Genomic DNA, 57,671 nt, shown 5'->3' on the forward strand with positions numbered 1-57,671 from the left:
ATTTAGCAGGTAATAATTTTTGATCTCGGTATAGTTTTTCCCAATCAACCGGTATTGCTGGCTGGCATTTTGGGCATTAACATGCAGCGAGTAAACGCTTATAAAAAGGATTAGCAGAAATTTCTTCATACAGGATTCAGCGAAACAAGGTTTCGGATTAAAATTAAATAAACAAAGTGTTAATCAATAAAATACACGCTTTGTTTTAACTCAAATAAAAAATGCAGGCAATTTGACTATGCAGGCATTTCTGTTGGCTTAACCCTCTCTCCTATTTTATATACAGCGTAAGCGTGGTGTAATAAAACCCACCAATGGCCGGGCCGCCTAAAAACGAATAGTAATATTGATTGGTAAGGTTGCTGGCCCCAACTTTCACATTAAGGCCTGTTTTTACAAAATCGTAGTTAACCTGGGCATCAATAGTACCGTATGATGCTACATTGCCATTAACCAAAAACGATTGCCAGTAAAAACCGCTTTGCCATTTATAGGTGGCATTAAAGCCAAAATTGCCAACAACATGATTACCGCCAAAAGAGTAATTAGTGATCCATTGCGGCGTATTAAAACCATCTTCCAACGCATCCTCGTTAGCGGTGCGCTGCAGTTTGGCGTATGATACATTGCCGGTTAAAATATATTTTTGCCATAGGCGATAAGATAGCCCCAGGCTGCCGCCAATGTTGTAAACCACGCTTTGCGAATTCGTCCACACCCGGTAGCGGGCCTGTTTGGTTTTATCGTTCAGGTAGTAAGGGATAGAATCGGGTTTGGTGGTCCCCGGTACGTTCAGTTCAATCTGCCCTATAAAATTGTTATAGCGATTGTAGTAAAAATCGGCATCCACACTCAAATCGCCATTAAAAAACAACGACTTATAGCCCGCCTCGAACGATTTGATGTGCTCAGGTTGCAGGTAGGTATAGGTGTTCTTCTTAAGCAGGCCTTTCTCTTTTTCGATAGCCGCGCTGGTTGACATGCCCGAGTTAAAATCGTTTTTAACCGCTGCCTGGAAAGCATCTATAGAGGTACGCACATAGGAGTTTTCAAACACGCCGTTTGATACCACCCTTAAACCGCCAACCCGTTTTACGCCGCCACTGTTCACATTACTAAAAGCTTCAAAAATACTTGGGAAACGATAGCCACTCTGGAACGATACCCTGAAGTTTTGTTCAGGCACCGGCGAAAATACAGCAGTAAAACGTGGGTTCAGTTTCAAGCTAAAGTAATCGTTTTTATCGGCACGTAGCGTAGCCGACAGCTTCAGCTCATTATCAAAAAGCGATTTGGCTATCTGCACAAAGCCACCGGTCTTGCTGTAATCAAGATTGCTGTATTCCTGCCCCTTCACGTAATTAATAAAGTAGTTACCATCCGGATGAATGATATAGGTACGATGATCAAAGCCCGCCATCAATTCAAGCCCGGTTTGTTTTTTAAAGTTTGATGAAATAGCGTTAGAAATATCCACCTGCCCTTCCGCATGCCACATATCATCCTTAACCCGCAATGCCGCGCCAACATCCCAGTTATTAATATCGGCCAATTTATCAAGCGTAGCTTTAAATGCAGCGGTTCCGGGCTGGTAGCGGCCGGCATCGGCCAGCTGGCGTGCCTGTTGCAAAGCCTGTGGCACGTTAGCGCCCGCAGATGTGGCCGTATTAAAACCTTTGGTAAAATCGGCATACCAGGTATTATCGTCTTTGTAGTTGCGATCAATATTTTCGCCGGCCGAACGCAGGTTGTATGATTTGCCGGTGTTTTCGCTGGTCCAGTAGGCCCGTACCTGGTAAATATTATTCTTCAGTTCAAGCGCGTGTTGCTGCAAAACATAACCCGACAGCCTGAAACGGTTGGCCCGCTGGTAAATATTATCCAGATCGGCAAAGCGGTAGGTGTAGGTTAAGCGGGTATTATCGTTAATCTTATAAGCCAGGCCAACATCAACCTTTACATTATGCAGGTTGTAGCTGGTTACATCCTTTTCGGCATAACCGCTACGGGCAATGGAATATTGTTTACCGCCAAGCGTTACGGTTTTCCTGTCGGATGATTCATTACCATAGCCATTCACCGGATCGTAGCCGGGATTATCAGGGCCACCCGCAATACCTAATTTTGCGTTGGCGGCAGCATTTAAATCGGTGCGGTTATCGGCAATCCAATCGTACCCGGTGGTATAAGTGCCGTTTATTTTAAAAGCGAACTTTTTAGAGATAGCCTTGGCCAGCCTGAAACTGGTTTCAGAAAACAGCTTTGCAGATGTCTCCGAATCGCCAATATGGTTGATACCTGTTTTTTGCTGAATGCTGATGCCCTGGCTGGTAAAAGGATCTTTGGTGATAAAATTGGCCAGCCCATTAATTGCATTCAAGCCATATAATGCAGATGCCGTGCCGGGGATGATCTCTACGCTTTCGATATCCAGGTCGCTTGGACCCATTGCGTCACCAATTGGGCCACCAATGTGAGGGGCCTGGTTATCAACCCCATCAACCAGTTGCGTAAAGCGTACGTTGGTGGTATTGGCAAAACCACGGGTATTGATGATCCTGAAGCCAAGGCTGGGGGTTATCAGCTGTACGCCTTTTACATTTTCCAGCGCATCAAAAAATGAAGGCGCTGCAGATCTTCTGAAATCGGCGGCGGTTATTTTCTCGATACTTACCGGCGACCGTAAAATATTTTCGCTGATGCGCGATGCGGATACTACTACTTCTCCAAGCTCCTGCTTTTTGATTTGCGTGGTATCGTTTCTTTTGGCAATAGTATCTTTTGCCTTTTTGCTGCTTTGGGCAAATATTGCACTCACTGCAAGTAACATCATTGATAATAAGGCGTAGTATTTATTCATATTATTTAATTAAAATTCGATATGCTTTTATTTATATAACGATAGTCAAAAAATAAACCGGCTATTCAAACCGGCTTAATATGCTGTAATTTATACTTCTATAAGCGGACTATTTTCCTTCAAAAACTCTTTGAACTTAGCCTGGAAAAGTTTGTACTGCTCAATGGCTTTAAACCCTTTCTCGGTAACCTGTGCGCTGCCGCCACCTTTACCACCCCGGTGCGAAATAACCACCGGCGAGCCAAAATGCTCGTTCATGTAATTGATAATATCCCATGCCTGCCTGTACGACATTTTCATTTGTAAAGCCGCCTGCCGTAATGATCCCGATTGCTGGATGCGTTCCAGTAACTCCACCCGGCCATGGCCAAGCAATTTTCCATCTGGGGTTTCAAACCAGATGCGCCCGTTTAAATTCAATTTCACATCCATTCAACCACAAAATATCGACACTTTTATTCGAAAACAACAATTTCCACAAAAAATAACTTATTTACTTATACATTTTTGACATTTCCATCAAAAAAAACGAATAAAAACACCTTTATGCCAAATATATGATTTTAACAATACTATTAATTATAAAATAACAACAAAAATGATTGAAAAAACTACATAAATCACAAAAAGTAAATTTTATTTGCCTTTTTTTAATTAGTCGCACACAACATCAAATCCTTACAACTTTATTTGATATTTTTTTTAAAACATCAAGCACAAAAAATGCGTTCGCCATTTTGTCGGGAACGCATCAAGATATTTTATTAATCGAAAAAGGCACAGGCCTACAACAAACTGAACAAGCTTTATGTTCTCGGCCTTTTTGGATTAAAGGCCACCAGGTAATTCAGGTCCTCAACAGGCGGGTTGCGCTCGTCAATTTTTTGCAACTCTTTGTTGAACGTTTGGTTAAGACGCGTTTTTACGGTGTGAAATACTTGAAGCAAAATTTCGGGGCCAACTTTGGCGGCGATGGTTGGGTAATAATCTTTTTGAATCCTTATCCTGTCTGTATTGGTTACCATGCTCAATTCCCAGCTATCTTCGGCTTTAAAGCCAAATTCTTTAGCGGTGTTCAGCAGGTCGTACATGTACATGCGGGTTTCGGTTTCAATAGATCTTTCAGCAGCAACTGTCATATGATTATTTTTTACGGTATTGCAGCCTCTTAGGGGCTGGTATTATGTTAAAGCTTAACTATCACCGTATCAGAAAATGGCAACGCCTAAGTTGTAGTAGTATATTAAGGAAGGAATTGCTGAAAGATACCTATAATTTACCACAAAACCGTATTTATTAAATATTAATTAAATGGCGGGTATACCAAATCCCCTCCAACAGGTCAAAAAACRCATCTCCACTGCCGGGGCTTATGCTTTCAGCGAATTACAAATGAAATAAATGCGTGTCGCGAAAACACCGCCGGCTACGAAAAGCAACTTTGTAATCATTCAAAAAAACGACAAAATACTGTTAGTACCTGTTAGAAAACACCCACCGCTTTTGTACCGCTTTAAATATATTTGCCTAAACATACGTGCGGTGCAAACCGTTGTTCATTCAAACTCACATCTGCCATGGCAAATAATTTTAAAGAAGCAAGCGTTGACGAAATAAACCAGGTAATGCAACAAGCGCAAACCGCATTTGAAGCTTACCAGCAAACCAGCATCGAGCAAAAAAGTCTGTTTTTAGAGGCTATCGCTGCCGAAATTGAAGCTTTAGGCGATGCCTTACTGCAAAAAGCATCCGAAGAAACCAACCTGCCTATTCCCCGCTTAACCGGCGAGCGCGCCCGCACCACAGGCCAGCTGCGCATGTTTGCTACCATGCTGCGCGAAGGCAGCTGGGTTGAAGCCAGTATTGATACCGCTAACCCGCTCAGGGCGCCATTGCCAAAACCCGATGCTCGTAAAGTGCTTATACCGCTTGGCCCTGTAGCTGTTTTTGGTGCAAGTAACTTCCCGTTCGCTTACTCAACCGCAGGCGGCGATACCGCGAGCGCTTTGGCTGCAGGCTGTCCCGTAGTAGTAAAAGCACACCCGGCCCATGCCGAAACTTCGGAGATGGTGTACAGTGCTATAAAAAAAGCAATTTTAAGCAGCAACATGCCCGAGCATATTTTTCAGCATGTACATGGCACCTCATTTGAAAGCGGCAAAGCCCTGGTGCAGGCCGATGAAACAGCAGCTGTTGGCTTTACCGGATCAACTGTTGGCGGTTTGGCATTGCTGCAATATTCGTCGCAACGCAAAAAGCCTATCCCGGTATTTTCCGAAATGGGCAGTATAAACCCGGTTGTATTTTTGCCTGATACACTCAACAAAAACGCTGCCGACCTGGCCGCACAATATGCCGGTTCAATAACTCTGGGCATGGGCCAGTTTTGTACCAACCCCGGCCTGATGCTTGCTATTGAGGGCGATGGACTTTACAGTTTCCTGGATGCTTTAGGCAAAAGTATTGAAGCTATAAAGCCTGCCAAAATGCTACACGCGGGTATCCATACTGCTTATGAAAAAAAGAGTCATGAAGCGATAGCACAGGATGGTGTTAAGGTGATCCAAAAATCGGCTACCGAAGCACACGATATTGAGGCTTTACCAACAGTTGCCCTGGTAAGCGGCGAAACTTTTTTAGCCAACCCATTACTGCACGAAGAGGTTTTTGGACCATACTCACTGATGGTAAACTGCAAAGACGAGCAGGAACTGCTTAAAGTATTAAAATCGGTATCAGGCCAGTTAACCACCACCGTAATGGGTACCGATGAGGATTTTGCCGGACATAAAGCCTTATTACAATTACTCCCATCAATTGCCGGTCGTGTATTGTTCAACGGCGTACCAACCGGTGTTGAAGTTTGCCATAGTATGGTTCATGGAGGGCCTTTCCCGGCCACTACGGATAGCCGCTTTACAGCAGTGGGCACCAACGCCGTAAAACGCTGGGTTCGCCCGGTATGCTACCAAAACTGCCCGGATGGCTTATTGCCTTTGGCGCTGCAAAACGCCAACCCTTTGGGGATTTGGAGGCTGGTAGATAATGAGTGGAAGAAATAGCTCAATTAAGCCATAGAAATTAATTCAAAAAATCGCTATGGCTTAATATTATTTGATTATTTTGGATCATCGCACATGCTTCTTTTCAACTCCATCACCGATGTTATCAATTATCTGAAAACCAATTTAGATGATACCGATATAACCCTCAATAAGGGGGCAAGCAAAAATCAGATAGAAGCTGTAGAAAACGCCTACAACATAAAATTACCTGACGACATCCGGCAGTTTTATGAATTCACAGACGGTTTTATATCTGATGAAGATATGTTTAGCATCATTCCACTAAACGATGTAATATGGAATAAGGAACAACGCAATTATAAAGAGTTGTATATAGCCGAGTTTATGATTTATTGTGACGCATGGGAGTTGATAGTAAACCCGGATAGCAATAATGACTATAAAATAACCACAATAGACAACACCAACGACAACATCGTTTTGACAAATTCTTTTGTCGAGTTTCTCAGAAGATTCCTAATTGGTGGATTATACGAAAAGGATGGGTTGTATGATTGGAGAGTTCAATTAAAAAGATAATCTAACTATTTTCCGTTCAAGGCGTTGTTACCACCGTATGCGAACCATCAGGGTTCACCATAATAGTTGTATTAACGGAGGTTTTAACAACAACCGAGTGCGATCCATCGGGGTTTACAATAACCGAGGTTTGTCCATTATCAACTATGGAAGAATGTGTACCATCGGGGTTGACAATAGTTGAGACCGGGCCGTTTTTTACCAGGATGGAATGCGTGCTGTTGGGATTGACAATTGTTACCGTTGCCCCGTTATCTATCCACAATGAATGTGCTCCGTTTGAGTTTACAACAGTAGCCGTATTGCCGGTTTGCGATACTACAGTATTTGTACCATCGGGATTTACTATAGTAGCTATTTTACCGTTTTTAATTATGGTACCCAGCTTACCGTCCGGATAAACAAAAGTAAAATTATACATGCTGTCCTTACTTGATTTTACGGCATTATAAACTGCAAGGTCGGTAGTGTTGAATATCGCTGTCTGCTGGGCAGATACATTTCCGGTAAAAGCTATTGATAACAGGATGAGGATAAGTTTTTTCATGATGCAGCAGGTTTCCGGGTTTGACTATTATGGCCCGAAAAGGTTTAATAACCCACTTGCAAAAACTCAAGTTACTGCTTCGATATTGTTGGCCAATCGGCTACTTACTTCCCAAACCGCTTTACCACATCGGGCGCGGCGCCTGGCAGTTTAATTTTATAGCGGTAGCCGCCGTTAAAAAAATCTTCCTCCCGTAAAAACTCATGGCTGTTTTTGCTTATCCAAAAGGTTTGGCTATAGCGCTGGCCCTTATAATCGGCTTCGGTAAGCAGCTTCCAGCAATCAACTTTTTCGTTATCTAATGTGGCCAGCTCTTCGCTGCCGGTTACTTTGTACACTGCGTATTCGGGGGTGTTGCTTACCGCATCGTAAAAATTGATGGCAAATATTTTGCCGGCTGCAAGGGGCAGCATTTCAAAAGTTTCTATATCCAGGTTCCAGTTAAAATAGGGCTCTTTAACGTTTAGCAAAAAATCCTTCGCCAGGTTATTTTTCACGGTATCGGCACCGCCAATTGTAGTAGCCCCCCAATTAAATGCTTTGGTTTTTGTGCCAATGGTTTCTGAATGATAAACCGGCGTAAAATCCGCCGCCCTGTTTGCCGAGAATGTCGACCGGTATGATGCGCTGTCTGCTGAATACCAATGCTGGGTTACGGTAACAATCTCCTCGCCATTACGGTTGCCGCTTTCTACATCGCGCAGCCAGACAGACATGCGCAAACGCCTATCGTCCTTAAGATTTTGAAAGTACACCAGGTATTGCCGCAACCCCGGTTTAAGGTTTGCTATAATGAGTCGTTTGTCCTTTAAACGGATAGTATCTGTTTGCGCCATTACCCTGGGGCAATGCGCGGCCAGTAGCAGTAAAGTAACGGTAATGGCTACTATTTTTTCAACTATATGTTCGGTTTTCATGGTAATTTATTGTGCCGGCAAGGGTGGTTAATTCTATTTATTTAATCAAAGCTGCATTTCGGGTTCCGGCAATAAAAATCATTTCAACGGTTGCAGGTTTATTTTTAACGTGTTTGCCTTTTTGTTCAATGAACGGTTAGGCTGTATGTGTCATCCGGGAAATTGTAGTGTAGTATTAACAAGCATTTTCAAATCCTCAAATTTTCAAATCTTCAAATCAATAGCAAAACCTTACCTTTACAACTCCATGTATCTGCAGCAACTATCAGTTATCAACTTTAAAAATTACGAAGAAGCCGAACTTGTTTTCAGCAAGGGGGTAAATGCCTTTACGGGTAATAATGGCGCAGGCAAAACCAATTTGCTTGATGCTATACATTACCTGTCGCTTTGTAAAAGTTACTTTAACCCGATAGATAGTCAGCAGATAAAACAAGGCTCCGATTTTTTTATCATAACCGGTGTTTTTAACAAAAACCAACAAACCGAGGCCGTAGCCTGCTCGGTAAAACGGAACCAAAAAAAACAGTTTAAGCGTAATAAAAAAGATTACCAGCGCCTGGCCGATCATATTGGCTTGCTGCCATTGGTCATGATATCGCCCTATGATACCAGCATTATAACCGAAGGAAGCGAGGAACGCCGCAAGTTTATTGATAATGTAATATCGCAAACAGACAACCATTACCTTGACGAGCTGATAACCTACAACAAGGTACTGGCCAACCGCAACGCCCTGCTGAAGCTGATAGCTGATACCGGCCGTTATGATCCAAGCCTGCTGGAGGTAATGGATGAGCAACTGGTGCAATCGGGCAACCGCATATTTGAGCGCCGCAAGGCTTTTATGGAAGGCTTTACCGAAATATTTAATAAACACTACAGTTTTTTAAGCAACGATGCCGAACTGGTTGAACTTGCTTACGAATCGCAGTTATTACAGGATGATTTTGCCGGTTTGCTGAAAAAAACGGTGGAGCGCGACAGGGCCCTTGAACGTACTACCGCCGGTATCCACAAAGACGACCTTCAATTTGGCATCCACGGCATGGCCATGAAAAAGTTTGGGTCGCAGGGGCAGCAAAAATCGTTTTTAATAGCACTTAAACTGGCACAGTATACTTTTTTATACCAGCAAAAAGGGTTTAAGCCCTTATTGCTATTGGATGATATTTTTGATAAGCTGGATGATGAACGCGTTACCAAACTAATGAAAATGGTGAGCAACAATGATTTTGGACAAGTATTTATTACTGATACCAGCGTAAAGCGGGTAAGTGAAATATTTGATAAAATTGCGGTGGAGGTTAAATTATTTAATGTGAGCAAAGGAGCTATTGATGCGTAAAACAAACGACAAATCATTAAAGGAAGCCATTGAGCAAATGCTTAATGTATACAAAATAAAACGCAGGTATGATGAAACCGGCGTGGTAGCAGCCTGGCCCGAGCTGGTGGGTAAATCTGTGGCAAACCGTACCAAAGAACTATTTATCCGCGATAAAAAATTGTTCCTGCGGATTGAATCATCGGTAATAAAACACGAATTGATGCTGATGCGTAGCCAGATTATAGATAAAATAAATGCCGAAGCAAGAGGAATTTTAGTTGAAGAGATTGTATTCCTATAAACTATCCTGCAAAAAAATACCCTGATTGGGAAAATCGGGTAATAAATGCATCAAACCAATACCGCAAATTGAATACTATCTTTCTCTTGATATGCGAAGCTGACGTGAGCGGATATGCTGCCTGATGCCAAGATCATCAGTAATCATAGAGTATATTAAAATAAACAAACCGGGGATAACAAAGGCTAATTGAACTTCGGGGTGGCTCTTATAAAGCAATATTGTGCATGTACATAAACATACAACAATTAGCGCATATATAACAACCTTCAAAAATAGTTTCATATTCAAATGAATTATTGGGATTTTGCCCCCGGTTTACAGCACAGTTTAGGTTAATAAAAATTCAACCTAGTTTTGTAAAGCTACAGATTTATATTTAATAAGACAAAAGCCGCACCAAAATTATTTAGGGATGTAACGGTTGTATTTACACCCCTAAATACCTGATTATTAAAACCTCTCGAAAGCCGAGAAAAAGAAACTGCCTTCAATCGCTGCATTCTCGTCCGAATCGGATCCATGAACTGCATTTGCATCAATTGACTTAGCAAACAGGTTACGGATAGTTCCTTCGTCTGCCTTTGCAGGGTCGGTAGCACCAATTAGTTTACGAAAATCTTCAATAGCGTTATCTTTCTCCAAAATAGCAGCCACTATTGGTCCCGACGACATGAATGTTACCAGGGCATTATAAAAAGGGCGTTCTTTATGCACTTCATAAAATTGGCCGGCTTTTTCGGCGCTTAAAGCTGTGTATTTAAGAGCGATTATTTTAAAGCCGCTTTTGGTTATCTTGTCTATTATAGCACCAATATGTCCGTTTGCAACGGCATCTGGCTTAATCATGGTAAATGTTCTGTTTGTGGTCATTATACTTAATTGTTTTTTGGGTTGTAATTGAAATCGCATCAAGGGGCCGCCTATTGTTGTCCCGGTGGCCAAATGGTTGCTTAATATTTAATTTTTGCCGCAAAAGTAGCTTTTTACATCTGTAAGATAAAGCTTTTTGTGTTAAAATAGATGGTTTGTATTTAATTTATTTATTTAGCTTTGCAACTCTTTTTTAAAATTGATGTTAGATTTAGCCGCGCTTACAGAACTTTTAGCAAGCCCCAGAAAAATAGTGATCACTACCCATCATAAACCTGATGGTGATGCTATGGGCTCGTCATTGGGTTTGTACAATTATTTGATACAGCAAGGCCATCATGCCACGGTTATTGCCCCTACAGATTACCCTGCTTTTTTAAGTTGGCTGCCCCGTAATGGCGACGTTATCATATATACCGAACAGGCCGAAAAGTCGGCGGCGTTAATTGCCGATGCCGAGCTTATATTTTGCCTTGATTTTAATGCCCTAAGCCGCATCAATGAAATGGGTGTTTTGGTAGGCGAAAGCAAGGCTTATAAAATCATGATAGATCATCACCTGGAACCACAGGATTTTGATGACTACCGCCACTGGAACATTAATGCATGTGCAACGGCCCAACTTATTTATGATTTTATTGTTAACGAGCTGCACCATCGCGAATTGATTAACGCCGATGTGGCAACCTGTTTATACACTGGCATCATGACCGATTCGGCATCGTTCCGCCTGCCCAATACCACATCAACTGTACACCGCATTGTTGCCGATTTAATTGACCTGGGCGCCGTTAACTGGCGCATTCATGAACTGGTGTACAATAGTGCAACCGAAAACCGGTTAAGATTTTTAGGACATTGCCTGGCCAATTGCCTTGAAGTACTGCCCGAATACCATACCGCAATTATTGCCGTTAATAATACCGACTTGCATAAATACGATGTTGATACCGGCGATACCGAAGGCATTGTAAACTATGCATTATCAATGGCCGATATAAAACTGGCCGCGTTTATAGTTGAACGCAGCGACAGGGTAAAACTTTCGTTACGGTCAAAAGGCGAATTTCCGGCAAACGAAATTTGCAAAAAATATTTTGATGGCGGCGGTCACCGCAATGCGGCCGGCGGTCATTCAAGTAATACCCTTGAACAGGTTGTACAACAATTCAAAACCATATTACCCGAATATAAAAAACTATTAAATCAATAAAATGAAACAAAAATTAATGTTCCTGGCCATTGCTGCAATTGGATTTTCAAGTTGCAACGGAGGCTTTAAAAAAGGAGATGCTGGATTACTTTATAACATCCATACATCTAAAGGCGGTGCACATATTAAAGACGGCGACTTTGTGAGCGTAAATATGATTGTAAAAACCGATGGTGATTCGGTATTGAGCAATACTTACGACATGGGACACCCTATCATCATTATGCCAATGCCTAAACCACAGGCTAAAGGTGATATTTATGCCGGCCTTGAATTGCTTGGCGAAGGTGATAGCGCAACTTTTAAAGTACCAACCGATTCGATATTTAAAGGTGGCCAGCAGCGTCCGCCAAACCTGAAAGGCAAATTTTTAATATTCCAGGTTAACATCAATAAAGTATTGGCAAAAGGTTCACTTACCGAGCAGGTTTTCCGTGGCAGGGTTCAGGATTACTTAAAAACCCTTACCGAAGCTATGAAAGCACAGGAGCCAGGCAAAATCAAAAAATATATTGCCGATCATAACCTTAAAGTAACAACTACCGCATCGGGCTTAAACTACGTTATTACTACACCAGGTACAGGTCCAACTCCGGCAGTTGGCGATACCGCTGTTGTTAACTATACAGGCAGACTTCCAAATGGTAAAATATTTGAAACCAGTGTTAAAGAAGTAGCCATAAAAGAAAAACAACCTATCGAACCAGGGCGTCCGTTTGCACCTCTACGCATCCCGGTTGGCCAGGCTAAAGTTATACCAGGTTGGGACGAAGGTTTGCAATTGATGAACAAAGGTTCAAAAATCACCTTGGTTATCCCTTCGGCTATTGCCTACAAAGATCAGGGCGTTGGCCCTATCGGCCCATTCACACCAATTATTTTCGAAATGGAAATGGTTGAAATTGTGAAACCTAATCCAAATGCGCCAAAACCGGTTATGCCGCAAATGCAAATGCAACAACAGGCGCCAGATCAGTCACAACCTACTCAAAGATAATTTATAACGCTTTTACAGCCTTCCCGACAAGCGTCAGGAAGGCTTTTTTTATTTTTATGAAAAACATTTTTTATCTACTAACGGCTTTGTTTGGCATAGCTACGCTAACTGCCCATGCACAAACCGGTATGCAAACCACGCCAGCCGGCGCCCAATACCAGATATTTACGCATAACACCGGTGAAAAAATCAAACTGAACGACATCGTTTATTTTAATTATATCCAGATGACAGATAAGGATTCGGTTTTATACAGCTCATTTAAAACAGGCAAGCCTCAGCCGGCGCAAATCCGTCCATCGCAAAATGTAGCCGATTTAATGGATATTTTCCCGCTGCTTACCCTGAATGACAGTGCGATGGTAAAGGTACCTACCGACTCTATTTTTAAAGGGCATGAAGAAGCGCGTCCGCCGTTTTTTCCTAAAGGCAGCAAGCTGGTTTTTATCCTTAAAATAATCAAAGTACAATCGTTACAGGAAGCTATGGCCGAACGTACCGCTGCCGTTGAGAAGTTGAAACTACAGGAAGCTGCTGAAACCAATACCTACCTAACAGCAAATAAACTAAACCCTGTTACAACAGCATCAGGCTTAAAGTATATTATAACCAAGGCATCTGCCCTGCGCAAGCCGTTGGATGGCGATACGGTAATGGTTAATTATACCGGCTATTTATTAAACGGACAGGTGTTTGACACCAGCGTACAGGCCAACGCCAAAGCAGCGGGTGTTGAGCAGCCCGGCCGCCCCTATGAGCCTATCCCGGTAGTATTAGGCGCACATGGCGTAATACCTGGCTGGGAAGAAGGCCTTGCTTTATTGCACGAGGGATCAAAAGCCAAATTCATTATCCCATCAAAATTGGGTTATGGCGAGCAGGGTATGGGTAACGGCGCTATTCCGCCCTATGCAACGCTGGTGTTCGACCTTGAAATTGTAAAGGTAAAGCCAGGCAAACATGTACCCGTTGCTGCCAAGCCAGGCGTTAAGCACACGGTAAAGAAAAAAACAACCGTAGCTAAAAAGAAAAATTAAGCTTGAAAGCCTTCCTGATAAACCGGGGAGGCTTTTTACTTTTGCACATGGTATTAACAGACACCCATACCCATTTATACTACGAAACCATTCCCGGTAAACGCGCTGCCCTTGTGCAGCGTTGTATCGACAATGATATCAGCCGCCTGTTTTTGCCTAATGTAGATGCAGCATCGGTGCCCCTGGTTTATGACCTGGTACGGGCGTATCCCAGCTTATGTTACCCTATGCTGGGCCTTCACCCATGCTCGGTAAAGGCAGATTGGGAGCAGGAACTGACAAGCATTAAAGCGGCGCAAGGGCAACATCCAATTTACGCTATAGGCGAAATTGGCATCGACCTGTATTGGGACAAAACTTTTTTAACCGAACAGGTTGAAGCCTTCAAACAGCAGATTAACTGGGCAAAAAGTCTTGATCTGCCCATCGTAATTCATTGCCGCGATGCTTATAACGAGGTTTATGAGGTATTACAGCAGGAAAATGATGACAAATTACGCGGCATATTCCATTGTTTTGGTGGCACTGTAGAGCAGGCCCAACAGGTGATTGATTTGGGATTTTACCTGGGTATAGGCGGCGTTGTTACCTATAAAAATTCCGGGCTTGACAAAGTTGTGGCCGAAATTGATTTAAACCATATAGTTTTAGAAACAGATTCTCCGTACCTTACGCCCGTTCCGTCCCGGGGTAAACCTAATGAAAGCTCGTACTTGATTTATATTGCCCAAAAAGTGGCGGACCTGCACCAAACCAGTGTGGAGGAGGTTGCGCGTGTTACAACCGAAAACTCCAGGCTGATATTTGGTATATAGTAATTGAAATGATTTATACAGCATAACACCTAATTAATGAGCCAGATACTGATCATTTACACCGGCGGTACCATAGGGATGATGAGCGATCCTGTTACTAAGGTGCTCAAGCCTATCAACTTTGAGCAAATAATGGATAATGTGCCCGAGCTGGAGAAACTGAACTGCCGGATCAAAGTACACTCTTTTGACGAGATCATCGATTCATCAAACATGAACCCGGCCATCTGGAGCGACCTGGCCGGCCTCATCGAATCCAATTATCATGACAATGATGGTTTTGTGATCCTTCACGGCTCAGATACCATGGCTTATACCGCCTCAGCATTAAGTTTTATGCTCGAAAATTTGGGCAAACCCGTTATTTTTACCGGCTCGCAATTGCCTATCAGCGCTATTCGTACTGATGCCAAGGAAAACCTGATGACGGCTATAGAAATTGCCAAGGCCAAGAAAAACGACCGCGCCCGCGTACCCGAGGTATGTATCTACTTTGATTACAAACTATTCCGGGGGAATCGTGCGTTTAAATATAATTCATCAAAGTTCGAAGCCTTCCGCTCGCCAAACTACCCTATCCTGGCCGAGAGTGGCGTACACCTTAAATTCAGCGTAAACGATATCAGGCACCCGCAGGATGACGAGGAGCTCATCATCCACAACAACCTTATAAGCGACGTAGGCGTGTTAAAACTTTACCCGGGCATAGGTACAAAAGTGGTTGAGGCCATTTTAAATGCTGATGTACGCGGCGTTGTAATGGAAACTTTTGGGGCAGGCAATACCACAACCGACGCATGGTTTATCAGCCTGTTGGAAAAAGCCATTAAAGATGGCAAAGTGATTGTAGATATTTCGCAATGTAAAGTAGGCACCGTTGAACTTGGCCGTTACGAAACCAGTAAGCAACTTAAGGACATGGGTGTAGCCAACGGTTACGATATGACCTTTGAATCGGCAGTAACCAAAATGATGTACCTGCTGGGCAAGTTTGACGACCCGGCCCTGGTAAAACATTATATGGAAACGGATTTAAGGGGCGAGATAACGGTATCGTAGTAACAATGCATGCGCAATTTCTTGTGCGGGTCTCGGCTTAATGGCTTATTTTATAAAAAAATGTCATTTCGATAGAGCTGGGGAGCCGTGAGCGGGAGGGCGAAAGAGAAATCTTGTACGCCCCGCATTCAGATAAGCATGTTGGACTGCGCGCGTCGAAGATTTCTCCTCACGCAGTCGCTCAGTGCCCCCCTGATTCGTCGAAATGACAATAGTTTTGATCTGGACTTTTGACTTTCGGCTCACAATCGGCTCTTATCGGCTCATACCGACTCAAAAACATCTATTTTGCAGCCTGCACATCAATCCAAATACCGTTTCATCATCAAATCAGTTTGCAAATCATCGCCCAGCCAAAAAGGATGCGAACCAAACACCTCAAAACCATTCTTTTTATAAAAAGCCAGCGCTTTGGCGTTATGCTCCCAAACACCAAGCCATATATAGGTTTTCTTCATCTGCACGGCAATCTCAAATGCCTTATCAAAAAGTAACTGGCCCACCTTTTTGCCGTGAAAAGCTTTCAGCACATAAATCCTTTCTACTTCTAAAGCATTATCATCCTTTACGTCGGTTTGTGCTGGCCCGTGGTTAACTTTTACGTAACCAACTATAATACCATCAACCTGTGCCATGTAAAATTCCGAATGAGGGTTATTAACCTCACCTGCCAATTTCTCATCGGCAAAGGCTGCGGTTAGGTAATCCTCCATATTTTCTGGCGTATTCAAATGTGCGAAGGCCTCGTTAAAGGTTTCGATGCCAATTGCTTTTAAAGCCTGGATGTTTTGCATATCCACTTTAATAAACCGGATGCCGGCACTGTTCAGGGTCATTGTATCGGTCATGATGATATTATTAAGATTCAAATTGTACTACATTGTTAAATAAATTCTCTTGCGCTGCCGGTAAGTTATTAGCAACACATTTCGTGTTAGTCAGGTACCTGAAACGCAGATAAAGCAGTGCCGATGCTACCAGCAGACCACTATAAAGCCCAAGCCAAACGCCTGTTAAGCCCATAGGGGTATGCAGGCCCAGTAAAAAAGCCACCGGCAGGGCAACGCCCCAGTAAGCAGCCAGGTTAATTAATACCGGGTATTTTAAATCGCCCAGGCCCCGTAATATGCCCAGGCTCACCACCTGCAGGCCGTCGAAAACCTCTAATCCGGCAGCTATAACAAACAGGTTGCCCACCATACTCACCACCTGCGGATCAACCGAGATAACTTTAGGCAAAACGCCCTTTAGCACCAACAACAGCACCCCGGTAACCAGGTGGAATACCACGGTGAGGTGATAGCTTGCCAATGCCGATGCCCGCAGTAAATGAAACTTTGCCTGCCCCAAAAAGTAACCTGTTTGAATGGCCGCCGCAGTGCCAATACCGTTGACCGCGTAATAGATAAACGATAGATAGTTCATGGCTATCTGGTATGCTGCCAGCTGCCTGGCCCCAATTATACCTACTATAAAAACCGCCGCGCTGAATGCGCTTATCTCGAAAATGTTTTGCAACACAATGGGAACGCTGGTACCCATTATTTTTTTGAACCGCCCTGCATTAAACTGAAAAGGGTGGCAGCCTTGCAGAAATTTGTTGAACCGCTGTTTTTTAAGCACAAATGTAGCCATAACAACAGCCATCAGCCCCCTATCGATAATGGCGCTGTAACCTATGCTTTTGGCGCCCATGGCCGGCATCCCAAACAAGCCTTTTACCAATATAACACCAACTACAATATTGATAACATTACCCCAAATGCTTACCTGCATAGCCAGCCTGGTAAAACCCAAACCTTCGGCAAACTGCTTAAATGATAAAAACAACATCAAAGGGATAATAGATAATCCTAACAATACCAACAAAGGTTTGGCCTGCGCCACCACAGCCGTATCTAAACCAATATGCGCTATTAAGTATTGCCCGCCAAGCCAGGTGATAATTAACAGCATTAGCCCCGTCAGGATATTAACTATAACGCTGTGCGACAATAGCCGGCCACATTCCCGGTAGTTACCTGCCCCGTTTTCGCGTGCAACCAGCGGGGTTATACCATAGGATATGCCGATTGCAATAATAAGCATCAGGTTGAAAAACCCATTGGCAATAGCCAGCGCTGCAAGCGGTACCGTACCGGCAAAGTGGCCCAATATAATGGATGCCGAAAAGCCCACCAACGGATGCCCCACCTGCGATATCATTACCGGGTAAGCCAAACGCATAGTAGCGCTGTAATGGGTTTTATATTTTTTAAAAAAGATCAAGCGGATTTTTATTTGCTGTAAAAGTAACTGATGTATAAATGCTAAAAAATGCTTATTTTAGATTAATTAATGATTTTTACGCATTAATAATTATGGATTTACAGCAGATAAAAAACTTTTTGGCCCTTGCCGATGAGCTTCATTTTTGGAATACATCGGCCAAACAAAACATTACCCAATCGGCATTAAGCAGGCAAATTAAATCGTTGGAGGATGAGTTAAATGTGCAGTTATTTGAGCGTACCAAGCGCAGTGTTAAGCTAACCCCCGCCGGCGAATTCCTGAAAACCAAATGGGCCGGTATTGTAGATGAGTTTAATTTTATCCACCAGTTTGCCAAAAAAATCGAACTCGGCGAAACCGGATCTATCAGGATAGCGCATCCGGATTCTATTTCGTTTTCTACCCTCCCGCAACTGATACTTGATATCTCCATCCGCTATCCCGAACTGAAGATTGAAATGATACAGCTGGCTTATGAAGACGAACAGGAATTTTTAACCAAATACAAAATCGATCTCAAATTTAGCCGCGATATAAACCGGCTGGATAATATCAGCACGATGAAAGTACAAACAGATCACCTGGCCCTGGTATTGCCCCAGGATCATGCGTTCAGGGAACTGGCCGATATTACCGCCGAATCATTACAAACGCAAAAGTTTATTATGCCCCGTTCCAACAGCAGCAGCAGCTACAGCCAGCTTACCAACCAGGTGTTTGAACACTACGGCATATCGCCCGAGTCTTCCTATACATCCGATTTTGGGTCAACCATCATTTCGCTTATCACCAGGCAATTTGGCATCAGCATAATGCCTTACTCTTATGCCAATCAAGGCTACCAGGGCATCCGTTTTATTGAACTTCCTTTTGAAAGCAACCTGTTTGTACACTGGCGAACGGATGACCACAGCCCTATATTGAAAAATATTTTAAGAATGGTTGAGGGGTTAGCTTAGGACGGAGAATGAGGTTCAAATTAAAAAAACATTATGCTGTTGCCGGCCATTAGCATGTACTATCAACATTTTCTTTTGTCATTTTTCACTTCATAGTTTCCGGATTTTACAACTCAGTATGACATATCCAATTTCCCTGTCATCCTGAGTTAGAAAATTTCGCGAAATTCTGAAGGGGGAAATGACATCGTAAAAAAGGCTGTCATGGTGAGCTTGTCGAACCATAGCGGGCAAAGTCCTCTCCGCGCGCCCCTTCGACAGGCTCAGGGTGACAGGCCGGCGCATCTCGAAAAGAAAACATGTCATGGGTAGGTACGAAGGATACCCGCCGAAATTCATGGCCAACAACTATCAGTTCGGCGTTAACCATGATAAAATATAAAATATTGATTATAAAGTATTTATAAATTTTTTATCTGAAATGTGTTAAGTTATGTTAACCCAGTTAGATGCGTTTGACCTGGCCCAACAGAAAGTTCGCAAATCATTATTCGGATTTTTAATCAAACCCGGCCTTCTAACTTAATGAGGCTGCCACTGCCACCTGCTCAATCTTCAATGCCTTACCTTCCCGCAATAACTCCTGGGTAATGGCGCGGGTATAGGTTTTAATCTCTTCCTGAAAATCGGCAACAGATGCACCGGTACGGATTTCTTCCAGGCGTTTTTCCCAGTTACCTGTCAGTTCGGCCTGGGCTATTTGCTGATTTTTTACCACCTGGTATACCGCCAGCCCGGTTGGAGTGGGTACCAGGTTCTTTTTTTCGCGCAGGATGTAATTACGTTTTAATAATGTTTCGATAATGGAGGCACGGGTAGCCGGGGTGCCCAGGCCACTATCCTTCATGGCGTAACGCAACTCTTCGTCGTCAATCTCTTTTCCGGCCGTTTCCAGAGCTTTAAGCAGGCTGGCTTCATTATACAGGGATTTGGGTTTGGTTTGTTTCTCTAACAAAGCCTTATCTGTAATAGGCAGCGTTTCGCCCTGTTGTACTTTGGGCAGGGTTGGGTTTTCCTCGTCCTTCTTTTCGTCGTCGGTATCGTTAAACACGGCGCGCCAGCCAGGCGTTTGTATAACGGTACCGCTGGCCATAAACAATGAACCCGATTCGATAGTGATCCTGGTGATCTCCTTAATACAATCCTGGTGAAAAGCTTCCAGCATGCGGCCGGCAACCATATCGTAAACAGCCTGTTTATCGGGCGTTAGCTGGTAAGGAGGCTCGCCGGTGGTTAATATGGCATGGTGATCGGTTACCTTTTTGGCGTTTACACTACGCTTGCTCAGCTTAGCCCCAGATAATAGGGTGGCCTGTTTACCAAAGTCGGGGTGCTCCTTTAGTTTTTCAATCAAATCAGGCACGCCTGCAAATACATCATCGCCAATATAACGGCTGCCGGTACGCGGGTAGGTTACCAGCTTGCCCTCGTACAGGTTTTGCAATATGTTAAGGGTTTGATCGGCTGTAAAGCCTTTGCGCTTGTTGGCCTCCTGCTGCAGGCTGCTCAGGTCGTGCAGTAAGGGTGGTGGTTCTTTACGGGGCTTGGCCTCTACATTAACAATATGGGCACCCTGCGGAAAACCCGATGCCACATCTTCAACCTTATCAAAAATAACCTGCGCTTCTTCTTTGGTTTTAAAGTTATTTACCGAGATGGCTTTAAACACCTGCCCGTCCTTATCGGGCTGGATGCTTACCTGGTAATAAAGTTGCGGCACAAAATTTTTATTATCCAGGTAGCGCGAACAAATCATGGCCAGCGTAGGCGTTTGCACCCTGCCTAACGACAGCACCCCCCTATTGCCCGACGACAGGCTTAAGGCCTGCGTGGCATTCATCCCCACCAACCAATCCGACTGCGAGCGGCAATGCGCCGAATTGAACAGCGTATCGTAATCGCTGCCCGGTTTCAGGTTACGGAAGCCTTCTTTAATAGCCGCATCCGTTTGCGACGAGATCCAGAGCCTTTTAAAAGGTTTTTTGCATTTAAGATAGTAATAGATATAGCGAAAGATGAGCTCACCCTCGCGCCCGGCATCCGTAGCTACAATAATTTCGGTAGCTTCATCAAACAGGCTTTTGATAATATCCAGTTGCTTTTTAACAGATGGGTCGTCAATCATCCCATCCTTTGATTTTACCTTACGGATAGAGAGCTTAAACTTGGGCGGCAGCATGGGCAGGTTTTGAACGCTCCAGCCGTAATAGCCATATTCCTGCGGCGCTGCCAGTTGTAACAAATGGCCAAATGCCCAGGTAAAAGTATAACCCTTACCCTCCATATAGCCGTCTTTTTTGGTGGTAGCGCCAAATACTTTGGCAATTTCGCGGGCAACGGATGGCTTTTCGGCTATAATAACTTTCATGTTGGTTCATTAGTTCACTGGTTCATTCACCAGTTCATTAGTTCACTGGTTCATTAGTTTATTAGTGAATAGTTTGATACTCATCGCTTCCATATAACACAGCTTGCTTTGTTTGCAAATAGTACTATGAACGAGGCGGCCAACAAATTAATTTAGAACCGGGGAACAAATATATAAACTAAAGCGCCCTCCGAAGCAAACTAATTACCAACGAAGGGGCGGACTAATCCTAAGCCGTTATAAATCAAGCCTCCACCGGAAAAGACCAATGAACCAGCCCCCGCCAGACCAATGAACTAATAAACAAGTGAACCAGTGAACTAACCAAGCGCCTCGTATATCTCTGCAGCAAGTAAGCCGCTACCGCCGCCATAGTGCTGTACTATGCGGATATCGGGGTTACAATTACGAAAGTATTGGCTAAGCCGGTTTTCTGATTCGGGTGGGATGCCGCCACCCAGAAGCACCAGGGTAAAACCCTGCGCATCAAAAGCCTGGATAGCCTCATCGTCGGTTTGGCAACCAGTGGCATTCCAGGCCGGATTATTGTTCACCAGCCGTACTACAGTTGCCAATATTTCGGGGTGACGGCCGATGACTAAAATTTGTATTGTTTCCATTTTGGTTCGTGTTGCGTGTTGCTTGGTTCAGGTGTTTCCATTTTGGTTCGTGTTGCGTGGTTAGGGTGTTGGGATGCGAGGCTCGAAGTTGAAATTTATTTTCACCCGAACCACGCCCCTCGCAACCCGATCCTCAAAACATCAAAAGCTCATCGGCACTTCCATCAGTAAAAATTCCGCATCGGTACTTGCGCTGATGGTAAAAGCTCCGGTATCCCAAATGCCCAATGCATCACGGGAGCCAACGGCCTGGCCGTCAATCTGCACTTCTCCGCTTAATACAAATGCGTATACGCCGTTGCCGGGTTTGTGGATAGTATAATCAGTACTTACGCCTGCATCAAATTTACCCAAATTGAACCATGCGTCCTGGTGAATCCATACGCCGGCATCATCCGGGTTGGGTGATAGTACCTGTTGCAGTTTATTGTGGCGATCATCAAGGTTCAGGGTAAGCTGGTCATACCGGGGCTCCACGTTACGCTGGTTAGGATAAATCCAGATCTGCAGGAATTTTACCCGTTTGTTTGGGTCCTGGTTATACTCGCTATGGTAAATACCGGTACCGGCACTCATAGCCTGGATGTCGCCATTTTTGATAACGGCCACGTTATTCATGCTGTCTTCGTGCTCAAGGTTGCCCTCCAATGGTATGCTGATGATCTCCATGTTATCATGCGGATGTTTGCCAAAGCCCATACCCGCATCAACAGTATCGTCGTTTAAAACGCGCAACGCGCCAAAGTTCATTTTTTCGGGGTTGTAATAACTGCCAAAGCTGAAAGAATGGTAACTGTTCAGCCAGCCGTGGTTGGCGTGCCCCCTTGTTTCGGCTTTATGTAAAATGGTTTGTGCCATGATGTTGTTTCCTCTGTTTTGTTGATGTAAAGGTACAGCGGGATTGGCAAGGGGAAGTTGATGTAGGTCAAGAATTTGCATGTGGATTAGGTTATACGTGGTACGTTTTAAGTGATACGTATAACTTGTAAAGCCTTATACGTAAAACGTATTACGTATGACGTACAACCTTTTTCCTCATCCTGCTAAAAAACTCCGGCGTAACGCCGATGTATGAGGCTATTTGCTTTTGGGGCAGGGTATAAATCAGTGTGGGATATCGTTTGCAAAAATTGTTGTAGCGATCTTCCGCTGTTAGGCTTAAGCCGTCTATAAGCCGCTGCTGACTTGCAACCAGCGAATTCTCGACCAATACCCGGAAAAAGTGCTCAAACTTGGGTATCTGTTTATATAATGCTTCCTGGTTAATTTTACTCAATAACAGTACCTCCGTATCTTCCAGCGCCTCTACATTTAGCATGCCGGGCTTCTGGCTTATCAGGCTGTACATATCGGCCATCCACCAATCTACCGGGGCAAAGCTCAGCACATGCTCAATGCCATTTTTATCAACTGTAAAGCCACGCAGGCACCCGCTGGTTACAAAGGCCGAGTGTTTGCATATATCGCCATCGCTCAACCAAAATTGCTTGCGCTTTATGGTTTGCGGCCGCAGCATACCGGTAAAAATGGTCTGCTCATCCGTGGTTAAATGAATATGTTTAGCGATGTTGTTTAGTATAAGGGTAAATGACATGCGCAAAGGTAAAAAAGGCCCTCTAAATATCCTTAGTCTGTTCCTCTGCTTCCTGGCCTACACCAAAATAATTTTCCAATTCTTTAAGGGTTGATGAATTGGTGGCGATGTCTTTGATGATCACGCCCTTTTCCATCAGCAGGATACGGTCGCACACATCGGTGATGTGGTTAAGATCGTGGCTGGATACAATATTAGTTACGTTTTGGCTTCTATTAAGCTCCTTCAGCATGTTTTTCAGCCTGAACTGGGTACTGGGATCTATGTTGGCAAAGGGCTCGTCCAGCATCAGCAATTCTGGTTTTTGAAGCACACAGGATGCAACACCTACCTTGCATTGGTTGCCTTTGGATAAATCGCGGATGTATTTGCCTTTTTTCAGGATCTCGCCGTTAAAAAAATCAGATAGCTTTACCAGGGTTTCATCAACGGTGGCTTTACTTTGCTGGTGCAAGCCGCCTATAAAGTACAGGTATTCTTCGGGGGTAAGGTAATCTATCAGGAAACCTTCGTCAAGGTATGATGCGGTGTAGTTTTTCCAGTTTTCATGCCCGGCCACAACTTCACCGTTGGATGATACTTCGCCTGTTTCGGGCCGGATGAGATCAAGTATCATTCGGAACAGTGTGGTTTTGCCTGCGCCGTTATTGCCCACCAGGCCAACGCTTTCACCTTTGTTAATTATTAAGTGCGGTACATCAACTACCGTTACGCCATTATATATCTTTTTCAGACTTTTTATTTCAATCATTGTTATTTATTTCTGAAGCCTTCGGCTATTGTATATCTTTTTTGTTCAAAATCCTCTCCAAGTTTTTTGATCCAGAAGTTACGGGTCAAAATGAATATCGCACCTGTAATACCTAATACAACCAGGCCAACATTGGCATGCTTAAACAGCGCGAAAGGCATGTAAATAATATATGGTGTTAAAATAAGCGGGAACGATAGCAGCATCTGGGTGGCCCCCACCCCTTCCCAGTTAAACGATGCCCCTTTTGAAAGATCAATGCGTTTGGCATTACGGTTAGCAAAAAACAACACGATAGTTGTGTTAACCCCAATGTTCCACAAATACATCACAAAATGCACCAGCAGTATAGTCCACCCGAAGTAAACGTATGGCGTAGTGAGAAAAAAGGCTACGGTTGACACCAGGGTAAAAAGCAAATACTTGGCTTTTAAAAAATCGGTAAAGCTAATTTTGCTCACCAGTATACCATCAAAATGCGATGCCTGCCAGCTAAACATAAACTGGCCATAATTAATGATAAAAATACCCGTCATAAACATACCAACAAACAGGTACCAACTTTCCCCATAATGTTTGTTGGTGTAAAAAATCAAACCGTAAAACATAAAAAACAACCCCATGATGAGGGCCGACCGCGGCCGTTTGTTACGCAGGATGAGCTTAATTTCGTTGGCAACCAAATCGCCAACCTGCCCAAAGCGCGAAAGGAGCGGTATATCGGTGCTGCTTTTGTATGATACCTTTTTATGAGCGGTAAGCTCTTCCAGGTAAAGGTTTTGTTTAAGATAGTAGAAGTTTAAATAATACATAACCACAGCCAGCACAAATGGCAGCAAAGCCAGTACCGGCATGGTAATCAGGTGACCGAAGAAGGCGTAAGAGATATCCCTGGTAGAGAACAGATGCCACCTGAAATCGCAGGTAATAATCAATATTAACACGGTAGCGGCAATCAAAAACACCCAGCCGTTAAGGTTTGATTTCCGCTTGATATAAAGCGCCAGGTAATTGTTAAATACAGTAAGCCCTGCAATAGCAACAACAAAGGCAAAGCTTACCAATGCACCCGAATCGGGACCTACCACTTTGAATATAAAGGGCAAAAACAGTACAAAAGGCCATAAATTAAAAATTGACAACGCCGCGGTTAAGGCCAGGTAGCGCACCAGCGCGTTCCTTTTTACCGGCAGGTGCAAATAGGGCTGCACCCGCAAGGTAGGTAACTCCTGCAACTGTAGCCGCATGAGCAAATCAAACAGGAAGTAAATAAGAATGATGCCGCAAAAGGCTTTCACAAGATCCTCATCCGGGAACATGCCCTCCAGCATTTTATCTAAAAATATGCCTACCACAAGCACATTCAAAAACAGGTAAAGGATTAGTAAGCCCATTACCACCCGGATGGCAATACTTTTTCCTGTATTTTTTGATCGCCAGAAGGCTTTTAATTCATGACCGATAAAGGATGTAACCATAGAAATAGAGTCAAGATTTAGAATCAAGACTTAAAAGTAGCAACATTAAAGAAATAAACCCATTAAATAGCTTATAATATCTGTTAATGGATTAAACTCAATATCGAACTGCTCGTCTACCTGTTTTGAAAAATCTGTTAGTTCACGGCTCATAACATTTAAATTTACTATGCAAACATAATAAATATTATACCATATACCAAAACGGTATATGGTATATAAAAATAAAGTTTAGGTTTTTATAAAATAGAATATTTAGCTATTGGCCGCATCAACTTTTATTGATTCCTGCTTATCCCAGTTAATCTTCCGCGAAAAATACATCAGCACACCTACAATAATGAACAAAGCTATACTGCCTACCATTAACGCCAGGTCTTCCAGCTGGATGATCACGAAAATAAAGGTGTAAAACACCGATAGGATAAAAGCAAATAACACCGCCGCCATCCTGTTTTTTAATATGGAGGCTATGAATGTTGCTACGAGGCCAATGATGGCAACAGAGGCCACAAGGTACGCAAAGTTAAAACCAACTTGCTCAGAGAAGGACAGCAGTAGCAGGTAGTAAATGATCATGGCCGCGGCTATCAAAACGTAATTGAAAATATGAATGCTTTGCTTGCGGATAACCTCGGTTAAAAACAGGGAGATAAAAGTGAGCAGCACAATTAAAATGGCATACTTGCTGGTGCGGGTTGTTTTTTGATACTGATCAATGGGTAAACGAAGTTTAATTCCGAATGTAGCGTCGGCTTGCTTTTTCTCATTGCTTAGCAGCCTGGTATCATCAACCCATTGCTGCGGGAAGGGTCGGTTATAATACAACATTTTCCAATGCGATTTAAAACCTCCGGTATCCACTGTACGTTCGTCGGGAAGGTAGCGGCCATCAAAACTTGGGCTGGCCCAACTACCGCTGGCTTGTACATCTGTAGTTTTGCCCAGGTGTAAAAAGCTAAGCTCCTGGCTTCCCTTCATATCAAGACTATAATCAAACGTAAATTCGCCGTCTTTTATTCCTGATAGATCAATGGCTGCCTGCAGGCCGTCGCCCGGCAACACTGCGTTGTTAAATACAGGCTCGGCAGCCAGGGTTTGGCCGCCAGCTTTAACAACCGGGTTGTTTTTTAAACCTTTTAAATCGGTAATGCTAAAAACCAGGCGTGCTTTATCCAACACAAGCTGATCGGCGGTTAAAGAAACTCCGGCCAGGCTGGCCTTTGAAAAGTTTCCGGATACTTTAACAAGCGAATTATAAACCGCTACATCAAAAATGCCCCTGTGCAATATCTGTGTATTAAGGCCTGCCTTAATATTCAAATTATCGGGTAGGATATAAAGATTTTCCATTGCGTCCTGCGTGGTTACCTTGTTAGCTGTATCCGTTTTTTGGATATGTTTTCTGTAGGGAATAACCAACACCGGCCCCGTTACCAACTGCTCGCCCGACCATTTGTCTGATACATCATTTATCATTTCGTCCTGTCGTTGTGCGCGCTCACTAATCAGGTTATTAATCAGCGATGAGGGGATGAGCAATACAATAATCAGCACCCCGATAAAAAGTAATTTAACTGTAACCGACTCCTTGAGCCAGTCCATTATTCCGCGTGTTTTTGGTTCTTGTTGTATCATATTATTTCAATAAAGTACTTTGCATTTCAAAGTTTGCGATTAAAAATAGAGGCCGTTTCCACAGCCCGCTTTTCCCATAACAAATAAAACAAAAGAACTTTGCATTTCAAAGTTTATTATTAAAATCCTTCACTTATTCTTAAGTCCGTATCTTTAAGCGATGACCACCCAGGAACAAATTTATAATTGGCTAATCACCGGCCTGCAGCAATCAGCGATAAAATTCACAGAAGTGTTTTATTATGATAAACGTGATAAGCAGTTCTTTTCGATATTACTGACAGATTATCACCTATTTGACGGGGCAGGCGAATTAAAAAAGGATGCATCATCATGCTATTCAGAAGCTAACTTGATATTGTTGACAGATCGGATCCGCAGAATCAACATTGACCCCCAGATCTTATCAATACCCCGCCTTGGCGACACAGGCGAAAATTACCTACAGCAAGCAGATAGCTTTTTAAATTTAAATTCGATCAACATTGATGACTCAACCATCTGGGAAGTTGAAGAAAGCGGACCGATAAAGTTAAATTTTAAATAGCTTAACCTACACCGTAATCGCTGCCTTTACCAAATAAGGCAATATCTCCTTTTGAAAAGAAACAAAGTTTTTGCGCACATCCGAATCGCTTACTGAGGTAAACGCAAAACTGAACACGATGCTTTTGCTGCATTTGATCAGGAAGCGTAAACGTTGGTGATAGGTTTCGTGTTTGCGGATTCCGGGCAGTTGAATAAATGATGCCATTAGCATTTCTTCCAGCTCGTTACTCAGATTTTTTAAAAAGTCCTGGGAGTTGGTTGATTCGCGGATAAAATCCCAGCCTATAAATTCGTTGCAAACGGTGTATGACAGGCGGCAGGTTTTCATGATAAGGTTGTTGAGGTGGGCCTCTTCGTCCATATCGGGTGTGTTGCTCTGCACCAGGTCATCAACGCTGGCTTTAATATAGTCCATCAGCAAAATATGCAATACCGCCTCCTTACTATCAAAATACTTGTAGATAGTGGCTTTGGCAATTCTGGCTTTTTTGGCTATTTCGTTAACGCTGGTTTTATGGTAACCGAATTTGCGGAATAAATCTTGCGCTGCCCGCTTTATACTGTCTTTAATTTTATCGGCTTCCATGTATCAATTGGATACAAATATCTGAAAATTATAGACACTCACACTATATGCCCTTAATGATTTGGTGGCCGGCGCTTTTACAGGCGTACCATCGGCTAAAGAAAACTTGGAACCACTGCAGGGATCGGTTACCGAAAAGCCCGAAGCATCCAAAGTAACCGCGCATTTTTTTTCGGGCTGATAGCTGCTGCACCGGTCATAAGCTACATATTGGCCAGATCCGGTACGGTAAATAATTAGACCGGCAACGCCATAGCCGCTTATAAAAACTACACCGCCGCCACTTGTAAGCGGCGCCAGGCGCGGATCATTTATGGGTGCCGAAAAGTTTACCGGTACACTGGGTATATTGTCTGTTGCTTTGCCACATGAAAAACAGCACAAGCCAATAAGCACTATCGCCAGCAATTTCCTCATAGCATCTCTGTAGTGAACTGTTTTAGAAAGCGCGCGTCATTTTCAGAAAATAAACGTAGATCGCGGATAACATATTTGAGGTTGGCAATTCGTTCCATACCCATACCAAACGCAAAACCGGTAAATTTCTTACTATCGATACCGCAATTTTCCAAAACGTTAGGGTCAACCATACCGCAGCCCAAAATCTCGACCCAGCCACTGTATTTACACATATTACAGCCTGAACCTTTACAAATGGTACAGGATATATCCATTTCGGCAGATGGTTCGGTAAACGGGAAGTACGATGGCCTGAACCTTACCTGGGTACCCTCGCCATAAAGCTCTTGCACAAAGTGATAAAGTGTTTGCTTTAAATCGGCAAATGATACGTTTTCATCAACATATAACCCCTCTACCTGGTGAAAAAAGCAATGGGCACGCGCAGATATTGCTTCGTTACGGTAAACGCGGCCCGGCATTATAGCGCGGAACGGCGGCTTGCCGTGCTCCATCATCCTCACCTGTACCGATGAGGTATGCGTACGCAATGCGATATCATCCTTACCACTGTTCTTTTTAATAAAAAACGTGTCCTGCATGTCACGGGCCGGGTGTTCTTCGGGAAAATTTAATGCCGAAAAGTTATGCCAGTCGTCTTCAATCTCCGGGCCCTCGGCAACTACGAATCCAAGGCGTTTAAAAATATCAATGATCTCGTTTCGCACCAAGGATAGCGGATGACGTGACCCAACAGTAAAGCCGTCGCCAGGCAACGTTAAATCGATATCTGAGTTGTGAGTTGTGAGTTGTGAGTTGTGAGTTTCTTTTAACTCGTTATATTTTGCCTCGGCTAACTGTTTAAACTCGTTAAGTACTTTACCAAAAGTGCGTTTTTCTTCGGGGCCAACGGTTTTAAATTCTTCAAAAAGATCTTTGATAATTCCCTTGGTACCTAAAAATTTTATGCGGAACGCTTCCAGTTCATCAGCCTTGGCAGAAGCAAAGGCCTTTATTTCGGCGGCGTATTGGTCTATTTTATTTTGCATTATAGTGTTCTTAAAAATTGTTCTGCTGTTAACACAGGGATCAAGGCGTTCTTATAGTCTTTTATATTACGGGTGATAATTAAATCACAGTTACTCTTCTTAGCAATAAAACATTGAATCGTGTCTTCGAAATCGACAATGTTACTTGCTAAAGCAAAATCTATAGCATCTTTTTCAAATGGCAATATATCGATTGATTCGGCTAATTTCTTTATGTTTTCTTTAGTTGTAGATATGCCTATCTGCTTTCTTAATATATAACTTATGTTTGCAATTATCAACGACGAGGTTTTTAATTCGAGTTTTCTTTTTTCACTCTCAATTAACAAAATTTGAGTGTAAAAGAAAAACGACTCCCTTTTTAAAAACATATCCAATAAAACATCACTATCTAAGAATAGGCGTTTATAGATCATATTTTTCTTTAAAATATTCGTACTTCATATCCTTGTAATCCATGTTCTCGGGATATTTCCCTTTTAAAATACCCGTTAAACTTTGAATCCATTCAGGGATTTCTGTGTTTTTGTATTTTTCTATTAGAGGGTCTTCCTTTTTTTCCTGTTCCTCTATTTTATCAAAATACTCCTGCACCAACTTAGAAACACTTGTATGCTTGCGTTTCGCATATTCTTTCATGCGGGGCACAGAATCTGATTTAACACTCAAGGTTAGCTTTGTACTTTCCATAACAAGTCATTTATACGTACAAATATAAAAAATCCGCACGTATTATTTAATCACTCCCAATTCCTTACCCACCTTGGTAAACGCCGCGATAGCCTTATCCAAATGGTGCATATCATGAGCGGCCGAGATTTGCACCCTGATACGAGCCTTGCCTTGCGGAACCACGGGGTAATAAAAACCTATTACATAAATGCCCTCTTCCAGCATTTTGGCGGCAAACTCCTGCGCCAACTTAGCTTCATAAAGCATAACTGGTACAATTGGGTGTACACCGGGTTTAATGTCGAAACCAGCTTCGGTCATTTTTTGGCGAAAGTACTGGGTATTGTTCTCAAGCTTGTCGCGCAGTTGGGTAGTTTCGCTCAACATATCCAAAACCGCTATTGAAGCGCCGGTAATAGCAGGTGCCAATGTATTTGAAAACAGGTATGGGCGCGAACGCTGGCGCAACATATCAATAATCTCTTTACGGCCCGATGTAAAACCGCCGGATGCCCCACCCAAAGCTTTACCTAAGGTGCCGGTAATAATATCAATTTTGCCCATTACATTGTGGTGCTCATGCGTACCACGGCCTGTTTTCCCCATAAAGCCACTGCAATGGCTCTCGTCAATCATTACCAAAGCATTATATTGTTCGGCCAGGGCGCAAATTTTGTCCAGCTGTGCAATTGTACCATCCATGCTAAAAGCACCATCAGTAACAATAATACGGTGACGGCAGCTTTCGGTGGCTTTCAGCTTTTCTTCAAGGTCGGCCATGTCATCATGTTTGTAACGCTGGCGCTGGGCTTTGCACAAACGCACACCATCAATGATGGAAGCGTGGTTCAGCTCATCGGATATAATGGCATCCTGTGCATCAAACAATGGCTCAAACACGCCACCGTTAGCATCAAAAGCGGCGGCATAAAGTATGGTGTCTTCGGTGCCTAAAAATTCTGCTATTTTTTTTTCAAGTTCTTTATGAATATCCTGCGTGCCGCAAATAAAACGGACAGACGATAAACCATAACCATGTGTATCCATTGCATCTTTAGCCGCCTGGATAACTTTAGCGTTGCCAGATAAACCAAGATAATTATTAGCACAAAAGTTTATTACTTCCTGCCCGCCCTGTACGGTAATATCCGCACCTTGCGCCGATGTAATGATGCGCTCTTTTTTAAATAAACCTGCATTTTCAATGGCTTCCAGTTCCTGCTGCAAAACCGGCTGTAATGTATTATACATAGTAGTTGATGGTTAAAGGCAGCAAAATTAAGCAATACCGGGCATTTGGCAGGGCTCAAACATGCTTTTTATTAATTATTAAGGGCAAAACAAAACATTTCATCGGTTGGCTGTATTTACATGTTGAATAACGATGAAAAAACACTTACTATTTATTTTTACGGTATTATGTACCGTTAACGCCTCGGCGCAACAATACCTGTTATCAGGAAAAATAACCAACCAGAAAAACGAAGCAATTCCATTTACATCCGTATACATCCGAAATTCTACTTACGGCACTACCGCCAATGAAAACGGACTGTACCAATTTAAGCTTGCACCGGGCGACTACAATTTAACTTACCGCTTTGTGGGTTATGACGAAAAGGTTGTAAAGGTTACCATATCAAACGCCGACCAAACCCTTAACGTACAACTTGACGACGAAATATTTGGTACCGAAAGGGTTGCAGCCATGTATCGCAAAAACCACGATGCTGCCGATACCATCATGAAACAGGTGATCAAAAAACGAAAGTATTATTTGGATGAAGCTACGTCATATTCCTGCGCAGTTTATATAAAAGGCGTACAAAAATTATTAAGCGCACCAAAGGCGCTATTATCAAAAGAGGTAATCCGCGCGCTCGACCTTGACTCGATGGGTCGGGGGATTCTTTACCAGCAGGAATCACTATCTGATTATAATTTTCAATCGCCTGATAAAATCAGGGAAGTTACCATTGCCAACCGGATATCAGGTATCAACACTGCTTTTAGCTACAACAAGGCATCCGATCTTCAGGTGAATTTTTATAAAAACGTATTCAACATCAATGGCTTAAGCACCCGTGGTTTTGTATCGCCACTGGCATCCAATGCACTAACTTTTTATAGGTATAAGCTCCTCGGTGTATCCAACGAAAATGGCCGGATAATAGATAAGATACAGGTTATCCCACGCCGTGCCCATGGCCAGTATTTTCAGGGGGATATTTATATAGTTGATGGCGAATGGCGATTGTACAGCGCCGATTTATACTTGGAAAAAGGCTTGAATAGCCTTAACCTGATAGATACATTAAATATCACCCAACAATACGTAGCCATAACCGATAGTGTTTGGATGCCAGCGGCGGTTCAATACAATTTTAAAGGCAAGGTACTTGGTTTTAAGTTTGGGGGCTATTACGAAGCTATTTATAATAACTATAAAATTAATCCCAGCTTTCCTGAGCGTTTTTTTACCGGCGAAGTGCTAAAAGTTGATACCGTTTCAAACGCTAAAAATGCAGATTACTGGACGTCGGTACGCCCTGTGCCGCTAACGCCAAAAGAAGCCCGCGATTACCAGAAAAAAGATAGCATAGCCGCCTATAAACAAACTAAAGCCTACCTGGATACATTACAACACACCAAAAACCACATTAACTACCCCGGTTATTTGATATTTGGCTATTACGCCTCCAGTCGCGACAATAAGGATTCATTGTGGGTATCGCCGTTTATACAAACGTTTTACTACAACACTGTTGACGGTTTTGGCATCAATGCTAAAATAAGGTACAGCAAAAAAATTGATGATTTTCACGCCTTCAGCATTACGCCTGCTTTACGCTACGGCTTTTCAAATAAGATATTTAGCGCCAATATTTATTCCGACTATAAAAATGATCCTTTCCACAATGCCAAGTTTTTTACGGGTTTTGGCAGCGACGTGCTGGATTTGAATAACGTAGGTACCCGATCATTATATTTTAATACCTTAAGTACCCTACTGAGCGAGAATAACTATGTAAAATATTACCGCACCCATTATGGTTTATTTGGGTACCAGCGCGAAGTAACCAATGGCGTATTACTATCGGGCAGCTTGTCGTATGCAAGCAGAAGTCAGCTTTACAATACTTCCTACTCACATATCAAAGATGTTAAAAACCGGGAGTTTACATCAAACAACCCATTGGCACCACCGGGTACCCCTGCAGATGACCATTCCCTTTTATTCCCCGAAAATCAGGCATTAACATTTACAACATCAGCTACCTTTACCTTCGACCAGGAATACGTAACCCGGCCTACCGGCAAATTTAACCTGCCGTCAAAATATCCAACCTTAACCCTAAACTACAGGAAAGGGATTAATAGCCTGTTAGGCTCTGATGTAAATTACGATTTTACATCTGTTGATGTATCACAAAACAAAATCAGGATTGGCTTAACCGGTTTTTCATCGTTTAAATTAACTGCCGGCGGTTTCTTTAACGATAAAAACCTGTACTATATGGATTACAATCATTTTTTAGGTAACCAGGGTACCACCTTCGATCCTACCTATGTGGGTAGTTTCCACTTTTTGCCTTTTTATACTTACAGTACCAATGGCGCTTTTCTCGAAGCTCATTTTCAACATAATTTTGCCGGTTCGATCTTCAACAAAATTCCGCTATTGCGTAAGGCAAAGCTTGAAGAAGTTATTGGCGCAAATTACCTTACCACAAAAGCCAACCGCGATTACACAGAATTTTACGTTGGCGTACAGCGCCTGATTTTCAGGGTTGACTATGGCGTATCCTACATGGGCAACCAAAAATACATCCAGGGCTTCAGGATCTTTTATGGGATAAGGTAGGTTTGTTGAGGTAAAAGGGCAAAGGCGAAAGGTAAAAGGTTTTGAAAAACCAGAACGATGGCTAGTGGGACTGCAAACCTTTCGCCTTTATCCTTTTACCTTTCGCCTTAAAACCTTATCTTTGCACCTCATTTAACACTGTTTACAGCAGTATCAATGGATTATGGCAATATATAATACACTACTGTACTATTGTTATTCAACAATAGCCGATGCGGAGCAATTTGCTGCCGATCATTTAAAATTTTGCAAAAGCTTAGGTTTAACCGGCCGCATTATTGTAGCAGAGGAAGGGCTTAACGGCACCGTATCAGGCACTGCCGAAGCTTGTAAAACCTATATGGATACTGTACATGCCGATAAGCGCTTTGCCGATATCGATTTTAAGGTTGATGAAGTTACCGAGCCCTCATTTGTAAAAATGCACTGCCGCTACAAAGCCGAGATTGTTTACTCGGGCCTGCGCGACCCCAACCTTATTAACCCTCAACAACAAACAGGCAAGCACCTGGAGCCCAAAGAATTTATGGCGATGAAAGACCGCGATGACGTGGTTGTTTTGGATGTACGGTCAAACTACGAACATTCGTTAGGCAAATTCAAAAACGCGGTAACACTTGATATCGAAAACTTCAGGGATTTCCCGGCCATGATTAACGAACTGGCCAAATACAAAGATAAAAAGATCCTGACCTATTGCACTGGTGGCATTAAATGCGAAAAAGCGTCGGCACTGTTGCTGCACGAAGGCTTCCCCGAAGTTTACCAGCTACATGGCGGTATCATTAAATACGGTAAAGAAGCCGGCGGCCAGGATTTTGAAGGCAAATGTTATGTATTTGACAACCGCCTTTCTGTTGATGTAAACAGCGTGAACCCGGTAGTGATATCAACCTGCCGCAATTGTGGTATAACCACCCCTAAAATGATCAACTGTGCCAACCCCGAGTGCAATGAACATTTTACCCAATGCGATGAATGTGGCACCAACCTGGAAGGTTGCTGTAGTGAAGCCTGTCAAAGTCACCCCCGCAAAAGGGTTTATGATGGCACCGGCTACTATGTAAAAGTACCGCAACCGGTAAATACCAATAAAAGGAATAACCTGCAACTGGCAGATTAATAATAAAAAGCCTACCCAACCTGGTAGGCTTTTTTATTTCTGCAACTCAAACCTTAATTTCGTAAAATTGGTTTGCTTTGCAGGCTGATGCCATTTCATAACCCATGCGTAAATCGTTACTGATTATTTTCCTGTTGTTTTGTACTCCTCCCCTAAATGCGCGCGCGGTGGATATCAAAAGCGTAGGTGTGCCTTATGTGCAAAATTACACCAAGGCCATGTACCAGTCGGGCAATCAAAACTGGAGCATTACACGCGATGAGCATGGCATCATGTATTTTGGCAATGCGCAGGGTTTGCTTGCCTTTGATGGCAAATACTGGCAGCAGCATCACATGCCCAACGGCTTAATCGTTCGCTCGGTATCAGCCGATGGCAAAGGCAAAATTTATGTGGGGGCCTATGGCGAATTTGGTTACTGGGCCGATGATAACAAGGGGGTTTTAAAATACAACTCACTGATAAACCTGGTTCCCGCAAAGTATAAGCCGATTAATGAAGAGATATGGAAGATATATGTTGATGGCCAGCGAATCATTTTCCAGTCTTTCGGGTCGATATACATTTATTCCAAAGGGAAAATCAATGTCATAAAAACGCCCAGCCCTTACCTGTTTATGTTTAAAGCAGGTAATCGCTTTTTTATCGAACAGGTTTCGGTTGGGTTATTTGAGCTTAAGGATAATAAGCTGGTTTTTGTTCCCGGCAGCAATATACTGGGGCCAAGCGGAGTGTTATCCATGCTGCCATTCCAAAAAAACAAATTCATTATTGGCACAGCTCAAAATGGCTTGTTCATTTACGATGGCCAAACCATAAAACCATGGGCAAACCAGGCCAACGACTTTTTAAAAACCTACCAGCTTAATAATGGCGCGCTTATAGCCGGCAAATATGTGGCCTACGGTACCATATTAAATGGTGTAGTGGTTATTGATACCGCAGGCAACCTTATTCAGCATATTAACAAGGCAAGCGGCTTGCAAAACAACACTGTTTTAAGTTTATATACCGATGCCGAGCAAAACCTTTGGGCAGGCCTTGATAATGGCATCGACCGCATCGAGGTTAACTCACCATTATACTTTTACTTTGATAAAACCGGCAGGTTTGGCACGGTTTACTCCAGTATCATTTTTGATAATAAGATTTACCTGGGTACAAATCAGGGGCTTTTTTACAGCGATTGGATCCCGGAAAGCAACAACAAGCTTTTTCAATCATTTGATTTTAAACTTATCCCCGGGTCGCAAGGCCAGGTTTGGGAACTTACCCTGCAGGATGGGCGCTTGCTTTGCGGCCATAACGATGGCACCTACCAGGTAAACGGCAGCACCATAACAAAAATATCCATGATAACCGGGGGCTGGACAACCAAAAAATTTGGAGCTGATAAACTTATCCAGGGAAACTATACCGGCCTGGCATTCTTCAGGAAAGATGTATTGAGCAACTGGATATTTGACCATAAAGTAGAAGGTTTTGGCGAGCCATCACGGTATGTTGAACAGGATAGTAAAGGGCAAATTTGGGTAAGCCATGCTTACAAGGGCATTTACAAGCTAACCTTAAGCCCCGACCTGAAAAAAGTAACCTCAAAGGTATATTACGATAGCCGGTATGGCTTGCCCGGCAGCTACAATGTAAATGTATTTGACCTTGATAACCGGGTGGTATTTACTTCCGATTCGGGCTTTTATGTTTATGACGATATTACCGACCGCTTTTTTAAATATACCCAGCTTAATAAAAAGCTGGGCACATTTGCCACCTCAAGCAAAATCATCAAAGCCATAGGTAAAAAATACTGGTTTATAAACCAGGGCCGGGTAGCCCTGGCCGACTTTTCGGTGCCGGGCAAGCTGAGTATTGATACCAACCGGTTCAGCATTCTTAACGGGCAAATGGTGCAGCACTATGAAACTATCAACCGTATCAATGCATCAACTTATCTTATTAGCATTGATGAAGGCTTCGTGATCCTTAATGATGAGGATGCTTTGCTCTCTAACAAGATCAGTATTCCGCAGGTACTCATACGCCAGGTAGAGAATATTACCGATAAAGTTTATGTAATAAGCGAAGATGGCAGTGGCCTTAACGACATCGAAATACCCTACGCTCAAAACAACATTCGCATCTCCTATTCGCTGCCTTATTATAAACAGGCTAAAATAAAATTCCAGTATTACCTGGAAGGTTATTCGCGCCAATGGAGCGATTGGACACAACAAAGCCAGAAAGAGTTTACCAACCTTGACCAGGGCACCTACCATTTTAAAGTACGCGCTAAAATAAACGATCAAAATGTATCGTTAATCACCTCATTAACTTTCATTATTTTGCCGCCATGGTATGCCGGCAAACCGGCTATGCTGTTTTATGCCTTGTTGCTGGTACTGTTTTATTACCTGGTGAGGTACTATTACCGGCTTAAACTAAAACGCCACCAGCTGCACATTCACGAAAAGCTGCAACGCGAAAAGGAGGAATTTTTAAAACAGGAGGCCATTGCTAACGAGCAACATATCATCAGTATAAAAAATGAGCAGTTACAGGCAGACCTCGCGGGCAAAAGCCGCGAGTTGGCCAATTCGGCCATGAATTTGGTTTACAAAAACGAATTGCTGCAAAAAATCAGCGAAGAAATACTGCACCTCAAAGATAGCTCTGGCAAAAAACTGGCCGACGACCAGCTGCGTCGCATTCAAAAAGTGATTGACGAGGGCATGAACGACGAGCGCGATTGGAACATATTTGAAAAAAGTTTTAATGAAGCGCATGAAAACTTTTTCAAAAAATTAAAATCAGACCACCCCGATCTGGTGCCAAATGACCTTAAACTTTGTGCCTACCTGCGCATGAATATGAGCAGTAAGGAAATGGCATCACTTTTAAACATTTCCCTGCGTGGCGTTGAAATAAGGCGCTATCGACTGCGTAAAAAGCTCAACCTGGAGCATGATAAAAACCTGGTGGAGTTTCTCATCGAGCTATAATACTACATCATTACCTCTCATAAGCAATTATAAAACCGATTTACAGCTTACCCCGGCTGTAGTACGGTGGCTATACACTACCGCGCATTATTAAGCTGATTATCAGATAAATAAAATAACACCACACAAATTTTGTGAAAGTATGTTAAGGTTGATGTATTAATGTTGAGTTAATTTTTTTGACTAACTGGCATTATCTATACAGTTTTGTAAACTAATAAACCAATTGTTTCTAATCCGTTTTTATTTATTAACCACTATGAAAAGAATTTTTACTATTTCAGGGTTGATGCTATTGTTTCTTTTTTCCATAGACGCCGCGTTTGCACAAAACGTTACAGTTAAAGGAAAAGTTACCGACGCCACCACCGGCGAAAGCCTGATAGGTGTATCGGTGCAGGTAAAGGGAACAACTACAGGCACCCAAACAGATGTTAATGGCGCATTCACTATTAACTCCCCAGGGACAGGCACCTTAACATTCGCTTATATCGGATATGCAACCCAAGCTATACCCGTAAACGGGCAAACCAACATTACTGTCAAATTAGCGGCCCAGGCCAATGAGCTGGCGCAGGTAGTAGTTGTTGGTTACGGTACACAACGCAAGCTTGATGTAACAGGTTCGGTAGCTACAGTTAAGGGCTCCGAAATTTCTAAACAAGCTTCAACCAACGCGCTTAGCGGTCTTCAAGGAAAGGTTGCCGGTGTGCAGGTTACCAACGGCGGTTCTCCGGGTGCTTCTCCATCTATCACCATCCGCGGTTTAGGTACGGTGTATGGCAATGTTAGCCCGCTATATGTTGTTGATGGCGTTTGGTACAGCGATATCAGCTTTTTAAATCCGCAGGATATAGAAAGCGTAAGTATCCTTAAAGATGCGTCAAGCACAGCCATCTACGGTATCCGTGCTGCAAACGGCGTTATTTTAATTGGCACTAAAAGGGGCGTAAAAGGCAAACCCGTTGTAAACTACAATGGCTACGCGGGTTGGCAAACAGTAACTAACCAGGTTAAAATGGCTAACGCCACCGAATATGCTACAGCTATTAATGAACTTTACACATCAAACAATGTAAGCCCGCTTATCTTCAGCAATCCATCGAGCTATGGAAAGGGTACAGATTGGTACGGTCAGATATTACGTGATGCGTTTGTAACCAGCCACCAGGTATCTTTAAGCGGTGGTACTGATAAATATACTTATAATTATTCATTCGGCTATCTTGATCAGGATGGTATTGCCAAAACCAATAACTATCAGCGCTTCACTTTAAAGTTATCAAATGATTTTAAGCCCACAAAAGCCTTGAAATTTGGATACACTGCTAACGGACTTTTAGGTAAATCAAAGGATGTTGATGGCGGTATTTTTCACCAGTTATTTGGTGCCGCTCCAACTTTACCGGTACGTTATGCTGATGGTAATTACGGCGACCCTAATGATTACCACACGGGCGATGGTAACAACTATAACCCACAGGCCACTCTTGATTTTACTAATCAGAGGTCAAGAAACCTTCGCTTTACTTACAATGGCTATGGCGAGGTTAATTTCCTGAAAAACTTTAAATTCAGAACAAGTTTTGGCGGCGATATTGGCCAGGCCGAATCAAGAGGTTATACACCTATTTACCAGGCTACCTTTGCACAAAAAAGCACAGTATCAAACCTGGATGTAAACCATACCGAAACCCGTAACTGGATTTGGGAAAACACATTAACTTACGATGTTAAAGTAAAAGATCATAAAATAACTGCCTTGTTAGGTTACAGTGCACAAAATAACCAGGATAAACAACTGGATGCCCATGCACAGGGTGTGCCTTATAAAAGCAGCGGTAACCAACACACCTCTTTTCCCGATACCGCGAGTGTTGTTTATTATGCAACTCCAGGCTCTCAGCTGCACACCAGGGCATTATCACAGTTTGCAAGGGTCAACTACTCGTTTAAAGACAAATACTTGCTAAACGCGTCTATCCGTCGTGATGGTGCCTCACAGTTTTATGGCGATCATACCTTTGGCTATTTCCCATCGGTGGGTGCAGGCTGGGTAATTACCAATGAGGAGTTCATGAAAAATCAGAAATTGTTTAGCAGCCTTAAATTACGCGGAAGCTGGGGTAAGGTTGGTAACTCGGTTGTGCCTATTAACCCATCAATTCAGGTTGTATCTTCCGATCCTTACCTAACCGCAATATTTGGCAGCCCGCAAACAGCATATCCCGGCGCAAGTATTAACAGCCTGGTGCCACAAACCATCCTTTGGGAAAAAGCGGTAGCTACCGACTTTGGTTTAGAGGGTGGCTTTTTAGATAATAGGTTGACATTTGAAGCAGACTACTATAATCGCGAAACCCAGGATGCCATATTTGCTATTCCAATTGCAGGCTCGTTGGGTACCAACAACAGCAGTTTAATAGGTAACCAGGCCAGCATCCGCAACCGTGGTACCGAGTTTTTAATAAGCTGGAAAGATCAGGCTACAAAAGATTTCTCCTACAGCATCAGCGCAAACCTTGGCATCAACAACAACAAAGTACTAAGTGTACTAAGCGGGGCCAACCCAATTTATGATGGTGGTGCAGGCATCGCCAACGGCGCTTTGGCAACCCGTACGGTAGTAGGCCAGCCAATCGGCGAGTTTTATGGATACAAAGTAACCGGAATTTTCCAAACAGCTACAGAAATAGCCAACTCAAAACAAACAGGTGCCCAGCCAGGCGATTTTATTTACCAGGATAGCAACAAAGATGGTATACTGGATAGCCGCGACCGCGTAGTGTTAGGAAGCCCGCTGCCTAAATACAATTACGGCATCAATACCTCGTTCACCTACAAAAATTTCGATGTGGCTTTAGATTTCCAGGGTGTGGCCGATGTAAGCGTTTATAACGCCAACATAGCTTACCGTTTTGGTAACGAAAACTTCACCAAAGATTTTTATGACCATCGCTGGCATGGACCGGGTACCTCAAATACCTACCCGTCAGTAAATGTTGGCTCAACCGCCAACTCGGCACCAAACTCATTTTTTGTTGAAAGCGGTGCTTATTTCAGGATGCGTAACGCGCAGCTGGGTTATACACTACCTTCTGTACTATCAAAAAAATGGGGTATTTCAAAAGTGCGTTTGTATGCCAATGCGCAAAACGCGCTTAACTTCTTCGGCTATAAAGGCTTTACGCCCGAAATTGGCGGCGGTGTAGGCAGCATGGGTATCGATGCAAGTGTATACCCGTTATACGCTACCTACAATTTTGGTATTAACGTTACTTTTTAATCACTATAAAGATGAAGAACAGTAAAAAAACTCTATTGCAGCAGGCCATAATTTTAAGTCTGGTTGCATCTGCTATAACATTTCAAAGCTGTAAAAAAAGCTTCCTGAATATAGACCCTGCCCAAAATACAGCGGCAACACAATTTTTTAAAACCCAGGACGATGCTACAAAGGCGGTAAGCGCTATGTATGCCAATATGCACGAGTATAACAACATTGCATTCCCTGCCATCGCGATAGAAAGCGTAGGATCTGACGATGCCGAAAAAGGCAGCAGCCCTACAGATGCTACTTATATGAATACCTATCATAACTTCACCGTTACTGCCGGCGAAGGCCAGATACAAGGTTTTTATAAAGGGCAATATGCCACAATTAACCTTGCAAACCAGGTAATAGCCAACATACCGGGTATCACCATGGACGATGCGCTGAAAACAAGGTACCTGGCCGAAGCCAAATTCATCAGGGCGTATTGCTACTTCAGGCTGGTAAGAGCGTATGGCGATGTGCCTTTGCGCTTAACGCTTCCAAAAAACACCACAGAGTATAACCTCCCACGTACACCAAAAGCACAGGTTTGGGCGGCTATTGAAACTGATTTAACTGATGCTGCTACAGCTTTACCGCAAACTTACGGATCGGCAGATGTTGGCCGTATTACCAAAGGCGCGGCGTTATCCTTACACGCCAAAGTAGCCTTGTACCTTAAAAAATGGACCGATGTGGTAACCTATACCACACAAGTAATGGGCATGGGTTATTCTTTATATCCTGACTACGAACAAATGTTCAGGACTACGCACAAAAACAACCAGGAGTCTATCTTCGAGATCCAGTGTAACCTTATCCCTAACAACCCTGATGCATCAAACTCGCAATACTCACAGGTGCAGGGTGTACGCGGTTCAACAGGTGGCGGCTGGGGCTTTAATGTGCCAACTGCCGACCTGGCAGCAGCTTATGAAACAGGCGACCCAAGGCGCGATGCAACCATCATTTTCAGGGGCGAAACAACGCCCGAAGGCGATGTGATACCTGCCGATGGCGATAACCCCAGGTACAACCAAAAATCATATGTGCCTTTTAGCCTATATGTATCTGGGTTTAACGAGGGTTGCCAGCAAAATAAAATTGTAATACGCTATGCCGATGTGTTGCTGATGAATGCCGAAGCTAATAATGAACTTGGGAATTCGCCTGCGGCTTTAGTTCCGCTTGAGCAGGTACGAGCCAGGGCAAGGGGTAGCAATGCAGCTATATTGCCTAAAGTCATCACTGCAGATCAGGCGGCTTTGCGCACTGCTATTTATAATGAACGCAGGGTTGAATTTGCAATGGAGTTTGATCGTTATTTTGATGTTATCCGCCAGGGGCGTGGTGCAGCTGTATTTGGTTCGCGCGGCTGGAAAGCAGGCAAAAACGAGGTGTGGCCAATACCGCAAAACGAGATCGATATAAGCGGTGGTGCTTTAACACAAAATCCAGGTTATTAATTTATCAATTCAGCAACGATGAAAACATTTAAAAATACACTTAAAGCTGCGCTGCTAATGGGCGTAGCTGTAAGCTTAACCATAACAGCCTGCCATAAAGGCTTTGATCCAAAATCATACGCGCCATCTAAACCGCTGCCATCATTCGGTGGCTACAGTAGTAGTAAGGACATTGAACCGGCCAGCCTGGTAGCCTATTTTCCGTTCACCAGCGGCCTGGCCGATAGTGTATCCGGAGCAACTGGTGTAGCAACTGGCACAAGCTTTGCCACCGGGTTAAATGGCAAAGGCCTGCAGGGCGCCGATAAATCATATGTACTGTATGATACACCTGCCGGCATTAAAGCGTTAACCAGTTTTACTACCAGCATTTGGGTAAAAATGCCTCTAAACACTTCGGCGGTAGGTTTAATGGACATCCAGAACAACCAAACAGGCGGCGCGGGTTTCTGGGGCAGCCTGGCCATATTTTTTGATAACGGTGGTTCTGCATCATCGGGTGTACTTAAAGTACATGCGTTTAACAAAGCCGGTATGTCAACCGGGGTAGATGGCTGGGAAGGCGGCTATGCCGTTGCCAACCCGTGGAACACATGGATAAACGTTACAGTTACTTTTGATGAAACAGCATCTACCATTTATGTTTATTACAACGGAACACAGGTAGGTAAAAACGCAGCTGCCGGTTTTGCACCTATGGATTGGAGTAAAGCCAGTAAAATGGTATTTGGTACGCTACAGTTTCAAACCACTCCGTCGCTTACGGCCAATACCGGCGCGCAGGATTGGGCCGGCTATGTTACAGGAACCATGGATAACATCAGGTTTTACAGTAAAGCACTTACCGCCACGCAGGTATTGGCTTTGTATAATCTTGAAAAAGCTAAACGATAATAATTGGGTTTGATTGATTTGGGGTTGTCCTGTCGCTTAAGGCAGGCAACCTTTTTTTAAAAAAAGGTGGGCATGAGGAATATCAAAGATTGTTGTTGGGGGCTGGCATCTGTTATACTACTTTTTTCCTGTGGTAAAAGTTCAAATAATACATCTACACCCGTTACACCCCCTCCCTCATCGTTTACTTTTAGTGCGCTTAAGGTTAATGGTAAAAACAGCGGTTTTAGTTATAGCAATATAAATAGCAAACCGGCTATTGTTATTACGTTTTCAACACCGCTTAGCCGTACGTCGGCGGCAGCAAGCATTAGCTTAAGTAGTAAAGCAGGGGCAGCGGCAACTTTTAACACCGCCTACCAAAACAACGATAGCACCATTGTAATTACACCAACCGGCTTATCGCCCATTACGCAATATACGCTTAACGTTACTACAGGCCTAAAATCAGCCAAGAACGGCAGCTTGCAATCACCTTTATCAGTACAACTGATCACAGCTATCGATAGTACCCGAAAATTCAGCACCATATCTGACGATCAATTGCTTGACCTTGTTGAGCAGCAAACCCTGAAATATTTTTATGACTTCGGCCATCCAACCAGTGGCCTGGCACGCGAGCGTAATACATCTGGCGATGTGGTAACCACCGGCGGCTCGGGTTTTGGCATTATGGCTATTATAGCCGGCGTTAGCCGCGGCTTCATAAGCCATGCCGATGGATTGGCCCGGATGCAAAAAATCGTGGGCTTTTTAAACACCAAGGCGCAAAAGTTTCACGGCGCTTTCCCCCACTGGATGAATGGCGCTACCGGCGCTGTTGTACCCTTCAGCGCACAGGATAATGGGGCCGACCTGGTAGAGACATCGTACCTGATGCAGGGCCTCATTACCGCCCGCCAATATTTTAATGCATCCAATACCAACGAAACCCAACTGCGCACCGATATCAATACTTTATGGAATGGTGTAGAATGGGATTGGTTCAGGCAGGGCGATCAAAACGTATTGTACTGGCACTGGAGCCCCGATTTGGGCTGGGCCATCAACATGAAAATTACCGGCTGGGACGAGGCGTTGATAGTTTACGTTTTAGGTGCATCGTCTACAACGCATCCTATCCCCAAAACTGTTTATGAGCAGGGCTGGGCAAAAAGCGGCGCCATTAAAAACGGCAATACCTTTTATGGCGTTACCCTGCCGCTTGGTCCCGACAGGGGCGGTCCGTTGTTTTTTGCGCAATATTCGTTTATGGGCATCAACCCTAAAGGCTTAAGCGATGCCTATGCCAATTATGAAACGCAGAATGAGGCACATACCACCATCAATTACAAATATTGTGTGGCAAACCCACTGGGTAACAACGGCTACAGTGCCGATTGCTGGGGACTGACTGCAAGCGATATTGAAAACGGTTATACAGCCAGCTCGCCTACAAATGATGTTGGCGTGATAGCGCCTACCGCGGCCATTGCATCGCTGCCTTATACGCCAACCCAATCTATGGCGGCACTAAGATTTTTTTATTATACCCTGGGCGATAAATTATGGGGTCAATATGGCTTTTATGATGCCTTTAATTTAACTAATCCATGGTTTGCCAACTCGTACCTGGCCATTGACCAGGGGCCTATTGTTGTAATGACCGAAAATTACCGCACCGGCCTGCTCTGGAACCTGTTTATGAGTGCGCCCGAAGTAAAAACGGGCATGAAAAACTTAGGATTCAGCAGCCCTAATCTTTAACCCTGATTAATACCATTTTACATGAATAAATTTATATTAACCCCTTTGTTATTACTGCTTAACCTGTGTTCATTCGCGCAAAAACAGGCAAAAAACACCGGCGAAGATGGTATTAAACCTGTAGGCATCATCAAAAACCTAAGCGATAGTGCTTTGCTTGATGTGGTGCAACGCCAAACATTCCGTTATTTTTGGGATTTTGGTCATCCTGTAAGCGGCCTTGCCCGGGAGCGCAGCAACAAATCATTTGATTATGGCGACGAAGTGGTAACCACCGGCGGCTCGGGTTTTGGTGTTATGGCGCTTATTGTGGCCGATAGCCGCAAATGGATAAGCCATGAACAAGCTGTTGACCGGATGGTGAAAATTGTGAATTTCCTGTTTAAAGCCAACTCTTTCCACGGCGCGTTTCCGCATTGGATGAATGGCGAAACAGGCAAGGTGATCCCCTTTGGCCGCAAAGATGACGGCGGCGACATTGTGGAATCGGCTTACCTTTTCCAGGGGCTGATTTGCGCCAAACAATATTTTACCGCCAACACTCCAAAAGAGCAACGCATCCGCGATGTGATTAGCTGGATGTGGGGCGAAATGGAATGGAACTGGTACACCCGTGATGGCCGTGATGCCCTTTACTGGCACTGGAGCCCCAACAATGGCTGGGCCATGAACTTTGCCATCCATGGCTTTAATGAGTGCCTTATAACGTACGTATTGGCCGCATCGGCACAACGCTACCCGGTTGGCGCAAACGTATATACACAGGGCTGGGCGCAAAGCGACTTTTTTAAAAACGGAAAAACTTTTTATGGCTACAGGCTGCCTTTGGGTTTTGATTATGGCGGCCCGCTTTTCTTTTCGCAATACTCCTTCATGGGATTAAATCCTAAAGGCTTAAAAGATCAGTATGCCGATTATTGGGAGCAAAATAAAAACCATACGCTGATAAATTATGCCTACTGTGTAGATAACCCAAAAAAATTCAAAGGTTACGGCCCCGATTGCTGGGGACTTACCGCCAGCGATAATTTTGAAGGCTATAACGCCCACTCGCCAACAAACGATTTGGGGGTGATAACACCGACAGCTGCGTTATCGGCATTCCCATACACACCGGAGCAATCCATGAAAGCCCTGCGCCATTTTTATTATGACCTGGGCGATAAAATCTGGGGCGAATACGGCTTCACAGATGCTTTCAGCGAACAGCATAACTGGTACGGCAAATCATACCTTGCCATTGACCAGGGCCCTATCGTGGTGATGATTGAAAACTATCGTACCGGCCTGCTCTGGAAACTATTTATGAGCAACCCCGATGTACAGCATGGCTTAACAAAGCTTGGCTTCGAAAGCCCGGCAATAAAACACGATTAAAGGATTTTGCAGGATTGACAGGATTTTTTGTTGTGTATTGTTCTGAAAAAAATTTAACCTTTTTCTTTAGTCCTATTAATTGTTTACACGGGAAAAGCACATAAAGAAACGGGGCCGCAAAATTTCTTTTGCAGCCCCGTTTCTTTCGTTTAATCTTAAAAACCTGGATAGGCTATTCTACCAACCTCTCCGGATTTCTTGATGTATATAAAACGGCAAATAATAGCTTTTGTTTTCATTGTGTGATAAAAAATTAACTATCAGAAGATACTTTTCAGTTCGACCAAAGTAAATAGCCCGTACAGCCTCTTAATCAGGCAAGTCGCTTCCAACGCGAAACCATGACCGCCTCTTTCACCAAATATTTGAGCGAGAAATTGAATTTTTGAACTTATCTATGGCAAATTTACTGACAAAGAAATGCCGACCAACTATTTGCCAGCGTATCTACAGCCGATGGTTAAAGTAATACATTCTGCCATAAATTAGACCTTAAGCCCGGATAGACTGGCTATGTATGCTATAAAAAACAACCCGTTTATTTGTAAAGCTTAAGCAGTACATCCAAAAAAAATGTGCAGACGTTTTATCAACATCTGCACATTTGTAATTGGCTCATCATTTCTCAAACATCTGCACATTTGAAACGCCTCAGGCTTCTTGAACACCATTGAAAAACAAGCAACGGTGAAAAATCTGAAATCTGCACATTTATTATAATTTAATCTCTTCGTCTTTTGAGGAGAAGAAGTGAAACTCGGTGATCTGGTAAGCAGGATTGCTTTTAACCTTAATCCATTGTCCGTATTTCAGGAACCATTTCATTTGGCGGGTATAAATACCCTGTTTAATAAATGCTTCAATATATGGATGCACGCAAAGGGTAATGCCTTTTTCATTTTGTTCATCCAATATATAATTGAAGTTATTTTCAATGTCGTCCATCAGCAAAATGGTTGGCCTAATGGTACCTGTACCATTACATGTAGGGCACACTTCGCTGGTTACAATATTCATTTCGGGCCGTACGCGCTGGCGGGTAATTTGCACCAACCCAAATTTACTCGGCGGTAAAATGGTGTGCTTTGCCCTGTCAAGCAGCATTTCGGCACGCAGGTGGTCAAACAGTTCTTTGCGGTTTTGCGGTTTGTGCATATCAATAAAATCGATAACAACAATACCACCCATATCGCGCAAACGTAACTGGCGGGCAATTTCTTTAGCCGCTTCCTTGTTCACCTGGTAGGCGTTCTCTTCCTGGTTTTCTTTACTGGCTGTGCGATTACCGCTGTTTACGTCAATAACGTGCAACGCTTCGGTATGCTCAATTACCAGGTAAGCTCCGCCGGCAAGGTTTACGGTTTTACCAAAGGCTCCTTTAATCTGTTTATCAACGCCAAAATGTTCAAATATAGGCTCCTTATGCTTATGCATACGCACTATACTTTCCATATCCGGCGAAATCTCGTGGATGTATGACCGGATTTCTTCGAACATACTGTTATCATTTACGTAGATGTGCTGAAAATCGGGGTTCAATATATCCCTCAGGATAGTTGATGTACGTCCAATTTCGCCTAAAACCTTTTTAGATGGTTCGATAGACGGCAACCTTGTAATAAATGCCTCCCACTTTGATATCAGATCAAGCAAGTCTTTCTGTAATTCCTCAACGCCTTTGCTTTCCGATACCGTACGGATGATTACGCCAAAATGTTTTGGCTTAATACTTTCAACAACCTTACGCAAGCGGTTACGCTCTGTATTACTTTTTATTTTTTTGGAGATAGAGATGGCTTCCGAAAACGGAACCAGTACTACATATCGCCCTGCAATAGAAAGATCAGAACTTAAGCGCGGCCCTTTGGTTGATATAGGTTCTTTGGCTATTTGGACCGGAATGAGCTGGCCCTTAGTCAATATATCAGAGATTTTGCCTCCTTTATTGATATCGGCCTCCAGCTTAAAGCCGTCCAACAGCTTTGACTGATATCCCCCGCTACGTACTTGCTTGGTTAGCTTAAGCAGGCTTTGCACCTGCGGCCCCAAATCAAGATAATGCAAAAAGGCATCCTTCTCGTAGCCTACATCCACAAAAGCAGCATTTAAGCTGGGCATTATCTTTTTGATACGTCCAAGGTAAATGTCACCAACAGTATAATTATTGCTGGTTTGCTCTTTATGAAGCTCTACAAGTTGTTTGTCCTGTAATAATGCAATAGTAGCCCCATTGGGGGATGAATCGATAATTAATTCTTTTATCAACTGCTACTCCATTTCTTAAAACGGTAAACACCGTATGTAAATAAGAGGGTAAAAAACACTCATAATAAAAAGTACCCACCTTTAGTAAAGGCGGGTAAAATCTGCTTTGGTTATCGCAGCTTATTTCTTTTTATGTCTGTTTTTTCTCAAACGTTTTTTGCGTTTGTGGGTAGCCATTTTGTGTCTTTTACGTTTTTTACCGCTGGGCATAATAATAATTTTTAAATGTTGATTACTTCTTTAATTCGTTTATATCGTCATCAATACGCTGCACAAATGCTTGATCTGGCACCATGTTTTTGCACTTTTGGTAAGCCTCAATGGCTTCCTTTTTCATGCCCAGCTGCTTATAGCTTTCCGCCAGGTAAAACTCCGGCTCAAGCTCTGCTTTTTGGGCAAGTAATGTTTTAAACCTTGCAACTGCTTTTTCAAACTGGCCCGATTTCATGGCGAACATTCCTAAATTAAGGTTTGCGCTCCAATTGTTCGGATCCTTTTTTACTACTTCAAGCAGCAAGGCTATCCCCTGCATAGGTGCGCCTGCGCCATTTACGTACGCTACGCCTAATCCTGTTTTGCCTGCAAGGCTTTCAGGTTGTAACTTTAAGGCATTTTGAAAAGCCTCGGCAGCGTTGCTTACAAAAGCTGGCTGCAATAAAGTATCCTGGGTAAGTTTGTATGCATCGTTAAAACGGCCACCTGCATTTAACCAATCCTCGGCTTTGTTTCCTTTGCGGGCCAGAGCCTGGTAGTAAAACGCCGCGGGTGCGGGTTGGTTATCATCATCCCACTGTTTGGCCAGCTGCTGCTGCAGCTTTTCGGCATCAGCGCCCGATGCAGTTTTCAATTGCCCTTCAAGGTCATTTATCTTTGCTGCCAACGCTGCCCCAATTGCTGCTTTGGCGGGCTCAGATACCATATCAACAGTTACTGTTGTAGCAGCCTTGCGGCTGTTAAGTACCGTTGTTTTATCGCTTTTGGCCTCTTTAGGTTTTATTAAACCTTTAACAGGTAAACGATACAAATAGCCCACAACAATAACTATTGCTATACTAACGGCTATTTGTTTCTTATACATATCTTAAAATTATTTGCTGGTTTTGTTACCTGTTTTTACTTTTTCAACAAAAGTTTTTGCTGGTTTAAAGCTTGGCACAAAATGCTCGGGGATAATGATGGCAGTATTTTTTGAAATGTTACGTGCTGTCTTTTTTGCTCTTTTCTTTACTACAAAACTACCGAATCCTCTAACGTAAACATTTTCGCCACCCACCATTGAGCTTTTAACAACTTTAAAAAACGCCTCAACAGTTTCCTGCACGTCTACTTTCTCGATACCTGTCTTAGATGAGATTTCAGTTATAATTTCTGCCTTAGTCATGTCTAATTTTTCTTATTTAATTATATAAATACTTAACTGTTTTGGGGTTGCAAAAGTATCGCTTTAATATTTAAGTGCGAAATATTTAACAGTTTTTTTTTACCCAGTACCTAAAACGTTCATTTTCGTTACAAAGTATAGACAATCGAGCTTATTTACTCCCTTTTGGAGTAGGGAGTACCGTAGGTATATAAGTAATTCGGCCGGCCTTAGCCAGCTGATTCACAAAAGAGGTTTCGTGTTATCTAAAACAACATTTATTATTAAGCCTAAGCGTGTTACCGGTCCGGGCAAACCATCACATCTCATGGCCAGAGCATGCAGCTCAAATGGCCGCCGACAGGCACATTAATTCCCTTTCTTAGAATTCTATGACAACTTTTCCAACTGCCCTGCCGCTTTCAAGCAAGGTATGCGCCTCGCCCACCTGCTCCAGCTGGAAAACCTTGGAGACATGCGATTTGATAATGCCTTTTTCTAAAAGGCCCGCGATGGTTTTCATATCATCGCCGCTTGGGTAAACCAGCACATTGTGACCATGTACACCTAAGTCCTTTGCTTTTTGAAGTAATTCATCATTGAAAGCGTGTAAAATACAAATTACAGCACCGCCTTTGTTTACGATATGGAGCGACTGTTCTGTATTTGCGCCGCCAATGGGGTCAAATATAAAATCAATATCACTCACTACATCTTCAACCTTTTTTGCCTTATAATCTATGTGCTCATCGGCACCTAATGATAAAACAAAATCTTTATTGGCTGCCGATGATGTACCAATAACATAGGCCCCCAAATGCTTGGCCATTTGTACCACGTAGTGGCCAACGCCACCAGCTGCAGCATGAACCAGCATCCTGTCCCCTTTCTTAACATTCACCTTGGTAGTTAAAACCTGCCATGCTGTAAGCGCGGCAAGCGTGGCTGCGGCTGCCTCGTTATGGGTTATGTTTGCAGGCTTTATAGCCAGCTCAGATGGCTTAGCAACAACATATTCCGCATAGGTTTTACCTAATACCGGGAAGTTGATCATCGCAAACACTTCGTCGCCAGGTTTAAAACCGGCAACATCACTACCCGCTTCAGTTATTACGCCCGAAATATCCCAGCCTAAAATTATAGGCAACTCTATTTTGGTTCGGCCGGCAGCGCCTTTGCCCTGGCGTGTTTTGGCATCAACCGGGTTTATGCTGATAGCTGTTAACTTTATTAATACTTCATCATCCTTAATAGTTGGGACCGGTATGTTAACGGCTTCAAAATTTTCTATACCGCCAAATGCTTTTAAAATTATCGCTTTCATTTTTTCTTTTTTTTAACAAGACAAATATCTACCAATAAAAATAATTAAATTGGTATATATTTACTATAATTTGGTATTTTTGCTATATGGTAAAGGAAAATCTGTACGAACCGTTTTCAATTGCTTATCTAACATTAGATAAATGCCCAAAGTTTGAGCATCAGCATAGCTTTTTTGAATTAATTTATGTGATATCCGGCACCGGCACGCAATGCATTAACAAAAGCCATTTTGATTACCGAGCCGGGCATATGTTTTTAATAACACCCGAAGACTGCCATTCGCTGCATATTGAAACTACCACCGAATTCTTCTTTTTGCGTTTTAACGATATCTACCTCAAAAATGGCAGCCTGCTGCACGAAAACATCCAGCGGCTGGAGTACATATTGCACAACGCCAATCACCAGCCGGGTTGCATTCTTAAAAACCTGCCCGATAAACGCCTTGTTGGACCAATGGTAGAGGCCATCATCCGTGAGTATCAGAATAAGGACATTTACAATAAGGAGCTTATTCAGCAACTGGTAAATACACTGATCATCGTGGTAGCCCGAAACATTGCCCGCTACCTGCCAGAGCAGTTAAACATGGGCACCGAAGAAAAGGCGATGGATATTTTACAATACGTGCAAAGTAATATCTATTACCCCGAAAAACTTAAAGCTGATGTAATCAGCAATACCTTCAGCATCTCCGAAGCTTATATGGGCCGTTACTTTAAAAAGCACGCCAGCGAAACTTTGCAGCAATACATTATCAATTATAAAACCAAGCTGATTGAGCACCGCCTGCAGTTTAGCGATAAGCGCCTGAATGAAATTGCCAATGAGTTTGGCTTTACGGATGAGAGCCATTTTAACAAATTTTTCAGAAAGCAAAAAGGTAACAGCCCTAAAGAATACCGCAAAATGATACAATTGCCACGTGCATCGTAACCAGGTGTAACACTTTGAGTTCATGGGCGTCTTACCCCTGAATTCTGATTACATTAGCTGATATGATCCTTAAAACCCGGTGCCTGCTTGTCCTGCTTTTTTTATCATCAATTACGTTTGCACAATCCCCCGGAGTCGCGAGACCTGATTTTACCCTCGTTATACTAACCGAAACCGGGCAGGCCGCAGAAGGTGCTACCGTAAAACTAATAAAAGACAACAAGCCCATAAAATCGGTCATTGCAGATGCCCGCGGAGTGGCAAGGTTTGATGTTATCCCAGCCGGCTCTTACCTGTTTTCGGCCACTTATACAGGCTACAAACCACAGCTTAGTCGTGCCTATAAATTTCCGGGGCACAATTATGCAGACACCATTAAGCTGCAGCCCTTAAATACGGCACTCCAGGAGGTGAATATTGTGGCCCATGCTCCATTGGTACAGCAAAAAGATGGTAAAACCATATTAAATGTTGATGCCTCGGTTACCAATACGGGCTCTACCGTGTTAGAAGTGCTGGAGAAATCGCCGGGCGTTAGTGTTGATAGGAATGGTGGAATCTCCCTTCAGGGCAAGGCTGGTGTTATGGTGATGATAGACGACAAACAAACCTATTTATCGGGTGCCGATTTAAATAATTTACTGAGCAGCATGAGCTCGAGCCAGGTTTCGCAGATAGAGCTAATCACCAACCCAACAGCTAAATATGATGCCAGCGGCAATGCCGGTATCATCAACATAAAAACCAAAAAGAATAAGCAAAAGGGATTTAACGGCACGTTTACATCGTCGGTTGGGCAGGGTGTTTATCCTAAAAACAATAATAGCCTGGCACTTAATTTCCGTACCGGCAAAATCAATACCTTTTTTAGTTACAGCATGAATCTGGTGCAATACCTTACCAATATTTATGCCCTGAGAAAGTATTACGATGCCGGCAACAACATAACAGCTAAGCTCGATCAGCCTTCCTATTTTTCGGGCACATCGTTCAACAACACCATCAAAACCGGGTTAGATTATTCCGTTACCGACAAAACTACCATCGGCGTAGTATTAGGCGGCACGCTGGTTAACCGCAATGGAAACAACCGGGCAGTGGCAACCTGGTTAAATACCAGCGATGTAGTTGACTCGGCCGTATCAACCACCAACCACAACAAAAACCGGTTTAAAAACGGCTCGGTCAATTTAAACTTACGGCATACGCTCTCCCCATCGCAAACACTTGGGGCCGATTTTGATTACCTGCATTACAATATCCAAAGCGAACAAAACTTTAACAACTCGTTGCTTGCACCGGGCGGCTACCAGGAACTGTCCAGGAGTAACATCCCCACATCCATCAGCATCTTATCTGGCAAGGTTGATTACAGCATCAAAACAGACCAGCATGCCACTTTTCAATCGGGCTATAAATCATCTTACAGCAGCACCGATAACGCCGCTTTATATGAAAACCTGAATAGCGGGCTATGGGCCGAAGACTACAGTAAAAGCAACCAGTTTTTATATAAGGAAAAAATCAATGCGGTGTATGGTACTTTCGAGAAAAAGTATGCGAAGATTACCGCACAGGCCGGCTTGAGATACGAGTACACCAGCTATAAAGCCCATCAGTTAGGCAATGTACTACAGCAGGACTCGGCTTTTAAAAGAAATTATGGCGGCTTTTTCCCCAGTGGTTTTATCAGCTACCAGGCCGATTCATCACATAGTTTCACATTAACCGCCGGCCGCCGCATTGACCGACCCATTTTTCAAAACCTAAACCCTTTTTACTTTATCATTAATAAATACACCTACCAAACGGGCAACCCCTACCTGCTGCCCCAATACAGCTGGAATTTTGAGCTAAGCCACCAATACAAAAACCTGCTTACCACTACACTGCTATACAGTAATATAAAAAATTATTTTTCGCAGCTGTTTTTAAACGATGCCGCCAAGGGAATCCTGTTGTATTCGCAGGGAAACGTGGGTAGCACGCATAACTACGGCCTGTCATCAACGCTATCGGTATCGCCGGTTAACTGGTGGAGCCTTACTTTTCAGGCATTATACAACCATAAGCAACTGAAAGGCTTTAATGGGAATACCTATACCAGCCAGGCAGATCAATTGAACATAAATACCAATAACCAGTTCACCATTGCCAAAATTTACACTGCCGAGCTATCCGGCTTTTACACCACCAGGGCCCGCAATGATATACAGGAGCAATTATACCCAACGGGACAACTATCATTAGGTATATCAAGGCCAATACTAAAAAAGCGGGCTACCCTAAAATTCAGTGCACGCGATATTTTTTACACCAACGCTATGGAAGGGCTTACGCAATTTCCCAATGCCACCGAATATTTTAAGCTGACGCGTGATACCCGCGTATTCACGCTGGCGTTTACATATCGCTTTGGCAAATCATACAAAGTGACCAGCCGGTCGGACGGTAGCGCAGGAGACGAGAAAGACCGGGTTGGGAATGGCTAATAAAAGGAGCTAAAAGCAGAAGGCATAAAGCTGAAGGCTAATCGGCAATCTGGAAAGCTAAAATATAGCGGCCGGGCACGCGTTATTTTTTAGCTTTCATTTCGCGTTTTTTTGGCGATATCATTTTGGTGATGGTTTTGCCATGAACGATATCTTTAGGATTTTTGACTTTGGCCAACGAATTTTCCCAGGCCTGCTCAATTAAAGCAATTATGTATTCCTTGGGGAAATCATCAAGTTTGTTTACAAGCACATACCTGTATTGGCTGCCGTTGCCCAACAAAAGCTTTTTCGGGTCGGCAATTTCTGATCCCCGGTAAAATCCGAAATGTACGTTTTGATTGGTGGTGCGGTAGGCAGCAACCGAACAAAAGGTTTGCCCCAACTTTTCTGTAGGCGACCAGCCGAAGGCCAAAGCATTGTAGTTGTCATAAATAAGTTCATTAGCCTGAGGATATAAATCCCACACAAACTCGCGCAGCCAGATTGCTTTTTCACGCACCTCGGGCGAAAACTCATATAGAAACCTGAGTAAATCGGTTACTTCTTCTTTTGGCATGGCTTGCTGGTTTGGTATGTTAAATATATCGACATAAACCTTGCAAAGCAACAGGCGGGGCGGGGATAACGAAATCAAAAAAATATAAAGAAGAGCAAAATCAACCTGCGATTGGCATAAGCGTGACAGGCGAAGTAACGCAGGTTTACGGCATCTTCTTTATAGTTTTATACAATAAGCAATTAGCCCCCTAACCCCCTAAAGGGGGAACGTAATTTTACACTCGCCCTTTAGGGGGCTGGGGGCTAAAAAAGGGCAACAGGCAATAAGTATTTCTGCATCATGCTCTAACCAAACTGAGCTACTGCAGTTACCCGCAGGCTGGGCTTGAACCAGCGACCCTGACGTCCCAAATCGAAGTATTACTTATTTACGACACCTTTATTAGTTTCCCAGCCACAAAAAGACTGAGTATTCATTAAAAAAATGGCTGCTGACCACACATAATATCAAGAAGGGTAACTGACAACAAGTGACTTGCACCTTGCGGTGCCCCTGCTCTATCATCTGAGCTACTGCAACCTAAGCTACAGGCCGGACTTGAACCGGCGACCCGGGGGTTATCAATCGAAGTAACACTCATTTACGACACCTTCTTTTTATTTTTAATAACATAAGAAGCAACAGACGATCAGGAAACGGGGACTCGCGTTAGGGACTCGAACCCTCATCACAGCTTGCGCTACAATGCCCTCCCCTTATTGGCGAAGTAATCCTGATCTACGGCATTCTTAAGCCCCCCAGCCCCCTAAAGGGGGAGCCGGAAGTTTTCTTATTCCCCCTTTAGGGGGTCAGGGGGCTCAGATTTCCACCTTACTGATTTCGCTTAAAGCTGAGTTTCCTTTTTCAAGGGCTTCCAACACTTCAAACACTTTATCGCTCCAGCCGGCTACCAGGTAAACATTGTTTTGCATTACCTGCAACGGTACCTTACTGTAACCTTTTAAATCAAACAGGTATAGTTTTGCCTTTGGCGCAACTGTTGTTTTATAACGCAACCATAAGGCGTTAATGTTATCGCCCTTAGCTGGTATGCTGTTATAAAGCTGGCAGTCGGTAAATAACATTACTTTATCCATTTGCACATTACGGTCAAGCAGGTCTTTAATTACCAGGTAACCGTTTGTTGAATAACCAACCTCGCCTTCGCGTTTGTAAAACTCCTGCACATTGTTCAATATATTGTGGCGTGGCACCATAATGGTTTTCCATGTATCGCCAAACATACCCACTTCTACATTTTTACAGCGCGATTGCAGCAACATCGCCAGCATCAGGCCCACATCGTACAGCAAAATTTTCGATTTTGCCGATACCGCTGTTTGCATCGATCCGGATACGTCGCAGGCCAATAATACCCTGGTATCGTGATCAAAGCCTTTGATGTTTACCGCGCTTGCCTGTACCGCTTTTTCCAACGCATCCAGCAACTCGCCGGTATAGCCTTTGTTGCCTGTTA

The 57,671-nt window shown here is 43.4% G+C and carries 49 protein-coding genes (2 of these 49 cut by a window edge); 21 read left to right on the forward strand and 28 right to left on the reverse strand.

Annotated elements, in window-relative coordinates; translation table 11 throughout:
- The 4 genes from AC1DU2_RS16020 to AC1DU2_RS16035 form a co-directional block, all read right to left on the reverse strand.
- A protein-coding gene (locus AC1DU2_RS16020) for a YdcF family protein (protein ID WP_477385287.1) crosses the window boundary here: on the reverse strand, nucleotides 1-129 show its 5' portion. Its footprint begins 1,113 nt before the window's first position; the window shows 129 of its 1,242 coding nt (coding positions 1-129); it begins with the start codon at nucleotides 127-129; its stop codon lies off the left edge, out of view.
- Between the two features lie 142 nt (nucleotides 130-271).
- Entirely contained in the window at nucleotides 272-2,860 is a 2,589-nt protein-coding gene (locus AC1DU2_RS16025) for a TonB-dependent receptor (protein WP_477385288.1), read from the reverse strand.
- A 90-nt stretch (nucleotides 2,861-2,950) separates the two neighbouring features.
- Nucleotides 2,951-3,292, reverse strand: a complete 342-nt coding sequence (locus AC1DU2_RS16030) for a winged helix-turn-helix domain-containing protein (protein WP_477358774.1) — start codon at nucleotides 3,290-3,292, stop codon at nucleotides 2,951-2,953.
- Between the two features lie 374 nt (nucleotides 3,293-3,666).
- Complete coding sequence (locus AC1DU2_RS16035; RefSeq protein ID WP_477358771.1) at nucleotides 3,667-3,999, reverse strand: hypothetical protein; 333 nt, start codon at nucleotides 3,997-3,999, stop codon at nucleotides 3,667-3,669.
- 438 nt (nucleotides 4,000-4,437) lie between these two features.
- On the opposite strand from AC1DU2_RS16035, the gene AC1DU2_RS16040 reads away from it, so the two are divergent.
- Nucleotides 4,438-5,922, forward strand: a complete 1,485-nt coding sequence (locus tag AC1DU2_RS16040) for an aldehyde dehydrogenase (NADP(+)) (RefSeq protein WP_477385289.1) — start codon at nucleotides 4,438-4,440, stop codon at nucleotides 5,920-5,922.
- 75 nt (nucleotides 5,923-5,997) lie between these two features.
- Nucleotides 5,998-6,465 (forward strand): SMI1/KNR4 family protein, encoded by a 468-nt coding sequence (locus tag AC1DU2_RS16045; protein WP_477358764.1) that lies wholly within the window; start codon nucleotides 5,998-6,000, stop codon nucleotides 6,463-6,465.
- Nucleotides 6,466-6,481: 16 nt separating this feature from the next.
- Here AC1DU2_RS16045 and AC1DU2_RS16050 read toward each other — a convergent pair whose 3' ends face one another.
- Together AC1DU2_RS16050 and AC1DU2_RS16055 are read right to left on the reverse strand one after the other, a co-directional pair.
- The gene (locus AC1DU2_RS16050) at nucleotides 6,482-7,012 is read right to left on the reverse strand and encodes a hypothetical protein (protein WP_477385290.1); all 531 of its coding nucleotides are present in this window, start codon (nucleotides 7,010-7,012) and stop codon (nucleotides 6,482-6,484) included.
- A 104-nt stretch (nucleotides 7,013-7,116) separates the two neighbouring features.
- Nucleotides 7,117-7,929 carry a DUF3108 domain-containing protein gene (locus AC1DU2_RS16055; RefSeq protein ID WP_477385291.1) on the reverse strand — a complete coding sequence of 271 codons (813 nt, stop codon included), beginning with the start codon at nucleotides 7,927-7,929 and terminating at the stop codon, nucleotides 7,117-7,119.
- A 247-nt stretch (nucleotides 7,930-8,176) separates the two neighbouring features.
- Between AC1DU2_RS16055 and recF the strand changes: the two genes are divergently transcribed.
- Both recF and AC1DU2_RS16065 read left to right on the forward strand, forming a co-directional pair.
- Nucleotides 8,177-9,277 carry a DNA replication/repair protein RecF gene (recF, locus tag AC1DU2_RS16060; RefSeq protein ID WP_477358756.1) on the forward strand — a complete coding sequence of 367 codons (1,101 nt, stop codon included), beginning with the start codon at nucleotides 8,177-8,179 and terminating at the stop codon, nucleotides 9,275-9,277.
- Nucleotides 9,270-9,560, forward strand: a complete 291-nt coding sequence (locus AC1DU2_RS16065) for a DciA family protein (RefSeq protein ID WP_477358752.1) — start codon at nucleotides 9,270-9,272, stop codon at nucleotides 9,558-9,560. The genes recF and AC1DU2_RS16065 overlap by 8 nt, the downstream gene beginning before the upstream one ends.
- A 453-nt stretch (nucleotides 9,561-10,013) precedes the next feature.
- On the opposite strand, the gene AC1DU2_RS16070 is transcribed toward AC1DU2_RS16065, so the two are convergent.
- Nucleotides 10,014-10,433, reverse strand: a complete 420-nt coding sequence (locus AC1DU2_RS16070) for a nucleoside-diphosphate kinase (RefSeq protein WP_477358749.1) — start codon at nucleotides 10,431-10,433, stop codon at nucleotides 10,014-10,016.
- Nucleotides 10,434-10,635: 202 nt separating this feature from the next.
- On the opposite strand from AC1DU2_RS16070, the gene AC1DU2_RS16075 reads away from it, so the two are divergent.
- From AC1DU2_RS16075 to AC1DU2_RS16095, 5 genes are read left to right on the forward strand one after another with little or no spacing between them, the layout of a single operon-like run.
- Nucleotides 10,636-11,646 carry a DHH family phosphoesterase gene (locus tag AC1DU2_RS16075; protein ID WP_477385292.1) on the forward strand — a complete coding sequence of 337 codons (1,011 nt, stop codon included), beginning with the start codon at nucleotides 10,636-10,638 and terminating at the stop codon, nucleotides 11,644-11,646.
- Between the two features lies 1 nt (nucleotide 11,647).
- Nucleotides 11,648-12,643, forward strand: coding sequence for an FKBP-type peptidyl-prolyl cis-trans isomerase (locus AC1DU2_RS16080; protein ID WP_477358743.1), 996 nt, complete (start codon nucleotides 11,648-11,650; stop codon nucleotides 12,641-12,643).
- A gap of 56 nt (nucleotides 12,644-12,699) precedes the next feature.
- Nucleotides 12,700-13,680, forward strand: a complete 981-nt coding sequence (locus tag AC1DU2_RS16085; protein WP_477385293.1) for an FKBP-type peptidyl-prolyl cis-trans isomerase — start codon at nucleotides 12,700-12,702, stop codon at nucleotides 13,678-13,680.
- A 47-nt stretch (nucleotides 13,681-13,727) separates the two neighbouring features.
- Nucleotides 13,728-14,495 carry a TatD family hydrolase gene (locus AC1DU2_RS16090; protein WP_477385294.1) on the forward strand — a complete coding sequence of 256 codons (768 nt, stop codon included), beginning with the start codon at nucleotides 13,728-13,730 and terminating at the stop codon, nucleotides 14,493-14,495.
- Nucleotides 14,496-14,531: 36 nt separating this feature from the next.
- Entirely contained in the window at nucleotides 14,532-15,554 is a 1,023-nt protein-coding gene (locus AC1DU2_RS16095) for an asparaginase (RefSeq protein ID WP_477358733.1), read from the forward strand.
- Nucleotides 15,555-15,856: 302 nt separating this feature from the next.
- Here the strand turns inward: AC1DU2_RS16095 and AC1DU2_RS16100 are convergent, their stop codons facing one another.
- Together AC1DU2_RS16100 and AC1DU2_RS16105 are read right to left on the reverse strand one after the other, a co-directional pair.
- The gene (locus AC1DU2_RS16100) at nucleotides 15,857-16,402 is read right to left on the reverse strand and encodes a GNAT family N-acetyltransferase (protein ID WP_477385295.1); all 546 of its coding nucleotides are present in this window, start codon (nucleotides 16,400-16,402) and stop codon (nucleotides 15,857-15,859) included.
- A 10-nt stretch (nucleotides 16,403-16,412) separates the two neighbouring features.
- Nucleotides 16,413-17,780 carry an MATE family efflux transporter gene (locus AC1DU2_RS16105; protein ID WP_477385296.1) on the reverse strand — a complete coding sequence of 456 codons (1,368 nt, stop codon included), beginning with the start codon at nucleotides 17,778-17,780 and terminating at the stop codon, nucleotides 16,413-16,415.
- A 134-nt stretch (nucleotides 17,781-17,914) separates the two neighbouring features.
- Between AC1DU2_RS16105 and AC1DU2_RS16110 the strand changes: the two genes are divergently transcribed.
- A complete protein-coding gene (locus tag AC1DU2_RS16110) occupies nucleotides 17,915-18,784 on the forward strand; it encodes a LysR family transcriptional regulator (protein ID WP_477385297.1) in 870 nt (289 codons plus the stop codon).
- Between the two features lie 517 nt (nucleotides 18,785-19,301).
- Here the strand turns inward: AC1DU2_RS16110 and AC1DU2_RS16115 are convergent.
- The 7 genes from AC1DU2_RS16115 to creD form a co-directional block, all read right to left on the reverse strand.
- Nucleotides 19,302-21,152 carry a DNA topoisomerase 3 gene (locus AC1DU2_RS16115; RefSeq protein ID WP_477385298.1) on the reverse strand — a complete coding sequence of 617 codons (1,851 nt, stop codon included), beginning with the start codon at nucleotides 21,150-21,152 and terminating at the stop codon, nucleotides 19,302-19,304.
- 320 nt (nucleotides 21,153-21,472) lie between these two features.
- Nucleotides 21,473-21,772: a hypothetical protein gene (locus tag AC1DU2_RS16120; RefSeq protein ID WP_477358715.1), complete on the reverse strand. Its 300-nt coding sequence runs from the start codon at nucleotides 21,770-21,772 to the stop codon at nucleotides 21,473-21,475.
- A 141-nt stretch (nucleotides 21,773-21,913) separates the two neighbouring features.
- A complete protein-coding gene (locus AC1DU2_RS16125) occupies nucleotides 21,914-22,630 on the reverse strand; it encodes a pirin family protein (RefSeq protein WP_477385299.1) in 717 nt (238 codons plus the stop codon).
- Nucleotides 22,631-22,781: 151 nt separating this feature from the next.
- Nucleotides 22,782-23,366 (reverse strand): Crp/Fnr family transcriptional regulator, encoded by a 585-nt coding sequence (locus AC1DU2_RS16130; protein WP_477385300.1) that lies wholly within the window; start codon nucleotides 23,364-23,366, stop codon nucleotides 22,782-22,784.
- 22 nt (nucleotides 23,367-23,388) lie between these two features.
- The gene (locus tag AC1DU2_RS16135) at nucleotides 23,389-24,117 is read right to left on the reverse strand and encodes an ABC transporter ATP-binding protein (RefSeq protein WP_477385301.1); all 729 of its coding nucleotides are present in this window, start codon (nucleotides 24,115-24,117) and stop codon (nucleotides 23,389-23,391) included.
- Between the two features lie 2 nt (nucleotides 24,118-24,119).
- The gene (locus AC1DU2_RS16140; RefSeq protein ID WP_477385302.1) at nucleotides 24,120-25,595 is read right to left on the reverse strand and encodes a DUF5687 family protein; all 1,476 of its coding nucleotides are present in this window, start codon (nucleotides 25,593-25,595) and stop codon (nucleotides 24,120-24,122) included.
- A 255-nt stretch (nucleotides 25,596-25,850) separates the two neighbouring features.
- Complete coding sequence (creD, locus tag AC1DU2_RS16145) at nucleotides 25,851-27,233, reverse strand: cell envelope integrity protein CreD (protein WP_477385303.1); 1,383 nt, start codon at nucleotides 27,231-27,233, stop codon at nucleotides 25,851-25,853.
- A 160-nt stretch (nucleotides 27,234-27,393) separates the two neighbouring features.
- Here creD and AC1DU2_RS16150 point away from each other — a divergent pair, with 160 nt between their 5' ends.
- Nucleotides 27,394-27,780 (forward strand): hypothetical protein, encoded by a 387-nt coding sequence (locus tag AC1DU2_RS16150; protein WP_477385304.1) that lies wholly within the window; start codon nucleotides 27,394-27,396, stop codon nucleotides 27,778-27,780.
- Between the two features lie 6 nt (nucleotides 27,781-27,786).
- Here the strand turns inward: AC1DU2_RS16150 and AC1DU2_RS16155 are convergent, their stop codons facing one another.
- The 6 genes from AC1DU2_RS16155 to kbl are packed head-to-tail and all read right to left on the reverse strand — an operon-like array spanning nucleotide 27,787 to nucleotide 31,739.
- Nucleotides 27,787-28,368: a TetR/AcrR family transcriptional regulator gene (locus AC1DU2_RS16155; RefSeq protein WP_090652075.1), complete on the reverse strand. Its 582-nt coding sequence runs from the start codon at nucleotides 28,366-28,368 to the stop codon at nucleotides 27,787-27,789.
- A 3-nt stretch (nucleotides 28,369-28,371) separates the two neighbouring features.
- Complete coding sequence (locus AC1DU2_RS16160; protein ID WP_477358699.1) at nucleotides 28,372-28,785, reverse strand: Rieske (2Fe-2S) protein; 414 nt, start codon at nucleotides 28,783-28,785, stop codon at nucleotides 28,372-28,374.
- On the reverse strand, nucleotides 28,782-29,816 hold the full coding sequence (gene pheS / locus AC1DU2_RS16165) for a phenylalanine--tRNA ligase subunit alpha (protein ID WP_477358696.1): 1,035 nt from the start codon (nucleotides 29,814-29,816) through the stop codon (nucleotides 28,782-28,784). Before pheS ends, AC1DU2_RS16160 begins: the two co-directional genes overlap by 4 nt.
- The gene (locus tag AC1DU2_RS16170) at nucleotides 29,816-30,232 is read right to left on the reverse strand and encodes a type II toxin-antitoxin system VapC family toxin (RefSeq protein ID WP_477358694.1); all 417 of its coding nucleotides are present in this window, start codon (nucleotides 30,230-30,232) and stop codon (nucleotides 29,816-29,818) included. The genes pheS and AC1DU2_RS16170 overlap by 1 nt, the downstream gene beginning before the upstream one ends.
- Nucleotides 30,222-30,506, reverse strand: a complete 285-nt coding sequence (locus AC1DU2_RS16175) for a DUF6364 family protein (protein WP_477358692.1) — start codon at nucleotides 30,504-30,506, stop codon at nucleotides 30,222-30,224. The genes AC1DU2_RS16170 and AC1DU2_RS16175 overlap by 11 nt, the downstream gene beginning before the upstream one ends.
- A 42-nt stretch (nucleotides 30,507-30,548) precedes the next feature.
- Nucleotides 30,549-31,739, reverse strand: coding sequence for a glycine C-acetyltransferase (gene kbl, locus AC1DU2_RS16180; RefSeq protein ID WP_477358690.1), 1,191 nt, complete (start codon nucleotides 31,737-31,739; stop codon nucleotides 30,549-30,551).
- A 133-nt stretch (nucleotides 31,740-31,872) separates the two neighbouring features.
- Here kbl and AC1DU2_RS16185 point away from each other — a divergent pair, with 133 nt between their 5' ends.
- From AC1DU2_RS16185 to AC1DU2_RS16220, 8 genes are all read left to right on the forward strand, one after another.
- Nucleotides 31,873-34,353 (forward strand): DUF5686 family protein, encoded by a 2,481-nt coding sequence (locus AC1DU2_RS16185; RefSeq protein ID WP_477358688.1) that lies wholly within the window; start codon nucleotides 31,873-31,875, stop codon nucleotides 34,351-34,353.
- A 163-nt stretch (nucleotides 34,354-34,516) separates the two neighbouring features.
- Nucleotides 34,517-35,476, forward strand: a complete 960-nt coding sequence (trhO, locus tag AC1DU2_RS16190; RefSeq protein WP_477358686.1) for an oxygen-dependent tRNA uridine(34) hydroxylase TrhO — start codon at nucleotides 34,517-34,519, stop codon at nucleotides 35,474-35,476.
- A 104-nt stretch (nucleotides 35,477-35,580) separates the two neighbouring features.
- Nucleotides 35,581-38,475 carry a ligand-binding sensor domain-containing protein gene (locus AC1DU2_RS16195; protein WP_477385305.1) on the forward strand — a complete coding sequence of 965 codons (2,895 nt, stop codon included), beginning with the start codon at nucleotides 35,581-35,583 and terminating at the stop codon, nucleotides 38,473-38,475.
- Nucleotides 38,476-38,734: 259 nt separating this feature from the next.
- A complete protein-coding gene (locus AC1DU2_RS16200) occupies nucleotides 38,735-41,761 on the forward strand; it encodes a SusC/RagA family TonB-linked outer membrane protein (RefSeq protein WP_477385306.1) in 3,027 nt (1,008 codons plus the stop codon).
- An 11-nt stretch (nucleotides 41,762-41,772) separates the two neighbouring features.
- Nucleotides 41,773-43,257: a RagB/SusD family nutrient uptake outer membrane protein gene (locus tag AC1DU2_RS16205; RefSeq protein WP_477358680.1), complete on the forward strand. Its 1,485-nt coding sequence runs from the start codon at nucleotides 41,773-41,775 to the stop codon at nucleotides 43,255-43,257.
- 18 nt (nucleotides 43,258-43,275) lie between these two features.
- Nucleotides 43,276-44,151, forward strand: coding sequence for a LamG-like jellyroll fold domain-containing protein (locus AC1DU2_RS16210; protein WP_477358677.1), 876 nt, complete (start codon nucleotides 43,276-43,278; stop codon nucleotides 44,149-44,151).
- A 72-nt stretch (nucleotides 44,152-44,223) separates the two neighbouring features.
- Complete coding sequence (locus tag AC1DU2_RS16215; RefSeq protein ID WP_477385307.1) at nucleotides 44,224-45,897, forward strand: glucoamylase family protein; 1,674 nt, start codon at nucleotides 44,224-44,226, stop codon at nucleotides 45,895-45,897.
- A gap of 21 nt (nucleotides 45,898-45,918) precedes the next feature.
- On the forward strand, nucleotides 45,919-47,274 hold the full coding sequence (locus tag AC1DU2_RS16220; RefSeq protein ID WP_477385308.1) for a glucoamylase family protein: 1,356 nt from the start codon (nucleotides 45,919-45,921) through the stop codon (nucleotides 47,272-47,274).
- Nucleotides 47,275-47,988: 714 nt separating this feature from the next.
- On the opposite strand, the gene AC1DU2_RS16225 is transcribed toward AC1DU2_RS16220, so the two are convergent.
- The 4 genes from AC1DU2_RS16225 to AC1DU2_RS16240 all read right to left on the reverse strand — a co-directional run bounded on the left by AC1DU2_RS16225 (nucleotide 47,989) and on the right by AC1DU2_RS16240 (nucleotide 52,223).
- Nucleotides 47,989-49,539, reverse strand: a complete 1,551-nt coding sequence (locus tag AC1DU2_RS16225) for an Rne/Rng family ribonuclease (RefSeq protein WP_477358671.1) — start codon at nucleotides 49,537-49,539, stop codon at nucleotides 47,989-47,991.
- A 232-nt stretch (nucleotides 49,540-49,771) separates the two neighbouring features.
- Nucleotides 49,772-50,617, reverse strand: a complete 846-nt coding sequence (locus tag AC1DU2_RS16230; RefSeq protein ID WP_477385309.1) for a tetratricopeptide repeat protein — start codon at nucleotides 50,615-50,617, stop codon at nucleotides 49,772-49,774.
- A gap of 9 nt (nucleotides 50,618-50,626) precedes the next feature.
- Complete coding sequence (locus tag AC1DU2_RS16235) at nucleotides 50,627-50,920, reverse strand: HU family DNA-binding protein (protein WP_076378439.1); 294 nt, start codon at nucleotides 50,918-50,920, stop codon at nucleotides 50,627-50,629.
- A 361-nt stretch (nucleotides 50,921-51,281) separates the two neighbouring features.
- On the reverse strand, nucleotides 51,282-52,223 hold the full coding sequence (locus AC1DU2_RS16240; RefSeq protein WP_477385310.1) for an NADP-dependent oxidoreductase: 942 nt from the start codon (nucleotides 52,221-52,223) through the stop codon (nucleotides 51,282-51,284).
- A gap of 86 nt (nucleotides 52,224-52,309) precedes the next feature.
- Here AC1DU2_RS16240 and AC1DU2_RS16245 point away from each other — a divergent pair, with 86 nt between their 5' ends.
- A complete protein-coding gene (locus AC1DU2_RS16245) occupies nucleotides 52,310-53,161 on the forward strand; it encodes a helix-turn-helix domain-containing protein (RefSeq protein WP_477385311.1) in 852 nt (283 codons plus the stop codon).
- Nucleotides 53,162-53,223: 62 nt separating this feature from the next.
- Nucleotides 53,224-55,653 (forward strand): TonB-dependent receptor domain-containing protein, encoded by a 2,430-nt coding sequence (locus AC1DU2_RS16250; RefSeq protein ID WP_477385312.1) that lies wholly within the window; start codon nucleotides 53,224-53,226, stop codon nucleotides 55,651-55,653.
- An 82-nt stretch (nucleotides 55,654-55,735) separates the two neighbouring features.
- On the opposite strand, the gene AC1DU2_RS16255 is transcribed toward AC1DU2_RS16250, so the two are convergent.
- Entirely contained in the window at nucleotides 55,736-56,212 is a 477-nt protein-coding gene (locus AC1DU2_RS16255; RefSeq protein ID WP_477385313.1) for a hypothetical protein, read from the reverse strand.
- 800 nt (nucleotides 56,213-57,012) lie between these two features.
- Nucleotides 57,013-57,671, reverse strand: partial view of a TROVE domain-containing protein gene (locus tag AC1DU2_RS16260; protein WP_477385314.1) — the final stretch only. Its footprint extends 922 nt past the window's final position; only the last 659 of its 1,581 coding nucleotides appear in the window; its start codon lies beyond the right edge, outside the window; its stop codon occupies nucleotides 57,013-57,015.

It is taken from the genome of Mucilaginibacter sp. P4_C11, assembly GCF_056402115.1.

Excerpts from the sequence above, each read along its gene's own strand:
- AC1DU2_RS16055 (WP_477385291.1), bottom strand. The coding sequence starts at position 7,929 with ATGAAAACCGAACATATAGTTGAAAAAATAGTAGCCATTACCGTTACT.
- recF (WP_477358756.1), top strand. The coding sequence starts at position 8,177 with ATGTATCTGCAGCAACTATCAGTTATCAACTTTAAAAATTACGAAGAA.
- AC1DU2_RS16110 (WP_477385297.1), top strand. The coding sequence starts at position 17,915 with ATGGATTTACAGCAGATAAAAAACTTTTTGGCCCTTGCCGATGAGCTT.
- AC1DU2_RS16105 (WP_477385296.1), bottom strand. The coding sequence starts at position 17,780 with ATGCGTTTGGCTTACCCGGTAATGATATCGCAGGTGGGGCATCCGTTG.
- AC1DU2_RS16250 (WP_477385312.1), top strand. The coding sequence starts at position 53,224 with ATGATCCTTAAAACCCGGTGCCTGCTTGTCCTGCTTTTTTTATCATCA.
- AC1DU2_RS16080 (WP_477358743.1), top strand. The coding sequence starts at position 11,648 with ATGAAACAAAAATTAATGTTCCTGGCCATTGCTGCAATTGGATTTTCA.
- AC1DU2_RS16135 (WP_477385301.1), bottom strand. The coding sequence starts at position 24,117 with ATGATTGAAATAAAAAGTCTGAAAAAGATATATAATGGCGTAACGGTA.
- AC1DU2_RS16140 (WP_477385302.1), bottom strand. The coding sequence starts at position 25,595 with ATGGTTACATCCTTTATCGGTCATGAATTAAAAGCCTTCTGGCGATCA.
- AC1DU2_RS16130 (WP_477385300.1), bottom strand. The coding sequence starts at position 23,366 with ATGTCATTTACCCTTATACTAAACAACATCGCTAAACATATTCATTTA.
- trhO (WP_477358686.1), top strand. The coding sequence starts at position 34,517 with ATGGCAATATATAATACACTACTGTACTATTGTTATTCAACAATAGCC.
- AC1DU2_RS16025 (WP_477385288.1), bottom strand. The coding sequence starts at position 2,860 with ATGAATAAATACTACGCCTTATTATCAATGATGTTACTTGCAGTGAGT.
- AC1DU2_RS16210 (WP_477358677.1), top strand. The coding sequence starts at position 43,276 with ATGAAAACATTTAAAAATACACTTAAAGCTGCGCTGCTAATGGGCGTA.
- kbl (WP_477358690.1), bottom strand. The coding sequence starts at position 31,739 with ATGTATAATACATTACAGCCGGTTTTGCAGCAGGAACTGGAAGCCATT.
- AC1DU2_RS16185 (WP_477358688.1), top strand. The coding sequence starts at position 31,873 with ATGAAAAAACACTTACTATTTATTTTTACGGTATTATGTACCGTTAAC.
- AC1DU2_RS16035 (WP_477358771.1), bottom strand. The coding sequence starts at position 3,999 with ATGACAGTTGCTGCTGAAAGATCTATTGAAACCGAAACCCGCATGTAC.
- AC1DU2_RS16175 (WP_477358692.1), bottom strand. The coding sequence starts at position 30,506 with ATGGAAAGTACAAAGCTAACCTTGAGTGTTAAATCAGATTCTGTGCCC.
- AC1DU2_RS16030 (WP_477358774.1), bottom strand. The coding sequence starts at position 3,292 with ATGGATGTGAAATTGAATTTAAACGGGCGCATCTGGTTTGAAACCCCA.
- AC1DU2_RS16240 (WP_477385310.1), bottom strand. The coding sequence starts at position 52,223 with ATGAAAGCGATAATTTTAAAAGCATTTGGCGGTATAGAAAATTTTGAA.
- AC1DU2_RS16230 (WP_477385309.1), bottom strand. The coding sequence starts at position 50,617 with ATGTATAAGAAACAAATAGCCGTTAGTATAGCAATAGTTATTGTTGTG.
- AC1DU2_RS16050 (WP_477385290.1), bottom strand. The coding sequence starts at position 7,012 with ATGAAAAAACTTATCCTCATCCTGTTATCAATAGCTTTTACCGGAAAT.
- AC1DU2_RS16160 (WP_477358699.1), bottom strand. The coding sequence starts at position 28,785 with ATGAGGAAATTGCTGGCGATAGTGCTTATTGGCTTGTGCTGTTTTTCA.
- AC1DU2_RS16195 (WP_477385305.1), top strand. The coding sequence starts at position 35,581 with ATGCGTAAATCGTTACTGATTATTTTCCTGTTGTTTTGTACTCCTCCC.
- AC1DU2_RS16070 (WP_477358749.1), bottom strand. The coding sequence starts at position 10,433 with ATGACCACAAACAGAACATTTACCATGATTAAGCCAGATGCCGTTGCA.
- AC1DU2_RS16115 (WP_477385298.1), bottom strand. The coding sequence starts at position 21,152 with ATGAAAGTTATTATAGCCGAAAAGCCATCCGTTGCCCGCGAAATTGCC.
- AC1DU2_RS16155 (WP_090652075.1), bottom strand. The coding sequence starts at position 28,368 with ATGGAAGCCGATAAAATTAAAGACAGTATAAAGCGGGCAGCGCAAGAT.
- AC1DU2_RS16095 (WP_477358733.1), top strand. The coding sequence starts at position 14,532 with ATGAGCCAGATACTGATCATTTACACCGGCGGTACCATAGGGATGATG.
- AC1DU2_RS16045 (WP_477358764.1), top strand. The coding sequence starts at position 5,998 with ATGCTTCTTTTCAACTCCATCACCGATGTTATCAATTATCTGAAAACC.
- AC1DU2_RS16120 (WP_477358715.1), bottom strand. The coding sequence starts at position 21,772 with ATGGAAACAATACAAATTTTAGTCATCGGCCGTCACCCCGAAATATTG.
- AC1DU2_RS16255 (WP_477385313.1), bottom strand. The coding sequence starts at position 56,212 with ATGCCAAAAGAAGAAGTAACCGATTTACTCAGGTTTCTATATGAGTTT.
- AC1DU2_RS16215 (WP_477385307.1), top strand. The coding sequence starts at position 44,224 with ATGAGGAATATCAAAGATTGTTGTTGGGGGCTGGCATCTGTTATACTA.
- AC1DU2_RS16040 (WP_477385289.1), top strand. The coding sequence starts at position 4,438 with ATGGCAAATAATTTTAAAGAAGCAAGCGTTGACGAAATAAACCAGGTA.
- AC1DU2_RS16170 (WP_477358694.1), bottom strand. The coding sequence starts at position 30,232 with ATGATCTATAAACGCCTATTCTTAGATAGTGATGTTTTATTGGATATG.
- AC1DU2_RS16150 (WP_477385304.1), top strand. The coding sequence starts at position 27,394 with ATGACCACCCAGGAACAAATTTATAATTGGCTAATCACCGGCCTGCAG.
- AC1DU2_RS16065 (WP_477358752.1), top strand. The coding sequence starts at position 9,270 with ATGCGTAAAACAAACGACAAATCATTAAAGGAAGCCATTGAGCAAATG.
- AC1DU2_RS16220 (WP_477385308.1), top strand. The coding sequence starts at position 45,919 with ATGAATAAATTTATATTAACCCCTTTGTTATTACTGCTTAACCTGTGT.
- AC1DU2_RS16205 (WP_477358680.1), top strand. The coding sequence starts at position 41,773 with ATGAAGAACAGTAAAAAAACTCTATTGCAGCAGGCCATAATTTTAAGT.
- AC1DU2_RS16085 (WP_477385293.1), top strand. The coding sequence starts at position 12,700 with ATGAAAAACATTTTTTATCTACTAACGGCTTTGTTTGGCATAGCTACG.
- AC1DU2_RS16075 (WP_477385292.1), top strand. The coding sequence starts at position 10,636 with ATGTTAGATTTAGCCGCGCTTACAGAACTTTTAGCAAGCCCCAGAAAA.
- AC1DU2_RS16200 (WP_477385306.1), top strand. The coding sequence starts at position 38,735 with ATGAAAAGAATTTTTACTATTTCAGGGTTGATGCTATTGTTTCTTTTT.
- AC1DU2_RS16090 (WP_477385294.1), top strand. The coding sequence starts at position 13,728 with ATGGTATTAACAGACACCCATACCCATTTATACTACGAAACCATTCCC.
- AC1DU2_RS16100 (WP_477385295.1), bottom strand. The coding sequence starts at position 16,402 with ATGACCGATACAATGACCCTGAACAGTGCCGGCATCCGGTTTATTAAA.
- pheS (WP_477358696.1), bottom strand. The coding sequence starts at position 29,816 with ATGCAAAATAAAATAGACCAATACGCCGCCGAAATAAAGGCCTTTGCT.
- AC1DU2_RS16125 (WP_477385299.1), bottom strand. The coding sequence starts at position 22,630 with ATGGCACAAACCATTTTACATAAAGCCGAAACAAGGGGGCACGCCAAC.
- AC1DU2_RS16235 (WP_076378439.1), bottom strand. The coding sequence starts at position 50,920 with ATGACTAAGGCAGAAATTATAACTGAAATCTCATCTAAGACAGGTATC.
- AC1DU2_RS16245 (WP_477385311.1), top strand. The coding sequence starts at position 52,310 with ATGGTAAAGGAAAATCTGTACGAACCGTTTTCAATTGCTTATCTAACA.
- creD (WP_477385303.1), bottom strand. The coding sequence starts at position 27,233 with ATGATACAACAAGAACCAAAAACACGCGGAATAATGGACTGGCTCAAG.